This window comes from Limosilactobacillus avium, assembly GCF_947381485.1.
In the GTDB taxonomy this organism is placed as follows: domain Bacteria; phylum Bacillota; class Bacilli; order Lactobacillales; family Lactobacillaceae; genus Limosilactobacillus; species Limosilactobacillus avium.
The window spans coordinates 1-53217 of record NZ_CANCWN010000012.1; the positions used below are offsets into that span (position 1 = coordinate 1).

General features: G+C 52.9%; 46 protein-coding genes. 7 read left to right on the top strand and 39 right to left on the bottom strand.

The genetic code is table 11. The features are described 5' to 3' along the window. Positions 1 to 520 precede the first annotated feature (520 nt). The 14 genes from tyrS to QOS01_RS10830 all read right to left on the bottom strand — a co-directional run bounded on the left by tyrS (position 521) and on the right by QOS01_RS10830 (position 17511). Positions 521 to 1771, bottom strand: a complete 1251-nt coding sequence (gene tyrS, locus QOS01_RS05265; RefSeq protein WP_283621409.1) for a tyrosine--tRNA ligase — start codon at positions 1769 to 1771, stop codon at positions 521 to 523. A gap of 298 nt (positions 1772 to 2069) precedes the next feature. Beyond that, positions 2070 to 4892 (bottom strand): LTA synthase family protein, encoded by a 2823-nt coding sequence (locus QOS01_RS05270; RefSeq protein WP_283621410.1) that lies wholly within the window; start codon positions 4890 to 4892, stop codon positions 2070 to 2072. A gap of 289 nt (positions 4893 to 5181) precedes the next feature. Then, positions 5182 to 6225, bottom strand: a complete 1044-nt coding sequence (locus QOS01_RS05275) for a hypothetical protein (protein WP_283621411.1) — start codon at positions 6223 to 6225, stop codon at positions 5182 to 5184. Between the two features lie 295 nt (positions 6226 to 6520). Continuing rightward, the gene (locus QOS01_RS05280; protein WP_283621412.1) at positions 6521 to 7207 is read right to left on the bottom strand and encodes a 2,3-diphosphoglycerate-dependent phosphoglycerate mutase; all 687 of its coding nucleotides are present in this window, start codon (positions 7205 to 7207) and stop codon (positions 6521 to 6523) included. A gap of 105 nt (positions 7208 to 7312) precedes the next feature. Beyond that, a complete protein-coding gene (purD, locus tag QOS01_RS05285) occupies positions 7313 to 8569 on the bottom strand; it encodes a phosphoribosylamine--glycine ligase (RefSeq protein WP_283621413.1) in 1257 nt (418 codons plus the stop codon). 17 nt (positions 8570 to 8586) lie between these two features. Beyond that, entirely contained in the window at positions 8587 to 10125 is a 1539-nt protein-coding gene (gene purH, locus QOS01_RS05290) for a bifunctional phosphoribosylaminoimidazolecarboxamide formyltransferase/IMP cyclohydrolase (RefSeq protein ID WP_283621414.1), read from the bottom strand. Positions 10126 to 10130: 5 nt separating this feature from the next. Further along, complete coding sequence (gene purN / locus QOS01_RS05295) at positions 10131 to 10709, bottom strand: phosphoribosylglycinamide formyltransferase (protein ID WP_283621415.1); 579 nt, start codon at positions 10707 to 10709, stop codon at positions 10131 to 10133. Between the two features lie 10 nt (positions 10710 to 10719). Further along, complete coding sequence (purM, locus tag QOS01_RS05300; RefSeq protein WP_283621416.1) at positions 10720 to 11757, bottom strand: phosphoribosylformylglycinamidine cyclo-ligase; 1038 nt, start codon at positions 11755 to 11757, stop codon at positions 10720 to 10722. Further along, positions 11754 to 13220, bottom strand: a complete 1467-nt coding sequence (gene purF, locus QOS01_RS05305) for an amidophosphoribosyltransferase (RefSeq protein WP_283621417.1) — start codon at positions 13218 to 13220, stop codon at positions 11754 to 11756. The genes purM and purF overlap by 4 nt, the downstream gene beginning before the upstream one ends. Continuing rightward, a complete protein-coding gene (purL, locus tag QOS01_RS05310) occupies positions 13196 to 15424 on the bottom strand; it encodes a phosphoribosylformylglycinamidine synthase subunit PurL (RefSeq protein ID WP_283621418.1) in 2229 nt (742 codons plus the stop codon). The genes purF and purL overlap by 25 nt, the downstream gene beginning before the upstream one ends. A 3-nt stretch (positions 15425 to 15427) precedes the next feature. After that, the gene (purQ, locus tag QOS01_RS05315) at positions 15428 to 16108 is read right to left on the bottom strand and encodes a phosphoribosylformylglycinamidine synthase subunit PurQ (RefSeq protein WP_222258579.1); all 681 of its coding nucleotides are present in this window, start codon (positions 16106 to 16108) and stop codon (positions 15428 to 15430) included. Then, positions 16108 to 16356, bottom strand: a complete 249-nt coding sequence (purS, locus tag QOS01_RS05320) for a phosphoribosylformylglycinamidine synthase subunit PurS (RefSeq protein WP_283621419.1) — start codon at positions 16354 to 16356, stop codon at positions 16108 to 16110. The genes purQ and purS overlap by 1 nt, the downstream gene beginning before the upstream one ends. Further along, positions 16356 to 17075 (bottom strand): phosphoribosylaminoimidazolesuccinocarboxamide synthase, encoded by a 720-nt coding sequence (gene purC, locus QOS01_RS05325; protein WP_047768753.1) that lies wholly within the window; start codon positions 17073 to 17075, stop codon positions 16356 to 16358. Before purC ends, purS begins: the two co-directional genes overlap by 1 nt. A gap of 277 nt (positions 17076 to 17352) precedes the next feature. Next, complete coding sequence (locus QOS01_RS10830) at positions 17353 to 17511, bottom strand: hypothetical protein (RefSeq protein ID WP_162261557.1); 159 nt, start codon at positions 17509 to 17511, stop codon at positions 17353 to 17355. 142 nt (positions 17512 to 17653) lie between these two features. Between QOS01_RS10830 and QOS01_RS05330 the strand changes: the two genes are divergently transcribed. The 4 genes from QOS01_RS05330 (at position 17654) to QOS01_RS05345 (ending at position 21694) form a co-directional block, all read left to right on the top strand. After that, complete coding sequence (locus QOS01_RS05330; protein WP_283621420.1) at positions 17654 to 18490, top strand: homoserine O-acetyltransferase/O-succinyltransferase family protein; 837 nt, start codon at positions 17654 to 17656, stop codon at positions 18488 to 18490. Positions 18491 to 18506: 16 nt separating this feature from the next. Continuing rightward, a complete protein-coding gene (locus QOS01_RS05335; protein ID WP_283621421.1) occupies positions 18507 to 19790 on the top strand; it encodes an O-acetylhomoserine aminocarboxypropyltransferase/cysteine synthase family protein in 1284 nt (427 codons plus the stop codon). A 15-nt stretch (positions 19791 to 19805) separates the two neighbouring features. Beyond that, a complete protein-coding gene (locus QOS01_RS05340; protein WP_053003054.1) occupies positions 19806 to 21086 on the top strand; it encodes a homoserine dehydrogenase in 1281 nt (426 codons plus the stop codon). Between the two features lie 92 nt (positions 21087 to 21178). Further along, positions 21179 to 21694, top strand: coding sequence for a GNAT family N-acetyltransferase (locus QOS01_RS05345; RefSeq protein WP_053003055.1), 516 nt, complete (start codon positions 21179 to 21181; stop codon positions 21692 to 21694). Here QOS01_RS05345 and QOS01_RS05350 read toward each other — a convergent pair. The 8 genes from QOS01_RS05350 to QOS01_RS05385 all read right to left on the bottom strand — a co-directional run bounded on the left by QOS01_RS05350 (position 21691) and on the right by QOS01_RS05385 (position 30878). Beyond that, the gene (locus QOS01_RS05350) at positions 21691 to 21870 is read right to left on the bottom strand and encodes a hypothetical protein (protein ID WP_047768756.1); all 180 of its coding nucleotides are present in this window, start codon (positions 21868 to 21870) and stop codon (positions 21691 to 21693) included. The two genes, QOS01_RS05345 and QOS01_RS05350, sit on opposite strands and share 4 nt — an antisense overlap. 186 nt (positions 21871 to 22056) lie before the next feature. Beyond that, positions 22057 to 23352, bottom strand: coding sequence for an adenylosuccinate lyase (gene purB, locus QOS01_RS05355; RefSeq protein WP_283621422.1), 1296 nt, complete (start codon positions 23350 to 23352; stop codon positions 22057 to 22059). Between the two features lie 66 nt (positions 23353 to 23418). After that, positions 23419 to 24534, bottom strand: coding sequence for a 5-(carboxyamino)imidazole ribonucleotide synthase (purK, locus tag QOS01_RS05360; protein ID WP_283621446.1), 1116 nt, complete (start codon positions 24532 to 24534; stop codon positions 23419 to 23421). Between the two features lies 1 nt (position 24535). After that, positions 24536 to 25021, bottom strand: coding sequence for a 5-(carboxyamino)imidazole ribonucleotide mutase (gene purE, locus QOS01_RS05365; protein WP_283621423.1), 486 nt, complete (start codon positions 25019 to 25021; stop codon positions 24536 to 24538). A gap of 162 nt (positions 25022 to 25183) precedes the next feature. After that, positions 25184 to 26845: a formate--tetrahydrofolate ligase gene (locus tag QOS01_RS05370; RefSeq protein WP_283621424.1), complete on the bottom strand. Its 1662-nt coding sequence runs from the start codon at positions 26843 to 26845 to the stop codon at positions 25184 to 25186. A gap of 295 nt (positions 26846 to 27140) precedes the next feature. Next, entirely contained in the window at positions 27141 to 27875 is a 735-nt protein-coding gene (gene budA, locus QOS01_RS05375) for an acetolactate decarboxylase (protein ID WP_283621425.1), read from the bottom strand. Further along, positions 27875 to 29554, bottom strand: coding sequence for an acetolactate synthase AlsS (gene alsS, locus QOS01_RS05380; protein ID WP_283621426.1), 1680 nt, complete (start codon positions 29552 to 29554; stop codon positions 27875 to 27877). Before alsS ends, budA begins: the two co-directional genes overlap by 1 nt. Before the next feature lie 292 nt (positions 29555 to 29846). Next, entirely contained in the window at positions 29847 to 30878 is a 1032-nt protein-coding gene (locus QOS01_RS05385; protein ID WP_283621427.1) for an AI-2E family transporter, read from the bottom strand. A 135-nt stretch (positions 30879 to 31013) separates the two neighbouring features. Between QOS01_RS05385 and QOS01_RS05390 the strand changes: the two genes are divergently transcribed. Beyond that, positions 31014 to 32192: an SAM-dependent methyltransferase gene (locus tag QOS01_RS05390; RefSeq protein ID WP_283621428.1), complete on the top strand. Its 1179-nt coding sequence runs from the start codon at positions 31014 to 31016 to the stop codon at positions 32190 to 32192. An 81-nt stretch (positions 32193 to 32273) separates the two neighbouring features. On the opposite strand, the gene QOS01_RS05395 is transcribed toward QOS01_RS05390, so the two are convergent. From QOS01_RS05395 to deoC, 17 genes are all read right to left on the bottom strand, one after another. After that, on the bottom strand, positions 32274 to 33218 hold the full coding sequence (locus QOS01_RS05395) for an L-lactate dehydrogenase (protein ID WP_283621429.1): 945 nt from the start codon (positions 33216 to 33218) through the stop codon (positions 32274 to 32276). Between the two features lie 161 nt (positions 33219 to 33379). Further along, a complete protein-coding gene (locus QOS01_RS05400) occupies positions 33380 to 34045 on the bottom strand; it encodes an NAD(P)H-dependent oxidoreductase (protein WP_283621430.1) in 666 nt (221 codons plus the stop codon). A 56-nt stretch (positions 34046 to 34101) separates the two neighbouring features. Next, the gene (gene pyrE / locus QOS01_RS05405; protein ID WP_283621431.1) at positions 34102 to 34737 is read right to left on the bottom strand and encodes an orotate phosphoribosyltransferase; all 636 of its coding nucleotides are present in this window, start codon (positions 34735 to 34737) and stop codon (positions 34102 to 34104) included. 1 nt (position 34738) lies between these two features. Then, the gene (gene pyrF, locus QOS01_RS05410; protein ID WP_283621432.1) at positions 34739 to 35464 is read right to left on the bottom strand and encodes an orotidine-5'-phosphate decarboxylase; all 726 of its coding nucleotides are present in this window, start codon (positions 35462 to 35464) and stop codon (positions 34739 to 34741) included. Beyond that, entirely contained in the window at positions 35461 to 36387 is a 927-nt protein-coding gene (locus QOS01_RS05415) for a dihydroorotate dehydrogenase (protein WP_283621433.1), read from the bottom strand. The genes pyrF and QOS01_RS05415 overlap by 4 nt, the downstream gene beginning before the upstream one ends. A gap of 370 nt (positions 36388 to 36757) precedes the next feature. Next, entirely contained in the window at positions 36758 to 37993 is a 1236-nt protein-coding gene (locus QOS01_RS05420) for an L-lactate MFS transporter (protein WP_283621434.1), read from the bottom strand. Positions 37994 to 38244: 251 nt separating this feature from the next. Further along, complete coding sequence (locus tag QOS01_RS05425) at positions 38245 to 38625, bottom strand: AzlD domain-containing protein (protein ID WP_283621435.1); 381 nt, start codon at positions 38623 to 38625, stop codon at positions 38245 to 38247. 11 nt (positions 38626 to 38636) lie between these two features. Next, positions 38637 to 39488, bottom strand: a complete 852-nt coding sequence (locus QOS01_RS05430) for an AzlC family ABC transporter permease (RefSeq protein WP_283621436.1) — start codon at positions 39486 to 39488, stop codon at positions 38637 to 38639. 132 nt (positions 39489 to 39620) lie between these two features. Further along, positions 39621 to 40751 (bottom strand): sensor histidine kinase, encoded by a 1131-nt coding sequence (locus tag QOS01_RS05435; RefSeq protein WP_283621437.1) that lies wholly within the window; start codon positions 40749 to 40751, stop codon positions 39621 to 39623. A gap of 26 nt (positions 40752 to 40777) precedes the next feature. Continuing rightward, positions 40778 to 41467 (bottom strand): response regulator transcription factor, encoded by a 690-nt coding sequence (locus tag QOS01_RS05440; RefSeq protein WP_047768956.1) that lies wholly within the window; start codon positions 41465 to 41467, stop codon positions 40778 to 40780. Between the two features lie 97 nt (positions 41468 to 41564). After that, positions 41565 to 42572: an LCP family glycopolymer transferase gene (locus tag QOS01_RS05445; RefSeq protein WP_283621438.1), complete on the bottom strand. Its 1008-nt coding sequence runs from the start codon at positions 42570 to 42572 to the stop codon at positions 41565 to 41567. Positions 42573 to 42711: 139 nt separating this feature from the next. Further along, entirely contained in the window at positions 42712 to 43854 is a 1143-nt protein-coding gene (guaB, locus tag QOS01_RS05450; RefSeq protein WP_283621439.1) for an IMP dehydrogenase, read from the bottom strand. A 70-nt stretch (positions 43855 to 43924) separates the two neighbouring features. After that, complete coding sequence (locus QOS01_RS05455) at positions 43925 to 44875, bottom strand: sugar-binding transcriptional regulator (RefSeq protein WP_283621440.1); 951 nt, start codon at positions 44873 to 44875, stop codon at positions 43925 to 43927. Positions 44876 to 44979: 104 nt separating this feature from the next. Then, positions 44980 to 45690, bottom strand: a complete 711-nt coding sequence (deoD, locus tag QOS01_RS05460; RefSeq protein WP_222258512.1) for a purine-nucleoside phosphorylase — start codon at positions 45688 to 45690, stop codon at positions 44980 to 44982. A 16-nt stretch (positions 45691 to 45706) separates the two neighbouring features. Continuing rightward, positions 45707 to 47005, bottom strand: a complete 1299-nt coding sequence (locus QOS01_RS05465; RefSeq protein ID WP_283621441.1) for a pyrimidine-nucleoside phosphorylase — start codon at positions 47003 to 47005, stop codon at positions 45707 to 45709. Between the two features lie 29 nt (positions 47006 to 47034). Beyond that, on the bottom strand, positions 47035 to 48228 hold the full coding sequence (locus QOS01_RS05470) for a phosphopentomutase (protein WP_283621442.1): 1194 nt from the start codon (positions 48226 to 48228) through the stop codon (positions 47035 to 47037). A gap of 46 nt (positions 48229 to 48274) precedes the next feature. Next, positions 48275 to 48952, bottom strand: coding sequence for a deoxyribose-phosphate aldolase (gene deoC, locus QOS01_RS05475; protein WP_283621443.1), 678 nt, complete (start codon positions 48950 to 48952; stop codon positions 48275 to 48277). A gap of 307 nt (positions 48953 to 49259) precedes the next feature. On the opposite strand from deoC, the gene QOS01_RS05480 reads away from it, so the two are divergent. Together QOS01_RS05480 and yicI are read left to right on the top strand one after the other, a co-directional pair. Further along, on the top strand, positions 49260 to 50648 hold the full coding sequence (locus tag QOS01_RS05480) for a glycoside-pentoside-hexuronide (GPH):cation symporter (RefSeq protein ID WP_408612463.1): 1389 nt from the start codon (positions 49260 to 49262) through the stop codon (positions 50646 to 50648). A 20-nt stretch (positions 50649 to 50668) separates the two neighbouring features. Further along, entirely contained in the window at positions 50669 to 52966 is a 2298-nt protein-coding gene (gene yicI, locus QOS01_RS05485; RefSeq protein WP_283621445.1) for an alpha-xylosidase, read from the top strand. Positions 52967 to 53217: the final 251 nt, after the last annotated feature.

The window sequence follows — 53217 nt, forward strand, 5'->3', positions numbered from 1 at the left end:
AGAACTTGAATAGCTCTAATTTAAATTAATTAAGCGAATTGACTTCGCAAATGTTTTGCTCTAATCACCGAAGTGATTAGAGACCCTACACATTTGATTCGTCGAAACTTTGTTCAGTTTTCAAAGGTCTACCAGTTAGCTAACTAAGCAGTTAACTAACGTTGAATATTTTATCAAATCTGCTCATCAAAGTCAACAACTAATTTTAATTAATTAAGTTAGCTCATTAACAAGCAGCTTTTATAATATATCACGTTGTCCAGAAGTTGTCAATAAGAAATTTAACTTTCTTGTCAAAGAATTGTAACCAATCCGTCATCTCTGTGACAACGTTAAATATAATACATGGTATTCGCACAAGCGTCAAGCGCTATTTTTACTTTTTCGGAGTGTGAATTAGCAGTTCTGAACTTTTACATACTCCATCCCATTTATTGTTCGAATATCAGCATTTAAAAAGCAAAAGCTCCCGCTAATTTAAACTTTAGCAGGAGCTTTTGCAAACATTAAATTCTAAAAGTTATTTAACCCGGGCCAGGAAGTAGTGCTTCTTCCCCCGCCGGACAATGACAAACTTGCCGTCAAAGTGGCTACTTGGGTCAATTTCGGCATCAACATCGTCGACCTTCTCACCATTAATCCGGATAGCACCGTTGGAAACGTCTTGCCGGGCCTGCCGACGTGACGGTTCAATCCCGTTATCGGTTAACCAGATGACAATGTTTTCCTTCTTATTTTCCACGTCGACTGAAGGCATGTTCTTGAAGCCTTGTTCGATTTCGGCAACTGACAGGTCAGCAACATCCCCGGAGAAGAGAGCCTTACTGATTCGTTCCGCCTCTTCAACCGCCTTTTCGCCGTGAACAAACTTCGTCACTTCTTCCGCAAGCCGCCGTTGCGCCTCACGCTTCCATGGTTCCTTCTCCACCTTTTCAGCGAGGTCATCAATTTCTTTCTTAGAAAGGAAGGTGAAGTACTTCAGGTACTTAACAACGTCGCGGTCATCCTGGTTGATCCAGAATTGGTAGAATTCGTATGGGGACGTCTTCTTCGGGTCAAGCCAGACAGCACCGCCCGCAGTCTTACCAAACTTTGTCCCGTCAGCCTTCAGCATCAACGGAATCGTCAGCCCGTAAACCTCTGTCTCCGGGCCTTCCACCTTGTGGATCAGGTCAATTCCGGCCGTGATGTTCCCCCACTGGTCAGAACCACCAATCTGCAGTTGAACATCATTATGCCGGTACAGGTGCAAGAAGTCGACTGATTGGAGGATTTGGTAGGTAAACTCCGTAAATGAGATCCCGGCTTCCAGACGGCTAGCTACAACTTCCTTGTTCAGCATGGTATTAATGTTGAACAGCTTCCCGTAGTCCCGCAAGAAGTCCAGCAGGCTGATCTTGGAAAGCCAGTCGTAGTTATTAACGATGGTGAAGTTTTCGGTCCCAAACAACTTCTTCATCTGTGCTGTCAGGGCTTCTTCGTTGTGGTGAACCTGGTCCATCGTCTGCAGTTGCCGTTCACTCTTCCGACCAGATGGGTCCCCAATCGCACCGGTCCCCCCACCAATGATAATTACCGGGTGGTGGCCAGCCAACTGGAACCGTTTCAGAATCATGAATGGGATCAGGTGCCCAATGTGCAGACTGTCACCGGTTGGGTCAGTTCCACAGTAAAGGGCAATCTGCTTATCCTCCGTCAGTTTCTTCAGTGCGTCTAAGTCCGTGGCCTGGTTAATCGCCCCACGCCATTTCAAATCATCAATAATGTTCATGCAATGTCCCTCCTAAAACATCCACGGATACAAAAAATCCCTGGCTTCTAAAATGAAGTCAGGGACGATTTAACCGCGTTACCACCTTGAATTGTAGTTCAAATGAACTACCGCTCTCGCCGATAACGGGACGATCCGATCAAAAGACGGGCTCAGCAAGTGTAATTCGTTTTCCCAGCCTGGCAGGCTCGCAAACACCGCCTGCTCTCTGAATGTCCACTGGTCAACTACTGGGTCTTGCCTCAGCGCCCTTTCATAGTTGACGTTATTGTACCGACTTTCGTTTACTCCTGTCAAGCTACTTTGCAACCTGTTTGAGGAAACTATCCTTCAATAGGTAGTGGTGACCAGCCGTCAGGTCATATTGAACCAGCCGGTAGTCGTCAAAGAGCTTGCGCTGCTTGGCATTCAACTTCGTATGCTGGCCCCGCTGGTTGACGAACGAGATCCCGCTCTGGTGGGCGGTGTTGTTCTTCGCCGTTCCGTTGGTTGGCAGCGAAATTGCCGGCAGGTCTTCCTCAACCTCCGTCAAGAGGGCGTAGTAAGGTGATACTTTGACGTCCATCTTGGCCAGGGCCATCGCGGAAAAGTCGTTGGGACCGACAATCTTATGCTGGGCCGTCAGCCGGTCCGTATTCATCCGCCGGGCAGCCTTATTGCTGTAAATGAAGTAGTCCGTCTCGTGCAGCGGAATTCCGTACTTGCTCATCGGCAGGCCGTGGTAAATTCCCGGTAGGTGGTCGCCATACCAGACGATTGTCGTCGGCTGCTTCATCCCGTCAACCCGGTGAATCCACCCGTCCAGCGCCTGGTCCGTGTAATGGATTCCTTGGATGTAAGCCTCAATTTGCCCCTGCTGGTCAGCATTCTTAAAGCCCCGTCCGGAAACGTGGTACTGCCGCTTGTGGTAGTATTCCGGCCGGTACGGCATGTGGTTTTGCATCGTGGCCACCTGGATAAACTTCCCGTGGGGCTGGCGGTGAAGGTTCAGGTCGATTTCCTTATAGGTCGAGTCATCGCTGACCCGCGGATTATTTTGGATCTTACTCTTGTAGGTGATCTTGTTACCACCGTCAAAGTGGTAGAACTTCTTAAAGCCAAACTTCTTGTAAACCGTCTTACGGCTATAGAGGTTAGCCGTGAACGGGTGAATACCGATTGCGTAGTGGAAAAGGCGGTTGATGGTGAAGGTGCGTTGCTGGTAGGGCACTAACTGTGAGTACGGTGTCGGCATCGTTGGCGAGAAGTTAGCAATCGATAGTCCCGTCAGCGCCTGGTACTCCATGTTGGCGGTCCCCCCACCGTAACCAGAACTGATCATCAGGCCACTGGTCGTATGCTGCTTAAACTGGTGCAAGAACGGCAGTGGGTCACCGCCGCTTACCTTCATCCCCGGTACCCGGCGAGGGTCAGCAAAGCTTTCACTCAGGACAAATACCAGATTCTGCTTACCCACGTTCTGGTGGGTCCGCTGCTGGTTAATTTTCACGCCGGCTTGAGCGTAGCGCCGCTCAATTTGGTCCATCCGTGACTTGGTGTAGCCCGCCGGCTCGGTCATGACATGGACATCAACGTTATTGGCAAACTGTAATAAGGTCCCGTTCATCCGGGCGCCCCGAATCTGACTGTAGAAGTAGGGAGTATCGTCCAGCCGCTGCAACTGCTTAAAGACGATTGACTTACTGTGATTGGCCCGGGTAAAGCTGGCCAAAAACAGCACGGCAAGAACAGCCACGATTATCCGGGCCCACACACTGAAGCGGGTTGGCTTCCCGTAGCGGTGTTCCACCCAGGCAAAAATGACAATTAGCAAGACGATGCCTAGTAGTGCGCCCACCAAGACCCAGGGGTTCACCATCCCCAGCAGTTCACCGGGGGCCGTAACGGTAGAGACATCAGTCGGCAGGATGGGCTCATTACGAGCCGCAATCTTCAAGACAGATGCCACCAGCCAGCCGAGGTAGAAGACAATGCCGATACCGCTGCTGAGCCACCAACGATTGGTCAGGGCCATCAGCAAGAGGACAATGGCAAAAATGATTAAGACGTTGACCGTCACAATCTTCGCCCGCTGGGTCACTACCCACTGGACCATTGTGAGGTCATTGTTCCAAAGGATGGCAAACGAGGCCACCGTGATCAGCCACAGGATGGCGTAGGTTAGCAAAACCGGCCAGAAGCGCTTCGCAAACTGCTTCCCCCAGATTAAGAGCCCCCGCCAGTTGGTGTCGATTGCCCAGTCAATTCTGGTGATCACCCCTGGCAGGCCCAACAGGAGGACCGCCAGGATAATTGCCAGTGCGACTACTAGCGGCCACTTTACCGTCGGCACCATAATCGGGGTTACCGCCTGGGGGGTTCCCAGTAAGCCCAGTAGGAGGATCCCCTGCACAATGTTATGGTCGTTAGCCCACTGGCCTTTGGTCCCCCGGATTGCCCAGGCAAAGGCGAGCAGGCAGGTAATGATCACTACCGGCTGGTAAGCATTAATCGCCAGTAGGTAGTGGTAATTCGGGGTAAAGCCCCGGTGTGGGCTGTAGATGATCCGGCTCATGTTTAGCCAGGTCATGATTCCGGAAAGGCAGAACATGGCCACCGTCAGCAGTCCGTACAACCAGCTTGGCCACTTCTTTAGCCATTCACGGTCATTAGCTAGCCAATCCCCTGCCGCAAAGAGGTACACAAACCAGACAAGGCTGGTCCCGCGGTGAAAGCCAAGCAGGTCGTAGCCATTAAACAGGCGGATAACAAAGAAGGCCACCGTAATGGCAATCAGCCAGTGACGGCGATGATCAATTGACCACCGGTGCAGGAGCTGCTGGAGAGGCCGGGCAAAAATAAAAAGCCCCGTCCCGACTAGCCAGGCAATGAAGACTTCCTGACCGACATACAGCTCCGGCGACGGTTGACTAGTGCTAAGGATGGGCTGGGTCGTGTACTTGGCCCAGATAAAACCCAGGGCCCCCAGTAGCCATAGGCAAACCGCCATTCCCAACCGGCGCTTCGGGTAGCGTTGGCCTGTCCCAATTAGGATGGGGACAATGACAACTAATGCACTGACGGCCATCTTGACCAGCCACCAGCCAGCAAAGTAAGCCGGGTGACCATTCAGGTGGGTCATTAATTGGCCTACTGTCCCCAGAAAACACAGGAGTGCAATTACACTCAAAATACTCCAAAACAAATATCCCTTACTTATTTGTTTCTTTAACATCCAATCCAACTTTCTATAGTAATATTACTTTTCATTATATGAATCTTTTATCAGTGGTTTCAATGAACAAATAGTAAAAGTGTCTTATCATGATACAAAACTGCACATTTACCACTCTAATCGTATTAAAGAAGGCCCCAGCACTTGGAAAGGCCAAGTACTAGAGCCTTATAAAGTGAAGAATCATTTTCCCCACTTATTTATCTTGTTTCTTTGTTTCGGGCTTATGGTCCCCACTCTTTTTGGCAACCGGTGAAGGCTGCTTTTTCTCCTTCTTGGGGGCGTAAACTTCGTGGACATATGCTTCACCAGTCAATTCAGCCACTGGCTTAAAGGTATCCTTGAAGATTTCGTCAATATCTTGAGTCGGGTCTTCTTCACTCTTGACATAGTAGAGTGCCCGGGCAGCGAAGGCCACTGGTAGGTAGCAGACAATCCCCAAAATGGCGATCAGCAAGCCAATGTAAGTCAGCACGTAGGTTGCCGTGTAGTTACCGTAGAATGCCAGGCCACCAAAGATTACGGACCAGACAAAGATTGGAACAAAGATAACCACCAGCATTACCAGGAAGTAGTTCCACTTCCGGCCGCCCATGAAACGGCGACTAGCGGTCAGCGCATGCCGCATTGATTGACCGAGAAACTGTGGTTGCTTCTCCCGGTAAAGGAAGTAGGATTGGGAATATTCAATCGTCTTCCAAGCAACAACGATGTCGTTTAGAAACTGGATTCCCCGCAGCCACATGACGTTATGGGTCAGGCCACCAACAACATCCGCGATGATGTTCAGTGGCAGGCTCCACAGGAAGATAAACAGACCCATGTACAGGGCAATCCGCCACAGTTGGTTCTTACGGAGGTGCTTAAAGTGCATCCAGATTGAACCGGCACTAACCGGTTGGTCCGGATTGGCCAAGTGGTCCTGGTAAGTATATTGGACACCAACCGTGAAGAAGTTGTAGAAGAAGGCCAGGGCAACGGCGACGGCTAACCCTGCCAGCACTTCTAAAAGGCCGGCCAGCAGTGCCATTGGTGAGGTCATCCCGTACATGATCATCATCATGCTCATTGCCATGGATGAAAAGATACTTGCGGAGAAGAATCCCAAGATGCAAACCAGGGCAATGTAGATAATTGTGATCCCGTCCACGGGCCACATTGCAGAAAGATACCGGGGCTTAACAAGTTTCTTAAGATCCTTAATAAAGTCCCTCAATGATAAACTACGTTGTTTTCTCATTTGTTAATTCGTCCACCTTTTAATCAGTTTAGCTTTAATGATAACACAAAGCGTGCGGAGCTCAATTCTTTCGGCTAATCTTCGCACTTTTTTCAATTTTAAGAAAAAAATTCCCGGTCAGCTGATCGGGAATTTTCTCTATATTAAGCACGGCTGCTCCGCGCTTTCATTAACGTGTTCCGCAAGCCCGGGCCATAGTGTCCAGTTACGGAGCGCAGCTGACGCATCCTGCGCTACCTCCGCTCCTATACTGGCCACCTGGCCCTAATTCGGCTTGCTCCACACTTCTTTATTGTTAGTACTTCTCCTTGCTCAATACGTTGAGCTTGTCGTCGAAGTCGTAAACAACTGGTTGGCCAGTAGCCATTTCTAGGTTCATGATGTCTTCGTCAGAGATGTTTTCGATGTACTTGCTCAAAGCACGCAGGGAGTTACCGTGGGCAGCAATGATAACGTTCTTGCCGTCAAGCAGCTTTGGAGCAATTTGGTCTTGCCACAAAGGAATAACCCGTTCCAGGGTAACCTTCAAGTTTTCACCACCAGGAATAGCCCGTGGGTCCAAGCTTGCGTAACGACGGTCCTTAGCAGCGGAACCTTCGTCGTCAGCACTCAGCAGTGGTGGCAAAACATCGTATGAACGACGCCAAATGTGAACTTGTTCGTCACCGTACTTTTCAGCAGCCTTCTTCTTGTTGTGGCCTTGAAGAGCACCGTAGTGACGTTCGTTCAAACGCCAAGTCTTGTATTCAGGAATCCAAAGTTGGTCGCATTCTTCAAGAGCGTAGTGCAAGGTCTTGATTGCCCGCTTCAAAACTGAAGTGTAAGCGTAGTCGAATTCAATGCCGTGTTCCTTGAGGGCCTTACCAGCATTCTTTGCTTGTTCAACACCCTTTTCACTCAAGTCAACGTCAACCCAACCAGTAAATTGGTTAGATAAGTTCCATTCACTTTGACCGTGACGGATAAGTACTAATTTAGCCATGTTCAAATTGACCTCTTTCTTCTTAAAATCACTATTTGTATAGCATACCTTACCATTTTAATCCAATCGCTACTAAATTCCAATAGGGCGGTCGTGATTTTCTGATCATAGGCCGGCCTTGGCACCGATGTCGTTCCGGTAAAAGCATTCCGGTTCGTTTAGCTGGCTTAGGTATGCGTACACCCGGTCATGAGCCTCCTGCAGGGTGGTTGCCTGGGCAAGGACCATCAGCAAGCGACCGCCAGCCCCTTGAAGGTCTGTCAGGTCCCCACTGACGTTGGCATAGTCAACATCCACGCCGGCCACTTGCGGCATGGTCCCCAGTTTCTGCCCGTGAATTGGCTTTTGTGGGTACCCCTTTGACGCCAGGACGACCCCGAAGCTGGCCCGGGAGTCAACTTCCACCGCCGGGAGGGGCTGGTCATTGAGGGCCCGGTCAACCAGTTCAAACAGGTCGGTCTTCAGCCGGGGCAGGATCACCTGGGTCTCCGGGTCCCCCAGGCGAACGTTGTATTCGATTACCTTAGGGCCCGCGGCCGTCATAATTAAGCCGATGTAAAGAATCCCGTGATAGTGGTACTCACCCTTGACGAGCCCGTCAACCGTGGGGGTGACCACCTGGTCAATCATTGCCTGCCGGGCCTCGGCGCTCAGTTGGGGAAGCGGACTGTAGGCCCCCATGCCCCCCGTATTCGGACCCTTGTCACCGTCATAAGCCCGCTTGTGGTCCTGGGCCATCGGAAGGATCCGGTAGTGGCCGTTACTCAGCAGGACAAACATCGAATACTCCTGGCCAACCAGGCATTCCTCCAGCACCAGCCGGGCCTGGCCACCAGCAAACATCTCCTTGATGGTCTGAACCGCCGTTGCCCGGTCCGGGGCGATAACAACCCCCTTACCACCAGCGAGGCCGTTTTCCTTAATGACCACGGGGAAGCCGAACTGGTCAACACCCGCAATTGCGGCAGTCTGGTCACGGTAGGAAGCGTGCCGGGCCGTTGGGACCCCGTAGTTATTCATGAAGTTTAACGCATAGTCCTTTGAACCCTCCAGCTGTGCCGCCCGGGCATTCGGGCCAAACGCCTTTAACCCGGCCGCTTCAAAGTCGTCCACAATCCCGTCGACCAAGCAGTCTTCGGGGCCCACAAAGGTCCAGGCAACGTTGTGGGCCTTTGCAAAGTCAATCAAACCCGCAAAGTCGGTTTCCGCAATATCGACGGGTTGGACGCCAACCGCCGGCATCCCCACGTTCCCGGGCGCACAATAAACCTGCTTGACGTGCTCACTTTCCTGGAGCTTCTTGGCGATGGCAAATTCACGGCCACCTTCGCCGACAACTAATACATTGACCTTTTCAACCATGATTGACCCCCTGTGTTCTAGTGCCGGAAGTGCCGGACACCCGTTGTTACCATTGCAATGCCGTACTTATTAGCCATATCAATTGACTCCTGGTCCCGAATTGAACCACCGGGCTGGACAACCGCCTTGATGCCGTGCTTACCGGCGAACTCAACGCAGTCGCCAAACGGGAAGAAGGCGTCGCTGGCCATTACCGCCCGGTCATCGATGGCGTCACCGGCGTGCTTAACCGCAATCTTCAAGGAATCAATCCGGTTTGGCTGGCCCTCACCAACGCCCAGGGTCCGCTCGTCATTTGCGACCACAATGGCGTTTGACTTGGCATGCTTGACCGCCTTCCAGGCAAACATCAGCGTCTTCAGCTGGTCGGCAGTTGGCTTAACGTCGGTGACGCACTTCCAGTCGTGGTAATCCTCATTGAGGACGTCCTGTTCCTGCATCAAAAGGCCCCCCATGACCGAAACAACTTCGTGCTTAGGTTGTTCGTCCTTCTTACTGAAGTCGACGGTGAGCAGGCGGATGTTTTTCTTCTTGGCCAGGACCGCGTAGGCGTCATCATCAAAGCCGGGGGCAATGACAATTTCCAAGAAGATTTTGTGCATCTTTTCGGCAGTTGCCAGGTCGACCGGACGGTTCAAGGCGATTACCCCACCAAAAATTGATACCTTATCGGCTTCGTATGCCCGGTCCCAGGCCTGTTCCAGATTTTCACCCTGGCCAATACCACACGGGTTCATGTGCTTCATGGCCACCACGGTTGGCTGGTCGAACTCACGAATGCAGCGGAGGGCCTCATCGGCATCCTTGATGTTGTTGTAGGAAAGCTTCTTACCGTGGAGCTGCTTGGCGGCCAGGACGGAGTACGACTTCGGCAAAGCATCTTCGTACAGCCAGGCCTGTTGGTGGCTGTTCTCACCGTACCGCATCGTCTCCTTGAGGTTCCAGGTCAGGGTCAGCTTCTCCGGATCTTCCAGGCCGTTTTGCTTGGTCAGGTACTGGGAAATCAGGGCATCATAAGCCGCAGTGTGACGGAAGGCCTTGGCCGCCAACTTGGCACGCGTATCCAGGGTGGTGTCCCCACCATCTTCAATTTCGGCCAGGACCTGGTCATAGTCCGCCTGGTCAACCACAATGGTGACGTCGCGGTAGTTCTTAGCGGCCGACCGGACCATTGATGGGCCCCCGATATCAATGTTTTCAATGGCGTCCGCCAGTTTAACGTCCGGCTTTTCAATTGTCTCCTTAAATGGGTAGAGGTTGACTACGACCAGGTCAATTGGGGTGATGCCCAGCTTCTTCAGGGTTGCCATGTGTTCCGGCAGCTCCCGCCGGGCTAAGAGGCCACCGTGGACGTATGGGTTAAGGGTCTTAACCCGGCCGTCCAGGATTTCTGGGAAGTGGGTCACGTCTTCAATGCTGGTTGTCTTTACGCCGGCATCGTCGAGGACCTTCTTGGTGCCACCAGTTGAAACAATTTCGTAGTCGTTTGCGACTAGGCCCTTGACGAAGGGAACCAGGTTTGTCTTGTCAGATACGCTTACCAATGCTCGCTTCATTTTTCTTACTCCTTTTCTCCTGCTGCAATCAAAGCTTCTCGTAATGCTAATGGGTAAAGCTGGTGTTCTGTTGCGTGGACCCGTTCTTCCAATGTTGCCACCGTATCATTTGCCAGGATGGGCACGTGGCACTGGGCAATAATTGGTCCCGAATCCAAGTTTGCGTCGATGTAGTGGACCGTGACCCCGGTTTGCTTTTGGTGGTCATTGAAGGCCCGTTCGATTGAGTGTAATCCCGGGTATTCCGGTAACCAGGCGGGGTGGAGGTTCACAATCCGGTGGTCATATTCGTTGAGGATTGTCGGGCCCACCACCCGAAGGTAGCCGGCAAGGACGATAAAGTCAATCTGCTTTTCCTTAAGCACACCGAGGAGCTTATCTTCATAAGCTGCCTTTCCCCCGCAGGACTTGACCGTAAAGCTTACGGCCGGGACCCCCAGCCGCTTGGCCCGGTCCATCACTGGGGCGTCCGGGTGGTTACAAAAGAGCAAGGCCAGCTCGCCGGGCAGGTCGCCCGCCTGGAAATGATGGGTGAGCTCTTCAAAATTGGTCCCGTTGCCCGATGCAAAAATTGCCACTTTCATATTGAATGCCTCACTTAATCTCAATCTTGGCGGCACCGGCTGGCCGGGCTTGCAGGCGGCCAATCCGGTACGCTTTCTGGTTACGCTTTGTCAGGTCTGCTTCGACCGCTGCCACCTGTTCGGGAGCAACCGCCAAAACCAGACCAATTCCCATGTTGAAGGTTTGCCAACAATCAGCTAGCGGTAGGTCACCAAGCCGCCGTAGGTAGTTGAATACCGGCAACTGCGGCCAGGCCTGACTGTCGATGACCGCTTGCAGGTCGTCGTTAAACATCCGCGGGACGTTTTCAATTAGTCCCCCACCGGTGATGTGGCCAATCCCGTGAATGCGCTTTTGCCGAATCAGGGGCAGGACCGCATCAACGTAAATCTTGGTGGGAGCGAGGATTGCCGCACCAACGCTTTGCCCGCCGAGGTCTGCCGGCCGGTCGCCAAGGTCAACGTGGTGGTCTTTAAACAGGATCTGCCGCACGAGTGAAAAGCCGTTGGAGTGGAGACCCGACGATGGTAGGCCCAGCAAGACATCCCCTTCTTGCGGAAGGGCCGCCGTCAGCATGGCCGACTTTTCAACCACGCCGGTGACGGTCCCCGCCAGGTCGTACTCGTCTTGTGCGTACATATCCGGCATCTCGGCAGTCTCACCACCGACCAATGCCGCGCCCGCTTGCCGGCAGCCGTCGGCCACCCCGCTCACGATTTCCGCCATCTTGGCTGGATCGTTGTGGCCGGTGGCGATGTAGTCGAGAAAGAAGAGTGGCTCGGCACCCTGGGCCAAGACGTCATTGACACACATGGCCACCACGTCGATGCCGATCGTGTCGTGCTTGTTCATCCGTTGGGCAATCAGCAGTTTGGTCCCGACCCCGTCCGTTCCGGAAACGAGGATGGGGTGTTTCACATGTAACACGCCCAGATCGAAGAGACCGCCGAAACTGCCGATTCCGCCGACCACGCCCGGCCGGTTTGTTGAACTCACGGCGTTCTTAATCCGCTTCACTAGGTCGTAACCCGCGTTAACGTCAACGCCGGCTTCTTGATAACGGTTCATCGCTGTGTCCGCTCCTTTCTTTCCCTCTGTTCCTGTTCATTCAGTGACTTCATGTACCCAGCCTCGTAGTCGTAAAGCGGCGTCGGGTAGTCGCCATTAAAGTACGCCACCGTCAGGCCGCCATACGGGGCATCCCCGGCATCCGGAACGTTGATGGCCTTGATCAGGCTGTCCACACTCAGGAAGTTCAGGGAGTCGGCCCCGATCTTTTGCCGCATCTTTTCAACCGAGTAGTGAGCCGCAAATAGTTCCGACCGGGTTGAAATATCAATGCCGTAGAAGCACGGGAATTTAAACAGGGGCGAGGCAATCAACATGTGGACTTCCTTGGCCCCTGCGTCGCGCAGCATCTTGATGATCTGCTTGGAGGTGGTCCCCCGGACGATGGAATCATCAACTACGGCAACCCGTTTGCCGTTTACGACCCCGCGGACGGCGGACAACTTGAGGTGGACACCCCGTTCGCGGAGAGCCTGGGTTGGCTGGATGAAGGTCCGGGCAACGTACTGGCTCTTGATCAGCCCCATTTCGTAAGGTAAGCCAATCTCTTCGGCATACCCGGAGGCCGCCGAGAGCGATGAGTTCGGCACCCCGACTACCATGTCGGCATCGACCGGGTGTTCTTGGGCTAGCCGCCGGCCCATCTCCTTGCGGGCGTTGTGAACGGTCACCCCGTGGATGATGGAATCCGGCCGGGCAAAGTAGATGTACTCCATCGAACAGATTGCCAGCTGGGTATTGGTCGTGTAGTGGTCAATGTGGAGGCCGTCCTTGTCAATGATGATCAGTTCGCCCGGTTGGACATCGCGGATAAACCGGGCGTTGATAATGTCGAGGGCGCAGGTCTCACTGGCCACCACGTACGCGCCGTTAGCCAACTGACCGATGCACAGGGGCCGGATACCGTTGGGATCTAAGGCCGCAATCATCCGGTCCTTTTGCAAAATCAGGTAGGCAAAGCCGCCGTGAACCTGGTTCAGGCTCTTCTTCAGGGCGGGGATAAAGCCCTCCTTGATGTGCTTACGGATCAGGTGAATCAGGATCTCGGTATCGGAATCGGACTGGAAAACCGCCCCCTCGTCTTCAAGCTGGCGACGGAGGGTGACCGCGTTGGTCAGGTTACCGTTATGGGCGAGGGCCACGTCGCCGTCGTGAAAGCGGAAGAGGAAGGGTTGAACGTTGGCAATCGAGTTGTGACCGCTAGTCCCGTAACGGACATGACCAATTGCCGCATCCCCAACCAGCCGTTTTAGTTCGGCCGGGTCAGCGAACACCTCCGCCAGCAAGCCACGGTCACGGTGTTGGTAAAGGTGCTGGCCATCACTGGAAACGATCCCGGCGCCCTCCTGCCCCCGGTGCTGGAGGGTATGGAGGCCATAGTAGGCTAACTGGCTGGCATCCGGGGCGCCAAACACGCCGAAGACCCCACACTCCTCATTTAATCCTTTGATTTCAGTTGGCACGGTAAAGCCTCCTCCCATAGCCGTTGTAGTTCGGTAACGTTTTGGTTGATCTCCGCATCCGCCAGGTGGGCTTCGAGCCAGTGGGTGTTAGTCACAAATCCAATGTGCTTGGCATCGTCGCCGAGGGCCGCTTCAAAGGCCGCCGCCTGCTCTTCTGGAACGGTAACGACCAGCCGGCCAGGGGTTTCGCTGAACAGCTGGACAGCGGTGAGGTCACGCAGGTCCAGGTCCATTCCCAGGTCAGTCTTAAATAGAGTTTCGCTCAGGGCCACCCCCAGGCCGCCTTCACTGAGGTCATGGGCGCTGGCGACGTGGCTGGCCTGCATTTCACTCAGTAAGTGCCGCAGGTTGTTGTGGATGCGGTCAAGGTCAATGTCGTTTAGGACCCCGCTGATGTCGCCCTGGACCATCTTTTGTAATTCGGACCCGGCAAAATCATCACCGGTTTTCCCAATCAGGTAAACGTGGTCCCCAGCGTGTTGGGCAAATGACGGTACAACCCGGTCGATATTCTTGATCAGGCCCACCATGCCGACCATCGGCGTTGGGTGAATGGCGTGGCCGTTGTTTTCGTTGTACAAAGATACGTTTCCGGAAATAACGGGCGTGTCAAGGGCCCGGCAGGCATCAGCCATCCCCTGAACCGACTGGTGGAGCTCCCAGAAAATTTCGGGATCGTTAGGATCACCGTAGTTCAGGCAATCGGTAATCGCCAGTGGCTCGGCCCCGGCAGCGACGATGTTGCAGGCCGCTTCCACCAGGGCAATCTTGCCGCCGACTTTGGGGCTCAGGTAAACAAAGCGGCCGTTGCCATCGGTCGTCATCGCCAGGCCCTTCTTAGTGCCGCGCACCCGGATAACACCGGCGTCACTCCCGGGGCCCACCACGGTGCAGGTCCGGACTTGGGAGTCGTATTGCTGGTAGAGGCTCTGCTTATCGGCCACCGTGCTCTGCTGGAGAAGGTGCCGCAGGGTCTCTTCCGCGTCCGTAATCTGGGGCTGCCATGCCGGTTGCCCTTCCGCTTCGGTAATTCGGGCCGGTTTCTTTTCTTCGCTGGCTTCTTCCAGGACATCGTCAGTCAAACTGGCCACCGGGATGTCACACACGATTTGCCCATCGTGGTGGAGGACGTACTGGTGACCCGCTGTGATCCGGCCAATCGTGACGGCATCGAGGTCGTAGTCGTCAAAGATCTTTTTAACGTCCTCCTCGTGACCCTTGTTTACACAGAGGAGCATCCGTTCCTGGGACTCGCTCAGCATAATTTCGTAGGCGGACATCCCCGTCTCCCGCTGGGGAACCAGGTCGAGATCTAATTCCATTCCGCTCTTCCCCTCGGAAGCCATCTCCGCACTTGAGGAAACGATGCCGGCAGCCCCCATGTCCTGGATGCCGACCAGCCAGTCGGGGTGCTTAGTGATCACTTCCAGGCAGGCTTCGAGCAGGAGTTTCTCCATGAACGGGTCCCCAACCTGGACGGCCGAACGCTGGGTGGCGTTTTCGTCACTGAAGTCGGCGGAGGCAAAGGTGGCCCCGTGAATGCCGTCCCGACCGGTTTTGGCACCGACGTACATGACGGCATTGCCGATACCGGCGGCCTTCCCCTTCTGGATGTCCTTTTGGTCCATCAGACCAACGCTCATCGCGTTACATAAAACATTGCCCTGGTAGCAGGGGTCAAAGGTGGTCTCACCAGCAACGGTCGGGATCCCCATACAGTTACCGTAGTCACCGATTCCTCGGACAGTTCCGGTGACCTTCATCCGGGTTGTGTTATTGTCAAGTTCGCCAAAGTGAAGGGAATCAAGCGATGCCACGGGACGGGCCCCCATGCTGAAGATGTCTCTTAAAATTCCCCCGATCCCGGTTGCGGCCCCTTGGTAGGGCTCCACGGTCGTCGGGTGGTTGTGGCTTTCCGCCTTGAAAACGACGGCCTGGCCATCGTCGATATCAACTACCCCGGCACCCTCACCAGGGCCCTGCAAAACGCGGGCATTCTTGTTTGGGAACAGGCGGAGGACTGGCTTGGACTTCTTGTAAGAACAGTGTTCACTCCACATGGCGGAAAAGAGCCCCGTCTCAGTGTAGTTAGGCAGGCGGCCCAGCAGCTTTTCACTGATGTAGTTGTACTCGTCCTCGCTCAGGCTCCAGTCCAGGTAGGGCTTCTTTTCTTTGATTTCTTCCGGTGTCATTGCTTGCTTCATTGTTTATTCCTCCACTTTTACACTGCCGTTTGCTAACAGGGACTTGAACAGGCGAAGCCCATCCGTGTTACCAAGGATTGCCTCAACGGCCCGCTCCGGGTGGGGCATCATTCCTAAGACATTCCCTTGCCGGTTCGTGATCCCGGCAATGTTGCGCAGGCTGCCGTTCGGGTTCTCCTCGGCATAGCGAAAGACGACCTGGTGGTTTGCTTCCAGTTCATCAAGCGTCGCCTGGTCCGCATAGTAGCTGCCATCAGCGTGGGCGATGGGGAGGGCAATCCGCTCGTGTGCCTGGTACTGGCTGGTAAAAAGGGTCTGGTTATTAACCACTTCCAGGGGCACGGTTTTGCAGATGAACTGCTGACTGTCGTTGCGCTTCAGGCCGCCGGGTAAGAGGCCCGCCTCCGTCAGGATTTGGAAACCATTGCAGGTCCCAAAAACCGGTTGGCCAGCATGGGCCATCTCAATAACTGCCTTCATCACCGGAGCAAAGCGGGCAATCGCTCCCGCCCGTAAGTAGTCACCGTATGAGAAGCCCCCGGGCAGCATCACCGCGTCGTAGCCAGCCAAGCTCGCCTGCTTGTGGGAAACGTAGTCCACGTCGGCGCCGCATACGCTGCTGAGTGCTTCGTAAATATCAATGTCACAATTTGAACCGGGAAATACGATTACCGCAATTTTCATTAATTTTCCTCCATTACTTGGTAGGTGTAAGTTTCCATGTTGAAGTTGACCAGCAGCTTTTCCGCAACTTCCTTGACGGTCTTAGCAACCTGGTCACCCTGGGCATCAATGGTGAGATCGAAGAATTTACCGACCTGAACGTCGGCAACTTCATCGTGGCCCAAGGCATGAATGGTCTTTTTAATCGTGTCACCCTGGGGGTCAAAAACTGATGGCTTGTAGGTGACGAAAATCCGAACTTTAGTCATTATTGTTCCTCCGCAATTACTTCTTCCAACCGGGCCAACACTTTGTCATACGTCGTCGTCAGATCGGCCAGGTTCCGCCGGTAAACATCCTTGTCCATGTGGGCATTGGTCTTAAGGTCCCACAGGCGGCAGTTGTCGGGGGAGAATTCATCGGCCAGCACGATCCGCCCATCACTGAGGTGGCCGAACTCCAGCTTGAAGTCCACCAGCTGCATCCCGGCCTTAGCAAAGAGGTGGGTTAATAGGGTGTCAACTTCTTGGCAGACCGTCCACATCTGGGCGAGTTCATCGTGGGTGGCAATTCCCAAGGCGACCGTTGCCGACTCGTTGATGAAGGGGTCATCCAACTGGTCACTCTTGAAGAAGGTTTCCTGAACCGGGGTGGCAAGGACCTTCCCCTCCTTCAGGCCGTAACGGCTGGCGAAGTGCCCGGCAATTACGTTTCTGGTAACAAATTCGAGCGGCACCATCGTGCACTTCTTAACCAACTCTTCGTTGTCCGAAAGCTTCTTGATGAAGTGCGTTTCGATGCCGTGCTGGATCAAGTATTGGAAGACTAAGGTGGAAATTGCGTTTGCCGCCTTCCCCTTACCAGCGAAGTGATCCTTTTCCTTGCCGTTTAGGGCAGTTGCCTGGTCCATGTAGACAACCCGTAAGACTTCGGGGTCGTCGGTTTGCCACATTTGTTTTGCCTTACCGGTGTACAGTAACTTTTCCATCTTAGTAATTACTCCTTTGTGTAAAACACGAACAATAAATAACTTCAAGCGAATTTAATTCGCTCTTTTATGCTATCAATATACTATCGGTCCCCACTTCTGTCAACGGTATTCGCTAACTAAAACAGATTAATTTTAAATAATGTTCGTGTTTAATGTGAATTACCATTATTTAACAATTGCGTCCCTGGTTTACCGCCCCAAAGCAGAACTTTTGCCAACTTTACTGTTGACATTCGCAAAATTAGTGCTAAACTACAAAACAATTAGAAAATGATTAGACGTTGAAGAGAAGAGTAGTGCCAAGAACTTTTTCCAGAGAGCCCCGGTTAGTGTGAGGGGTAATTGTTACTGACACGAAGATGAGCTCCGAGTTATTCCCCTGGTCAACTGGCTGGGTGAACGGCTGACAGCCGATATCCTGTCGGGTCTTCACCTCATCAGGTGAGTACTTATTAAGGCCACTAATGTGAGTTAGTGGCGAATTCAGGGTGGTACCGCGAAAAGCCTTCGTCCCGGATCCTAGCAATAGGTTCGGGGACGGAGGCTTTTTTATTTACAGAAAGGAGTTGGTCAAGATGACTGCCAATGCGTGTAACGGCTTAGCAATTAGCAAGGGGGTGTGGCACAACCGCCACTTAAAAGCCCCCCGGCAAATCGTGGTGCTTAACCTAATGCCCACCAAGTTAACAACCGAGTTGCAGTTTCTTAAACGCTTCGATGACCTTTCGCAAGACGTCGCTTTGACCTTCCTCTATCCGGCAACGCACCGCTTTAAGGGGACGCCCGTTACTGAGTTACGCGACCATTACTTCAACTTCCACCAGGTTTATGATCACCACTTTGATGGCCTAATCATCACCGGCGCGCCGGTTGAACAACTGCCGTTTGACCAGGTCGACTACTGGCGTGAATTTTGCCAGATCATCAGCTGGGCCAACCACCATGTTCGAGAGACTCTCACCGAGTGTTGGGCCGCCCAGGCAAGCCTGTTTGTCGACTTCACCGTCCCCAAGCGGCTGCTCAAGCAAAAGCTGTTCGGCATCTTTACCGCCAACCTTTCCCCGGTCCAGGACAGCGCCGGGGGCCTGATCAAGATGCCACAGTCACGGCACAGCGCAAGCGTCCTTGACCGCCACCACCTCCCCGGCGACCTACGCATCCTCGCCGATAGCAAGGAGGCCGGCCCAATGATCCTGCGGTCGCCACGTTTTCACCACACCTACATCACCGGTCACCCGGAATACGACAGCGACACCCTTGCTAAGGAATACTACCGGGATCAAAAAAAGCGGCGCAAGATCGCCGCACCGCAACACTACTTTATTAATGAGGCCGCGGGCCAGGTCAACTACGACTGGCAAACCGCTGCCCACACGATTTATCAAAACTGGTTAAACACAATTGCCAACTAGAAAGCAGGTTTTACATATGACAAAGGAAAATAACAACTACCACTTTGAAACCCTCCAAGTTCACGCCGGCCAAACCGTTGACGAAACGGGCGCCCGGGCGGTGCCAATCTATCAAACAACCTCCTACGTCTTCAAAGACGCCAAGGAAGCCGCCGACCGTTTTAGCCTCAAGGAACCCGGCAACATCTACACCCGCCTGACGAACCCCACAACGGACGTGGTTGACAAGCGGGTTGCGGCCTTGGAACACGGGACCGCGGGCGTAACCCTGGCTACCGGTTCAGCTGCCATCACGGCCGCCATCCTTAACATCGCCAGTCAGGGGGACGAAATTGTCGCGGCCAGCACCCTCTACGGTGGCACCTACGACCTGTTCGCCGTGACCCTCCCTAAGTTGGGAATCACCACCCACTTTGTTGACCCAGATGACCCCGCCAACTTTGCCAAGGAGATCAACGAGCATACCAAGGCCCTCTACGTTGAAAGCATCGGTAACCCACGGATCAACCTGGTCGACTTTGAGAAAATCACCAAGATCGCCCACGACCACGGGATTCTCTTCATCGTCGACAACACCTTTGGGACCCCCTACCTCGTTAAGCCCCTCGACCACGGAGCGGACGTCGTGGTTCACTCCGCCACCAAGTTCATCGGCGGCCACGGCACCACAATGGGTGGGGTAATCGTTGAAAACGGGAAGTTTGACTACCAGGCAAGTGGCCGCTATCCCGGATTCACCACCCCGAATGACCAGTATGACGGCATCGTCTTTGCGGACCTGAAGGGCGCGGCCTTTACCACCAAGGTGCGGGCGGAATCACTACGGGACCTTGGGGCCACGATCAGTCCCTTCAATTCCTTCCTCCTGTTACAGGGGCTGGAATCACTGTCACTCCGGGTTGAACGTCACGTCGCCAACACCAAGAAGATTGTTCACTTCTTAAACGACCACCCCAAGGTTGCCTGGATCAACTATCCCGAACTGCCGGACAGCCCCTACAAGCCACTGGCTGATAAGTACTTCCCGCACGGTGTTGGGTCGATTTTCACCCTCGGCCTTACGGGTGGCGAAGAGGCTGGTAAGCAACTAATCAGCAACCTCCACCTCTTCTCCCTGCTCGCCAACGTGGCCGATGCCAAGTCCTTAATCATCCACCCCGCATCAACAACCCACGCCCAATTAAACGCCGAACAGCTCAAGGCCGCGGGAGTGACCCCCGACCTTATTCGGGTTTCGATGGGAATTGAAAACGTCGATGACCTGCTCAATGACCTTGACCAGGCCCTCGCCAAGATTTAGAAAGGAAGATTTGCTATGGAAACAATCACAATCGGTCTGTTGGGCCTCGGAACCGTTGGTAAGGGGGTCGTCACCCTTTTGCAAACGCAGGCGGCTAAGATTGCCCGGACCCAAGATTTTCGCTTCAAGTTGAAGAGTGTTGCTGTCCATAACCTGGCACACCACCAGGGTGACCGTTTACCGGCTGGGACAATTTTGACTGATAAGGTCACTGACGTGGTCGATGACCCAGAAATCCATATTGTGGTTGAAGCCATGGGAACCATCGCGCCCGCCAAGGTGGCCATCTGCCAGGCAATTCTCAATGGCAAGTCAATCATCAGTGCCAACAAGGACCTCCTGGCCACGGCCGGGGAGGAAATTCTCCAACTGGCCAAGACTGCCAAGGTCGACTTCTTCTACGAGGCCAGTGTGGCCGGGGGAATTCCCATCCTCCGCGTCCTGTCCAGCTGCCTGGAGACCGACCAGATTACCCAAATTACGGGGATCATCAACGGGACCGCGAACTATGTTTTGACGGCCATGGACCGTAAAGGCCAGGACTACAAGACGGCACTGGCGGCCGCCCAGGAACTCGGCTATGCGGAAGCCGACCCCACCAATGACGTCCAGGGAATTGACGCCACCTACAAGCTGATCATCCTCAGCCGCTTCGCGTTTGGCCAGTCCTTGTCCCTCAAGGACGTGCCGGCCCAAGGAATTACCAACGTCTCGCCGGCCCAGCTAGCTAGCGCCAACCAGCTGGGACTAAAGGTCAAGCTGCTGGCGGTGGCCAAGGAGGAAAAGCACCAGCTCTTCTCATTCGTCGGCCCGGCCGCAATCCCTGCTGCCGAGCCACTGGCCCACGTCAACGGGGTCCAGAACGCGATCGCCGTGCAGAGTGATGCCTTGGGTGAGACCACCTATACCGGCCCGGGTGCTGGTGCCACCCCCACTGCCAACAGCATTCTCAGCGACCTTTTGGCAACCGGTGATGACATTGTGAAAGGCAACTGCGGAAGGGAGTTCAACAGCTACCGCAAGCCGGCCATCGCCAAGCCGCTCACGGCCGTTCCCCAGCGGTACCTGATTACCGTTGAGGGTACCGGCAACCTCCTTTCAATTGTCTCCAACATTCCGACCGTCTCCTGGCAGCAACAGGCCACTGGTCAGGATTACTGGAGCGGACTAACCCCGGTTATCGACCATGATGATCTTGAGCAACTATGTGCCTCTTTGCGACAGAGCGGCCGGCAGGTTGCCTTCCTCCCCATCGCTAACAGCTGGCAAACCGTTCCGGAAAAGGTTAGAGAATAAATAAAGCGTCACCTTCGCAATCAATAGATTGGGAAGATGACGCTTTTTAGTCTACAATGTGTTCATAAACCAACATGTGAGGGGAAATCACTTTGAAAGCAAAACCAACGATTAAGATTCGCCGGGCCCAGAAGGCCGACCAAGAAACAATTGTAGCGATTTTTAACGAAGCGGTCCAGGCAGGAATCGCAACTGATGAGAGTCAGGCCGTAACAGTGGCGGACCGGCAGGACTGGTTTGCCCAGTTTGACGACCGGCACCCACTATGGGTGGTGACCATTGACGGTCAGGTTTGTGGCTGGTGCGCCCTCGAGCCCTTCTACCCCAACCACGCCTATGCGGATTCGGCAGAGATTGCCATCTACATCCACAAGCAGGCGCGGCGAAAGGGGTTGGGCCGGGCCCTCCTTAACTTCGTCGACCAGCAAATCAAGGGGCACCTCCACTTCAAGACGGTGGTGGCCTACATTTACGAGCGCAACCAACCGAGTCAAAACCTCTTTACGAGTTGCAACTACGAGAGGTGGGGCCACCTGCCCAATATTTCAAAGGTTAACGGCGAATACCGGGAACTGAAGATCTTCGGCAAGAACTACCCGACCGCCTAAGACCGCCGTTTGAAGAGGCAGGCGATTAGAAAAATCACCCCGAATAGTTGGCAGCCGAAGTCCAACAGGCGGCCAACCGGGTCATGGTCAGACACCAGGTCAATTAGCGGGGCAAGGACCAGGGCGAGCCCGAACAGGAAGCTATTCGTCTTGTAAAATTGGTGGTTGAATTTCATATAAAACTCTCCTTTGAAGGAGATCGCAGGAAAGGGGCTGTGAATCTCCTATATAGTTGAAAATGCTACAGCGCAGTACACAAAGGGACTCTAGTGTTCGGTTTCTCCGAACGCTAGAGTCCTCTTTGTGCTTGCGGGGGTTCGAAAACGAACTAGCAAGCTAGTTCTGTCTCACTCCCTTTTTTACTAGTCCAAGCCAACCCGCTTGTAAATGTCATCGACGTGGCGGAGGTGCCAGTGGTAGTCAAAGGCGTCGTCCAGGTCTTCTTTAGTGAGTTGCTTTTGAATTGTTGGGTCCTTTTCCAACAGCGGGCGGAACGGGATCTGTTCTGCCCAGCACTTCGCGGTGTACGGCTGGATCAGGTCGTAAGCCGCTTCCCGGCTCATTCCACTGTTAACCAGCTTGAGGAGGACCCGACCACTGTAAATCAGGCCAAGGGTCTTATCCATATTCTTCTTCATCGTCTCCGGGAAGACGTCCAGGTTCTTCAGGATCCGGCCGAACCGGCGGAGCATGTAATCAAGAAGAGCAGTCGAATCGGGTAAAATCATCCGTTCTGCGCTGGAGTGGGAAATGTCCCGCTCGTGCCACAATGCGACGTCCTCATAGGCCGTTACAACATGCCCCCGGAGGACCCGGGCACAACCGCAGATGTTTTCAGAGCCAATTGGGTTCCGCTTGTGGGGCATGGCTGAGGAGCCCTTTTGTCCCTTGGCGAAGTGCTCTTCGACTTCATGGATTTCGGTCCGTTGGAGGGAACGAATTTCGGTTGCCATTTCCTCCATGCTGGTTCCAATCAAAGCAATCGTGGCGATGTATTCGGCGTGCAGGTCCCGTGGCAGAACTTGGGTTGAGATTTCCTGGGCACGGAGGCCGAGGCGGTCGCAAACGTACTTCTCAACGAAGGGGTCGATTTCTGCGAAGGTCCCCACCGCACCGGAGATCTTACCAGCTTCAACGCCCCGGGCGGCGTGTTCAAACCGTTCCTTGTTCCGCTTCATTTCGGAGTACCAGCGGGCGGCCTTCAAACCAAAGGTGGTTGGTTCAGCGTGTACCCCGTGGGTCCGGCCCATGCAGACGGTGTACTTGTACTTTTCAGCCATTTCCTTTAAGACGGCCATGAAGTCATCAATGTCCTTGCGGAGGATGTCGTTGGCCTTCTTCAGACGGAGACCCTGGGCGGTGTCAACGACGTCGGTGCTGGTCATCCCGTAGTGGACCCACTTCCGTTCTGGGCCAAGGGACTTGGAGACGTCACGGGTAAAGGCAATCACGTCATGGTGGGTCACAGCTTCAATTTCAGCGATCCCCTCGACACTAAACTTGGCGTTCTTCTTGATCTTTTCCACGTCTTCAGCCGGAATGTGCCCCAGCTTGCTCCAGGCCTCGTCAGCAGCAATTTCAACTTCTAGCCAGCATTGGTACTGAGTTTCTAAGCTCCAGATCTTCTTCATCTCTGGACTAGTATAACGGTCAATCATCGGTTAAAATCCTCTCTATGTTTATTCTGCAGTTATTATCGCACAGGTTGAGAAATCTCCCAAGCCCTATTCATCCCAAATGTGGGTATCTGCGATCTCCTTCAGGGTGGCCGCAAAGTCATCAGTTAAGATCGTCACGTGCCCCATCTTCCGGTTGTGGCGGACTTCCGCCTTGCCGTAGTCATGGAAGTGCCAGTTCGGCTTTTGGGGAATCTGTTCGCGAACCCCCTGCACATGCTGTCCCAAGACGTTGACCATAATTACCGGGTGCAGCAACTCAATCTTGGGGAGGGGCCAGTTGCAGACCGCCCGGTTGTGGATGGCAAATTGGGAGAAGTTGCAGGCCTCAATCGAGTAGTGGCCAGAATTATGCGGCCGCGGGGCCAGCTCATTGATGTAAATCTCCCCATCGTTTCCCACGAACATCTCGACGCCCAGGATCCCCCGGAGGTCAATCGCGTGGGCAATCTTAATGGCCATTTGCTGGGCCCGTTCCTGTAATTCAGGCGCGATGCGGGCGGGGACGATGCTGATGTGCAAAATCTCGTCGTGGTGAATATTCTCCGAAACGGGGAAGACGGTAACTGCACCGTCTTCGTTGCGACCAACCATGACGGAGCATTCCAACTTAAAGGGTACCCACCCTTCGAGAATGGCGTCTCTAGTGGAGAGAATCCCTGCACACTTGGTCAGGTCCTGATCACTGTGAAGGACCTCCTGGCCATGACCATCATAGCCGCCCTCGCAGGTCTTCAGCACGCAGGGGTAGCCAATCTCCGCCACCGCCTTTTCCAGGTCCTGTTGGTTCTTAACCGGCATGAACGGGGCGGTTTTAAGGCCCGCCTTGCGTAGGAAGGTCTTTTCCCGGATCCGGTTCTTGGTGGTGTACAGCAGGTGGGTGCCCTGGGGAACGTAAACCTTATCGGCCACGTCACGGAGGGCGTTAAGGTCAACGTTTTCGAACTCATAGGTGAGGACGTCCGACCGGCGGGCCAGTTCCTCAATTGCCTTAACGTCAGCGTATTCCGCCACTATCTGGTCATCGGCGACCTGGCCAGCCGGGCAGTGGGGCGTCGGGTCCAGGATAATGACCTTCATCCCCGTCTGCTTGGCGTCGAGGGCCATCATCTGACCGAGCTGACCCCCACCGATGATACCGATTGTTTGGCCCTGTTGAATCATCTTAGTCAAGGTGAGCACCGCTTTCCTTTGCTGCGTCGTGCATCTGCTTCCGGTATTCAACAATCTGATCCTGAATTGCCTGATCAGTGGTCCCCAAGATCTGCAGAGCTAACAGTGCTGCGTTTTTAGCGCCCGCAACCCCGATTGCTGTGGTGGCAACGGGAATTCCCGCTGGCATTTGGACGATTGACAGCAGCGAGTCCATCCCGCCAAGGGCCTTAGTTTGCCCGGGAATGCCGATCACCGGTAACGGAGTGTTAGCGGCAATCATCCCCGGAAGGTGGGCGGCACCACCGGCACAGGCGATGATTACCTTCGTCCCCTTCTTAACTGCCCCCTGGGCAAAGGCGAACATTTCGTTTGGCATCCGGTGGGCGGAAATGACGTTCTTATCATAGTCGACACCGAATTGGTCCAAAATCTTGCAAGCTTCTTTAACGGTTGGCCAGTCTGACTTACTGCCCATCACAACACTAATTTTGCTCATCATGTTACCTCCTTAAAAACTGCTTTAAGGATACCAAATCAACGGGCTCACTTCAATAGCATTTACGAACAAAATAGATATTTAATAATATAAAGTTCGTATAAATATTAGTAAATAAAAAGCGCCGAACTGGTTTTACCCAGCTGGGCGCAATTTCTTATCTTAGAACAAGCCAGTAATCTTACCGTCCTTATCAATGGTCATGTTAACGGCCGCTGGTACCTTGGACAGGCCCGGCATTGTCATCATGTTGCCGGATAGGGCGACAATGAAGCCGGCGCCGAGCTTGGGAACGAGGCTTCGGATGTGGAAGGTAAAGCCTTCTGGGGCCCCCAGCTGGCTCTTATCATCAGTAAAGGAGTACTGGGTCTTGGCGATGCAGACCGGCAGCTTGTCCCAGCCGAGTTCAGTAAACTGCTTCAGCTGACGCTTGGCAGCGCGACTAAATTCAACGTCCTTGGCGCCGTAAATCTTAGTCGCAATTGTCCGAATCTTTTCTTCCGGGGTCGCGTCCAAGCTGTACAACTCGTGGAAGTCACTCTGCTGGTCCGCCAACCGGACAACCTCTTGGGCTAGGCCCTGCGTTCCGGCACCGCCCTTAGCCCAGGCGTCCACCGGCACGACGTTGACCCCGAGTTCCTTACAGTTATCCTCGATCAGTTTGATCTCGGCTTTCGTATCCGTGACGAAGTGGTTAATGGCTACCACCAAGGGAACACCGTACCGCTGCATGTTCTTGATGTGGCGGTTCAGGTTGGCCATCCCCTTCTTCAATTCCGGAAGGTGCTCGTCTTTCAAATCAGCCAGGGCAGCACCACCGTTATATTCAAGGGCCCGAACCGTAGCGACGATTACCACCGCATCCGGGTTCTTACCCAGGACCCGGCGCTTGATGTCCATGAACTTCTCCGCTCCGAGGTCGGCACCGAAGCCAGACTCCGTAACGGTGTAGTCCGCCAACTGCAATGCCGTCTTGGTGGCCAGCACACTGTTACAGCCGTGGGCAATGTTAGCGAACGGGCCACCGTGAATAATCGTCGGGGTGTGGTCCAGTGTCTGGACAAGGTTAGGCTTAATGGCGTCTTTCAAAAGGATCGTAATGGCGTCCGCAAAGCCGAGTTCGGCCACCGTGACCGGCTTCTTGTCATAGGTGTAGCCGACAACGATCCGCCCAACTCGCTTCTTCAAGTCCATCAGGTCGGTCGACAGGCATAGGATCGCCATCAACTCAGAAGCAGCCGTGATGTCAAAGCCGGTTTGCCGGGGAACCCCCTGCATTAAGCCCCCCAGGCCGGTGACAACGTTTCGCAGGGCCCGGTCGTTAACGTCTTCAACCCGCTTCCAGATAATTCGACGGGGGTCCAGGCCCAGCTCGTTGCCACGCATAATGTAGTTATCAACCAGGGCCGCCAGGGTGTTATTCGCACTCGTTAGGGCGTGCAGGTCACCAGTAAAGTGAAGGTTGATGTCCTCCATCGGGACGACCTGACTGTAGCCCCCACCGGTGGCCCCACCTTTGATTCCAAAGACTGGTCCCATCGAAGGTTCCCGCATTGCAATGATGGTCTGGTGACCCAGCTGGTTTAAGGCATCCCCTAAACCAACGAGGACGGTTGACTTCCCCTCACCGGCTGGCGTGGGGTTGATTGACGTTACCAAGACTAGCTTGTGCTTTTTGTCCGGGTGCGCCGTGACGGGGAGGCTGATCTTCGCCTTGTACTTTCCGTACTGCTCAATATCATCCTCACCCAGGCCAATCTTTTCTGCGACCTCTTTAATCGGCTTCATTTCCGCTTGGTCTGCAATTTCGATATCCGTCATCATTGCAATCGTCCCCTTTCGTTATACACGAACTTTATTGTCACATCATAGTTGCTTGTTCGACTATAATGATAGAATACTGTATTTTCTGCTGTTCGTAAACCTCTTTTCACGAATAATCCATTAAATTAAGTTGAAAATCAACTAGCTATTCCAGCTTAGCGGTTATCTGTCCTTATGTCAAAGGGCTTCCACAAGAAAAGCGCGTTCCTGGCGTCTAATTACGAACAATTGCTGACCCGTTGCCGGCAATCGCCCCATATAGCCACACGGAGCGCGCTAATACCTTATTCTCGTTTTAATCGTTATTTCCTTCAGATTGGGCAATGCTATCCCGCAGGGTCCCCATGTCAACCTCGCCCTGGCGGAATGCCTGGTCGTTAATCGGCATGTGCTGCTGCAAGTTATCAAAGATCTGCAGGTCACCAGTCAACTGGTCCGCATTGAACTCCAAGAGGTGACCAGCAAACTGACGGTCATCACTGATGAAGTGGAGGTGCCAACCGGCCGCGGTAACACTGCCAAAGATTTCTGGGGCGTAGTAACCAATAATCGTCCCCGCAACGTTGTCATTGGTAAACGTTGGTTGGCCCTTGGCAACTTCCAGCAGGCTTGGGTATGGCTTCTCCTGCTTAGGTGCAATCCGCACCTTGACGTGGTTGAACTTTCCCTTTAACCGCAGTGCGGCAAAGACGTTCTTCAGCGCGTGCTTTTCAACAAAGTCGCCGTTTAATGCCGTGAAGTCAACATTAGACAGTTCAATCTTCTCCAGATCTTCTGGGGTGTGGACCGAGGCAAATGGCATCTTAGCTTGCCGGTCGGTCACGTGGTTAACGTGCCCATCAGATACCGCCTGGTAAACCTCACCACCGAGGATGATTACCTCACCATCGAGCCCGTTAAAGGTCCCAATTCCCGTCGAACCATGTTTTAACAGGTCGGCAACGGTGATCGTCCCGTCCATGTTACCAGCCATCAAAGAAGCTAACGTACCGTGTTCGTACAAAGTACTGATAAGATCATTTCCTTTCATTAACCTAATTGTGAATCAATCAAGTGGGCTGCTAAGTCCTTGTTGTTGCTGTAGTCGACTGGAACATCGACCACCACGGGGCCATCAATGTTGAAGGCCTTGTGCAGGGTCTTCTTCAGGTCGGCCGGTTTTTCAACCCGCAGGCCAGTAGCACCAAAGCTTTCGGCGAATTTAACAACGTCACACTTACCGAAGTTAACCCCGGCAGCCTCTGGGTACTTCATTTCTTCCTGGAACTTAACCATGTCGTAGTGACCACCATCGTCCCAGACAATCGTTACCAGGTTCAGGTGGTGCTGGACAGCCGTAGCCAATTCGACCCCGGAGAAGAGGAAGCCCCCGTCACCACAGACAGCAACGGCCTTGTGTTCTGGGTGGAGCATGGCGGCAACCATTGCCCATGGCAGGCCTACCCCGAGGGTCTGCATCCCGTTACTGATCAGCAAGTGGCGCGGTTGGTAACAACGGAAGTGCCGGGCCATCCAGATGTAGTGGGAACCAACGTCCAAGGAAACGATCATGTCGTCAGTCACATTTTCCTGAATGGCTTGGACAACCGCTAGCGGGTGACTGACCCCATGACTTTGGGGTGCCTCAATCTGCTTGTCCTTATCCAATTGTTGCTTGTAGGTGGCAAGTTGCTTCTTGGCCGCTGCCGGGTAGCTGTACCCCTTCAGCAGCTGGTCAAACTGCTTCAGGCTGGTGGCAATGTCACCGACCATCTGCATGATTGGAGTGTAGTGGTTGTCAATCTGGGCCGGTTGGGTATCCAGGTTGACAATCCGCAGTTGTCCTTCCTTGTTCCAGTTCCGTGGTTCGTATTCAATTGCGTCATAACCAACGGCGATTACCAGGTCACTTTGTTGGAGGAGCTGGTCACCAACCTGGTTGCGGAAGAGACCCACCCGGCCAAAGTAGGACTGTTCCTCTAGGTCACGGGAGACAACCCCCGCGGCCTGGAAGGTTTCAACAACGGGGAAGGAGTAGTCCCGGAGGAGCTGCCGTAAAGCAGCGGTGACCTCTTCGTTACCGCCCCGTTGGCCGACCAGGATGACGGGCATCTTGCTGTTCTTTACCAGGTCAACTAACTTTGCCAAGTTATCGGCATCGACGGGACCCATCTTCGGGGCCTCGTAGATTGGCAGGGGCTTTTCATTAACGACCGCATCGTCAACGTCTTGCGGCAGGCTGACAAAGGCCGCCCCCTTTGGTGAACCCTGGCTGGCCTCAAATGCGTTGGCCATCGTTTCGGAAATGTTGTCCGGGTCCTGGATTTCAGCACTGTACTGGGTGATTGGGGCCATAATTTCGGCAGACGGGGTGCTCTGGTGAGTTAAACGGTGGAGGTCCTTCCGTTGGACCTGACCACCGATGGCCAGGACCGGGTCCCCTTCTGCATTGGCCGTCATGATCCCGGTCGTCAGGTTACCAACCCCCGGACCGGAAGTACTGATGGCCACCCCGGTCTTACCAGTCAAGCGGGCATAGGCCTGGGCCATAAAGACCGCGTTTTGCTCGTGCCGGGTGACAATCAGCTTTGGTGCGTCCGTGCTTTCCTTGCCGTCAAGGCCTTCAAACAAGCGGTCAATCTTAGCACCCGGGATCCCGAATACCAGGTCAACACCGTGTTTGCGTAAGCTATCGATGATGACATCTGAACCATGTAATTGTTTTTCCATTTATATCCACCTCGTCTGTCCTTCAAGTTACGTTATAATTAAATTCTAATCTTTTCAGAAAACAAGCACAAGATTGATCACTGCTCACATTGGTGCCCCTTCACACTTTGCTCGCTGCCTTGTGAACAATTTTAAAGAAAATGAGCAAGCCAACGATCCTTTTTAGCTCATTGAGGCCGTAATGACGGCATTGCTAAGCGGATAATTAGCTTGCTCACCATTTACTATTTTTGTTCGTAATAAATTTGTTTTTTCTTTTCAATTTCCATTAATGTACAGGATTACACAAGACTCAGGCTCGCCGTGACTTACGGTGGTGGTGAATCGACTTAACACCGAGGATGTCAAGCAGGAAGGTGAAGATGGGGACCCCGACAATGAGACCCCAGGTACCCCAGAAGTGCTCGCTGACCAGCAGAACCACGAAGGTGTAGAAGATTGGCAGATCGGTCTGGCTGGACATGAACTTGGGGTTCAAAACGTAGGCCTCGATGGCGTGGATAACGATCACCATGATGATAATGTAAACCACGTCCCGCAGGCCGCCAACAGAGTAGGCCACCAAGCTGAGGGGAATCGTAGAAATAATCACCCCGGCAACCGGTACCAGGCTGAAGATGAAGACAATCAGCGCCAACGCAAAAATCTGCGGCATCTTCATCACGGTCAGGCACACCGTTGTAATCACCGTGTTGCAGATGGCGATGAAGAATTGGGCCTCCAAGACGACCCCGAAGGTATTGGTAAACTTCTTACCGAAGTAGGCCACGTCCTGGAAGAACCAGCTGAACTTGCTGTCGAGGAAGAGCAGGGAGAAACTTTCCATCTGGTCAAGCTCCAAGGTGTAAAAGAAGCTCAAAATCAGTGACAAAAGGAAGGTCGCAGTCACGACCCCAATGCTGGTCAGCGTGCTGACGGCGAGTGAGATGCCATGCTTCACCTGGTTCATAATCGTCGCCGTGCTGACGTAGTGGTTAATATAGTGGTAAAAGGCCGTTGTGTCGTTGGTCTCGTAGAACTTCACCACCGAATTAACCATTTTGATAATTTGGCGAACCAGGACTGGCAGGTACTTGGTAACCCCGAAGTACAATAGCAAAAGCAACAGGACGTAGGTCACCACCGTAATGATGGCTGGCGATAGTTTGGGAAGCCACCGTCGGACCAGGTGGACCCAGTTAACGACGATGTAGGTCAGGATAAAGGTAAACAAAATCATGTTCATCATTGACCGGACCATCCAAAGGACCACGATAATTATCGCGAGCACTACAAACCGTCGCAGCTCCACATTTTTAATAAAGCGATGCCAAGCATCAACCATATGATCACCCTTTCTCATCATTATAATTATATAAGGATTTTCAAATATTTGGGAGATTTGAAACTTCTTTTCCTTGAATTAATTTACGGGGTGTTATAATAATCCTATTAATTTGAGAAAGAAGGAAACGTTGAAATGCTAGAAAAGACGTTCTACAAGTCACTGCTAAGCCATTCATTTACGATCCCAGTTAAGGTTGTCTTCTGGGATGGCAAGAGCGTGGTTTACGGTAACGGCGACCCCGAGGTAACCATCACCTTTAAGGAGAAGATTCCGATTCGTGATGTTACCAAGAACGCCTCAATTGCCCTCGGAGAAGCCTACATGGACGGTAAGATTGAAATCGATGGCAGCATCCAAAAGCTCATTGAATCCGTCTACGAAAGCGCCGGTAGTTTCATGCGCAGCTCTAAGTTCCGGAAGTTCTTACCAAAGCAAGGGCACTCCGAAAAGGAAAGTCAATCCGACGTCCAAAGTCACTACGACGTGGGGAACGACTTCTACAAGCTCTGGTTGGACGACACGATGACCTACTCATGTGCCTACTTCACGGATGGCAACTGGGATGACCTGACGAAGGCCCAGGAAGCCAAGGTTCACCACATTCTGAAGAAATTGGACCCGAAGCCTGGCAAGACCCTCTTAGACATTGGTTGTGGCTGGGGAACCCTGATGCTGACCGCCGCCAAGGAATTTGGCCTCAAGGTCACCGGGGTCACCCTGAGTGAGGAACAGTTCCGCTTTGTCCAACAGAAGATTAAGGACGAAGGCTTGGAAGACGTTGCCGAAGTCAAGCTAGTCGACTACCGGGAGCTCGGTGACCAGACCTGGGACTACATCACCTCAGTGGGGATGTTCGAACACGTTGGTAAGGAAAACCTGGGCCTGTACTTCAAGGACGTTCAACGCTATCTCAGTAATAACGGGGTGGCCCTCATTCACGGAATCACCCGGCAACAGGGTGGGGCCTACAATGGTTGGATCAACAAGTACATCTTCCCTGGTGGCTACATTCCCGGCCTGCAAGAAATGGTTGGTCACATTGTCGAAAACCACATGCAACTGGCTGACATGGAAATGCTGCGCCGCCACTACCAACACACCCTGGAGATCTGGGACGCCAACTTCAACGCCAACCGGAACCAGATCCAGGATATGATGGGTGAACGCTTCACCCGGATGTGGGACCTCTACCTGCAGGCATGTGCCGCTTCCTTCGAATCCGGAAACATCGATGTTATCCAGTTCTTGATCACTAAGGGGCCTTCTGGCAAGAACCTGCCGATGACCCGGGACTACATGTACAAGGACTAAGAGTTAAAGTTAAAAAGCTGGAAGAAAAGCATCCAAGTGCCTTTCTTCCAGCTTTTTTATTATCAGGAGTGGTGTTCCTGCTTATTCCGCTGCTAACTTTTGGGCAGTCTCGTCAAAGCGAGTCCGAATGTAGTTTGCTGACTTGGCTAACTTCTTTTCCTCATCGGGCGTCAAGTTCAGCTGCAGTTGCTTGACCACCCCACCGTTGCCAATGATAGCAGGGTAGCCGCAGTAGGTCCCGTACTCCTCACGGAAGTTGGAGCACGGCAGCTCAATGTTGGCATCGTTAAGGATGGCGGTAACCAACCGGAAAGCGGCCGCCGCAATCCCGAAGTTGGTGTAAAGCTTGCCGTGGAAAACGGTGTAACCGCCGGCCTTGGTGGCTTCGGCAAGGGCGTCTAAGTCCAGGTCATCACTGGCGGCAGCGAGGTCGGTAATGTTTTGACCGAGGACACGGACCTGTGACCATGCCGCAAACTGGGAGTTGCCGTGTTCGCCCAGTGCGTAGCCGGTTACCGAACGGGGATCAACGTTTAGGGCCTGACCAACAACCTTGTGGAGGCGGGCGGTGTCAAGCAGGGTCCCAGTCCCAATCACCTGGTTCTTTGGCAGACCGGTGTACTTTTGGAAGAGAGCCGCAATGACGTCGCAGGGATTACTGATTGAAACCAGGACACCGTTGAAACCGACCTCCTTCAGTTTGGTCCCGACTTCCTTGGCAGCGTGGCTGTTCACCTTTAGTTCCATGAAGCGGTCATGCTTGACATCGTCATTTTGGATGCCAATATCGCCAACCGCGATCACTACCACGTCGGCATCACTCAGGGCCCCGTAATCATTACGAAGGACCTTTGTGTGGGTCGGCAGGTTCGCCGCTGCGTCCTCGAAGTCAGTTACGTTCGCGTTCAGTTTCTTTTCGTTTGTATCAATTAGGACTAGCTTATCCACGGTCCCGGTCACCAACAGATTATTCGCCAGGGTCTCACCAACGTGCCCTTGGCCAATCACACCAACTTTTCGTGTCATACTTATCCGCTTCTCTCTAATATTCTTTCCATGTTTCTAATAATATTTTAATGATACTTTAATCGTTACGACGGTGAATGTCAACCGTTTCTGTAAAATGGCCAAGAAATAAGCCCGTAAATTCAGCAATTAAATGCCGGATTTACGGGCTTTATTCATTTCTACTTTAATTCTTCGTAAATTGCCGTCAGCGGTTGCCGAACCTTAGGCTTGATTGACTGGTCGCGGTAACCGAAGCTGACCATTACCGAAACGCGCCAGTGCTGCGGGTCGATAATTCCCCGCTTGCTTAGGTATTCGTTCATCTTCGCGTAGTTGAAGCCCACAATCGGACAGGAGTCAATACCGAGCTCGGTTGCTGTCGTCATCATGTTTGCCATTGCAATGTAGGTCTGCTTGCTGGCCCAATCAAAGAGCTCCTGGTCATTCTTAATCCCCAGGTCGTTTTCCTGGAAGTGCTTGAAGGCCTGGGAAGGCTTTGAATCTGGTGAGTATTGGTGGTGCTTAACGTCAGACACCAGGTGACGAACATAGTCGCTGTCGTAGGTCACGTCTGTCCGTGCCAGGATCAGCAGTAACTTGTCGGCCCCGTCGAGACTATTAGCCGCTCCCCAGGCGAAGGGCCGAATGTCCTTCTTAACCTGCGGGGAATTAATCAGGATAAACTTCCAAGGCTCATAACCAAAGGAACTAGGTGAAAGCCGGCCCACTTCTAAGATGGTGTGCCAGTCTTCCGGAGAAATGTACCGCTGCGGGTCGTACTTTTTGGTTGCGTAACGTCGGTTAGCCGTCTCCAGAACGTGTTGGCGAATTCCTTCCTTATCCATTAATAATCACTCACTTTCTGTAAGTATTATAACAGACTTTCAAAAAAATCCTTTGCCTAGTGCTTGGCACTCCAAGCCGCCGGATCCTGTCGCCACTCATTCAGAGAAGAAAGGTGGGCTTCACTGATCAGGCCATTTTCCTTGGCGACGTTAACCAGGGTCGGATAGTTGGTAACGGAGTAGTAGTTCAAGCCGGCCGCCGCGAAGTTCTTGTCCGCCGCTGGTAATTGGTAAGTAAAGACGGAAACAACGCCAATGACCTCCGCACCAGCCTTGTTGACCGCGGCGACCGCGTTGAGGACGCTCCCACCAGTGGAGATCAGGTCGTCAATCACGACCACCTTTTCACCGGCCTTTAGGACCCCTTCAATTTGCTTGCCGCGACCATGGTCCTTGGGCTTGGACCGCACGTAAACCAGGGGTTTCCCCAGTTCTTCGGCCACCCAGGCGGCATGCGGAATTCCCGCCGTCGCGGTTCCCGCAACCACGGCGACTTCCGGGAAGTGTTCCTTAATCAGGGCAGCCATCCCCTGGTAGATGGATTTCCGGACTGCCGGGTACGAAATCGTTAACCGGTTATCGGTGTAAATTGGTGAATGCAGGCCACTGGCCCAGGTGTAAGGCTTGTCGGGGCTCAGGGTTACCGCGTGAATTTCCAAAAGGTCCTTAGCAACTGTTTCTGCGTAACTCATCTTAATCTTCCTCCGTTAAAAATTCTTCTTCAATCTCCTGGTATGCTTTGACCGGGTCCGCACTTTGGGTGATCGGCCGTCCGACCACAATGGCGTTGCTCCCCAGGTCATGGGCCTGGTGGGGAGTGACGACCCGCTTTTGGTCCCCCTTAGCAAAGTTCTGCGGCCGGATCCCCGGGGTGACACAGAGAAAGTCCGGACCCGTTACCTGGCGAATTTCCTGAACTTCGTGGGCTGAGCAAACGACCCCGTCCGCGCCGGCCTTCTTCGCCAGCTGGGCGTAGGACTGGACTGATTCCACCAGGGACAGGTCAACGTGCTGCTCGTCGTGTAAGATTTGCTCGTCAATTGAAGTTAGCTGTGTAATCGCCAGCAGCTTCGGTGTCGGAAGGCCGGCAGCCTGTGCCCCTTCCTTCAGGCCCGTGGCTCCGGCGGCCACCATTTCACTCCCTCCAGCAGCGTGGATCGTGGTAAAGTCGACCCCCAGCTGGCCGAGGACAAACATTGCCCGCTTAACGGTATTGGGAATGTCGTGGAGCTTTAAGTCCAGGAAAATCTTAAAACCGCGGCTTTGGGCCTCCTTAATTATTTCCGGGCCAAAGTGATAGTACAACTCCATCCCAATCTTGAGGATTGGCCGCGGCTCAACGGTCAGCCGGTCAAACAGGTCCAGCGCTTCGTTTTTTGTGGCAACATCAATTGCCACCATTGGTGAATATCGTTTCAAAACTTTACCTCCCACAGGTCCGTCAACTTCTTAACTCCATACCGGTCCATTACCAGGGGCAGGTCCGCCACAATCCGTGGGCAGGCCAGCGGGTCATGGAAACTGGCAGCTCCCACCTCGACGGCATTGGCCCCGGCCATCATGAATTCCAGGACATCCTCAGCGGTTTCAATCCCCCCAACCCCGATGATTGGCAGGCTGGAGACAGACCGGACCTGGTGAATCATCCGCAGGGCCAATGGCTTAATGGCCGGGCCCGATAAGCCACCGGTAACGTTAGCCAGGACAGGGCGCCGGGTCTTGAGGTCGATGCTTAATCCGGTCAGGGTGTTGACCATTGTCAGACCATTAGCACCACCCCGTTCGGCCGCCTGGGCCAGGGGAACAATGTTGGTAACGTTCGGGGTCAGTTTGACGTAGATCGGTGTCCCCGCAGCCTGCTTGACAACCTTCCGGGTCAGGTCTTCTAAGACCGCTGGGTCGGTACCCATCGCCAGGCCACCGTGCTTAACGTTAGGGCAGGAAACGTTCAACTCAATGGCGTTGACTTCCGGTGCCTGACCCAACTGGTGGACGACCGTCTCGTATTCCGCCGTGGAGAAGCCGGCCGCACTCGCGATGATTGGCAAGTGAGGATAGTGGGCCTTCAGCCAGGGCAGCTTTTCGTTCACGACCGCTTGGATCCCCACGTTTTGCAGGCCGTTGGCGTTTAACCAACCGGCACTCGTTTCACAAACCCGGGGCTGGGGGTTCCCCGACCGGGCATGCAGGGTCGTCGACTTCAGTACCAAGGACCCTAGCAAATTCAAATCATAGTTACGGGCAATTTGCTGACCATAGCCACAGGTACCGCTCGCCGGGATAACCGGATTCTTTAGCGATAGGCCAGGCAGCTCGACTGCCAACCGTTGTGCTTCTTCCATCAGAGAATGCTCCTTTCGCGCAATCAAAAACAGCGCCCACTTAATCCCTCCTGGTTAAGTGAGCACTGTGCTTTTTCTCTTCTCTTAAACAATGCCAAACACCGTACCGTTTTGCTCTCACAGGAGTCAATTAAATGGTTTTCGTATTCAACAAAATACCCTAGATTGATTGATGGTTCCGCACCCGATTCTTGGAACCCACTACTGGCGGCTGGAGAAATTCTGTAAAATAAAAGCCTCCTTAGCAGTGGGCTAAGAAGACCGTTTTTGGTAACGCACAATTGAAATCCTTCTTAGCCTCTCTGGACTAGTTTAAAGGTAAATTTGTTAGTAATGATAATAACGGCTATCGGGCCAAAAGTCAACACCCCTAGTCGACTCCCTTAACCGCCCGGTGAGCAACAAAGTCCTTTTGAATCAGGACGGAAACGAGCATTGCCAAAACATCAATAATTACAAAGACAACCAGCGTGACGTAGTAATTATGTAAGACCTGATGCGTGTATGACAAAAGGATGGGCCCCACCATTCCGGCGGCCGCCCAGGCGGTGAGGATGTAACCGTGGATGGCGCCCAGTTGCTTGGTACCAAAGACATCCCCCAGGTAGGCGGGGATTACTGAAAAGCCAGCACCGTAGCACGACATCAGCAAGCACAGGGCCAGAGCAAAGACGAATGGTGTCTTAAAGAACAAGAGGATAAAGAGCATCACAATGTCCAACACGAAGATTAAGCTATAGGTCAACGGGCGACCAATATAATCGGACAGGGTTGCCCAGGCCAACCGGCCAAATCCGTTGAAGAGGCCGATGATTCCAACCATCACAGCGGCGGCCGCAGCAGTCATCGTCGTCATGTTCTGGGCCATTGGAGAAGCTGCCGAAACCAGGCCAATCCCCGTGGTGATGTTAATAAAGAACATGAACCAGAGGAAAGCAAACGTCCGGGTCTTTAACGCTTGGTTGGCCGTCAGTTCCTGGCCAGTCAGGCTAACCCGTTGGGCATTTGCCGCAATTGCTTGCGGTAACTCATGGGGCCGCGGCTTTTTAATAAATTGGGCCGCAATAATCATAACTACAAAATAGAAGATCCCCAACACATAGAAAGTATTAGCAAGGCCGACAACTGCCATCAGGTGTTGGGCAACTGGCCCTGTCAATAAGGCCGCAAAGCCAAAGCCCATGATTGCCAGGCCGGTTGCAAGCCCCCGCTTGTCCGGGAACCAACGAATAATGGTTGAAACCGGGGTAACGTAGCCCGAACCAAGGCCGAGGCCACCGATAACCCCGTATGCCAGGTATAGCAGCCAGAGCTGGTGACTTTGGACCGCCAGCCCAGTCAGGGCAATTCCGCTACCGTAGCAGATGCTGGAAATCGTCCCCGTAACGGTCGGACCAAACTTTTCTACTAGTCGACCCATGAACGCCGCTGACATTCCCAGGAAAAAGATTGCTAAACTAAAGGCAAACGAGACCGCCGTTTCCTTCCATCCCGTCTGCTGCGCAATTGGTTTTGTAAACACACTCCAGGCGTAGACGCCACCAATCATCAAGTGAAGAACAACTCCCGCAAGGGCCACACCATATCGATTCCTTGTCTTTACCATTAACCCCGTCTCCTTTTCTACAAAAACACGAACAATAAATAAATAATGTCCGGATTAATTCGGTGTTTAAAAGGTATCATAACATTAGTGTAATAACAAGGGGAATTTTTGATTCTAATCAAGTCCTAATTTTAAGGCGTTTCCATTCCGAATATTCGCTTATGCTAGCTTTTAAAATACGAACATTAAAAAAGGTCAGCTTCCAATTGACTTACAATCGAAAAGCTGACCCATAATCGTTATCCTTAGTATTAAATTACCATGCTCAACAGCCAGACCGCAACTAATCCCCCAATCACAGAGATTGACATCGATCGGGTAAAGTAGGCAATTACCATTACAATCAAAGCCGCAAAGATTTGTTCTACGTGGACAAAAGGCACAAAGTGATAACCAGCGGTGGTGATGAAGACGTTCTTAACGACCAGGGCGGTGAATAAGCTCACCGGGACGTACTTCATCCACTCGTTAAACCATTCCGGAATTTTCCGCGTCGAGAAGAAGAGAATTGGAAAGTACCGTGGAATGAACGCCGCAATTGCGGCCAGTACAATTACCACCAGGTGATATAAGATTTTATTGTGACCGATGTCAGCCAGTAACACCGGTGCATTACTAAGTAGTTGTTCCATCTTTATCCCCACTATTTACCGTCCGTCTCGTCCTTGCCTGGTTCTACCGGGCCATTCTTCTTCAGCTCACTGCGTTCCTGCTGGTCCTCAACCGTTGTCCGGGTGATCTTCGGCCGGAACATCTTCGTTAAGAACCAGTTCTTTTCCGGAACCTTGCTGTGGTGACGAACAGTGTTCTCAATCAGGAAACCAATAAACGATGCGATCAAAGTAGCAATCACAACCCCAAGGATGCTGTGCGTCAAAACCATAAAGAAGACCGCGAGAACTGCCGTCAGCAAGCTGATCAACAGGGTCAGGTGGTTTTGAACTTGCATCACAATCATGTACAGGAACAGGGCCGTTAAGGCAAAGTCAACCACCTCAAGGTTGATTGAAATCGTACTCCCAATCAGGCCCCCGACCATGTTCGCCACTGACCACGAAAGCAGTGAGTAGTGTTCAACCAGCAGGGCGTCCTTTGGTGTCCACTTCTTATCCGTTGCAAATTTCAAGTAGTTGATCGCATAGTTTTCGTCGTTCATCGAAACCGCAAACAGCCAGATAAGGTGTTGAGATTCGTTTTTAATGTACTTAGATAAACTAGAACCCAGTAACGCATACCGTAGTTCCAAGAAGAACAAGGTTACAAATATTGATGATAGTGGTGCGTTAATCGTCAGCAATGAAGCTAAAATAAATTGGGCTCCACCAGAGAAAACAACGATTGATACAACCAGGGTCATGATAAAGTTGAACCCCGCCGCATGTAACAAAATACCGCAAGCCAGCCCAATTGGGATGTAGCTTAGGCATAGTGGCATGGCAATTCCGAGGACCTCCAGCCACCGTGCTTTTTCTGGATTTATTTGTGCTTTAGCCACAGAATTTCCTCCAATTATATGTCAACATATTGATAATTAAGGCGACACAATGCCCTTTAAGTCTAACATACAATAAATTACTTGAATATAAATAAGCAGAAAATTTCCCGGGAAATTTTCTGCTTTTGTTTATTATTTATTCACTTGTTTTAAGGGGAGACTGACAATGAAGGCTGTCTCATTATCATCAGACGTTACCCGGACACTTCCGTGGTGCAAGTCGACGATACTTTTGACGATTGCCAATCCCAGACCGGTACCCCCGGTTGCCCGCGACCGTGACGCCTCGGCACGGTAAAAGCGCTCGAAGATATGGTCAACCGACGCCTTCGGGATTGGGGTCCCATCGTTGGCGACCGTTACCACCACATGGTCAGCCTTTTGCCGGGCGTCCAGGCGGATGTAACTGGCCCCATTCCCGTATTTCAGGGCGTTGGCAACCAAGTTGCTAAATACCCGGCCGAGTTTTTCGGGGTCGGCTTCGATCATCAGCGGGTTGGGAATCACCTTTGATGTGATCTCAATTCCCCGGTGCTGGGCCTCTAACTCAAAACTGGCCGTTAGCTGTTCAAGCAACTGGTTGAGGTCAACCCGCATGATGTTGACCGGGGCGCCGTGCTGCTGGACCTTCGTGTATTCAAACAGGTCCTCGACCAGGTTCTTCATCTGCTTGGCTTTCTCGTAGGCCGTATGGGTGTATTTCAGGATATCTTCCTCATTTTGGTACTGCTTGTCCTCAATCAAACCCAGGTAGCCGATGATGGAAGTCAGTGGGGTCCGCAGGTCGTGACTGACGTTGGTAATCAGCTCGTCTTTTGACTTTTCAATCTTTCGTTCGTCGTCCATGGACTTAACGGCACTGTCAACCAGGGCGTTAACGGAGCTGATCACGTGCTGTTGGTTGCCCTTCAAACGGAAGGGAATCCGGTGGTCCAGGTGGCCCTGGGCAATGTAGTGGAGTTCGGCGATGATGTGGTTCATCTGATAAAGGTGGTACCGCCGCCGGAGCCGCCACCAGACGACCCAAATGTCGATGATCACGAAGATGATAATTAGGATCCGCTGGTAGCTCCAAATCTGTGTTTGTAGTGGGCCGACCCGTAACGATTGCTTAATCATGAAGATCCCGTTCGTCACCCCCGGATTACTCTGGATGACATCCTGGATAATCGTAATAATCGCCATGTTGAGGAGGACCAGCAGGATGACGGTCACGACCCCTTCAAAGATTAATGAACTTTTTTCCCGTCCCGTTAACTTCACTCTTTTACCCCCAGGAAGTGATTAGATTAGTGGTTTTCAACCTTGTAGCCAACGCCCCAAACGGTTTGGATGACCTTCTCACCGTTCGTGGCTTCTTCGATTTTATCCCGCAAGTGGCTCACGTGGACCATGACCGTCTTGGCGGAGACAACACTCTCCTGTTGCCAAACCCGTTCAAAAATGTCGTCAGCGGAGAAGACCCGGTTCGGGTGACTGGCCAGCAGGTAGAGGATCCCGAATTCGAGGGCCGTCAACTGGATAACGTCTCCCTTGATGGTCTTAACCTCGTGAGAATCCTTGTTGATGATCAGCGGGCCCACGTTTAAGACGTCCGGTTGGTCATTGGTGACCTCGCCCTGGGTCCGCCGCAGCAAAGACTTTACCCGGGCCATTACTTCCAGGGGGTTAAACGGCTTGGTAACGTAGTCGTCCGCCCCGGAAATCAGGCCCTGAATCTTATCCATATCGGCCGTCTTAGCGGAAAGGACCAGGATCGGGATATCGGAGTCTTTCCGGACCTGCTTGATGACCTCCATCCCGTCCATTTCGGGCATCATCAAATCCAAGATGACCAGGTTAATGTCCGGTGTCGTGTTGAGCTTGGTCAAAGCTTCCTTACCGTTGTAAGCGGCAACCGGCTCGTAACCCTCATTACGAATGTAAATCTCCAGTAATTGGACAATTTCCTTATCATCATCAACAACTAAAATCTTCATTATATGGCCACTCCTTATTTATTACGAGTACTCTAGTTCAATATTATAGCTGACTTTCTTGGTAAAACGATTATTTTGCCCCAGCTTTAAGGAAATATTAGTTATCCGCGTCCAAGTTGGCGGTTTCCAGGCCTAAGCTCTTCCGAAGCAGGTTCGAAACCCGTTGCTGTTCGTCTCGCGGAACTACTTCAAAGGCTTGACCATCCTCTTCGTCACCCTTCCCCTGGGCGTGGTCCTGACCAATGTTCTTCGTTGCCTTCCGGTAGTGCCGGGCCAACTGGAGCATGTCATCAAATGTCAGGTCAGTCTTGGAGTTGTCTGAGATGGACTTCAGGAACTTCTGGTTGAGGACCGTCTTGTAAGAAACCGACTTCTTCAAAAGGGCCTTAATGATTAGCTTCTGCCGCTGCTGCCGGCCATAGTCACCATTCGGATCGTCGTACCGCATTCGGCTAAAGCGTAGGGCCTGGGTGCCGTTCAGGTGGTAGGATTGCCCCTTTTCAAAGTGACTCCCTTCGTAGTCAAAGGTCAACGGGGAGGTGACCGTGACCCCACCGACTTGATTAATCGCCTTTTTCAGGCCACCCATGTTTACCAGGACGTAGAAGTCAACGGGGATATTGAAGTACTTTTGAACCACGTTGATCGTTTCCTTGACCCCACCGTAAGTGTAGGCCGCGTTGATCTTGGCCGGCGAGTCGTCCGGGTAGCCCGGCAGGTTAACCTTCATGTCCCGGGGAATGCTGACAATCTCCGACTTGTTGGTCTGGGGATTAATCGTCAGCAGCATGATCGTATCCGTTCGGCCCTTGTACGACCGGCCAAGGGCCCCGGTATCCGTCCCCAGCAGCAGGATGGACACTGGCCGCCGCTGCTTTAAAACCTTCTGACCGTCCCGCCGCCGGGTCGCCCCCGCCGACGTGTACATGTCATTGGTAGTGACCTTGACGTTGTGCCAGGCAACGAAGCCGTAGATCCCAGCAACGACTACCAACAACAAGACAATGATTCCAAAAATCTTCCACCCGCGATGGCGCGGGCCCTGGTTTTGTTGCCGGTAATCGCGCCGGCGTTCAAAATGTTCCTGTGGTTCTTGATTATCCATAGTTATGTCCCCCAAATTGTGCATCCGATTTCAATATCGATTGTACCAGTTTACCCGGTCCCGTGCATGGTTACGCAGTAAAAAGAAAAGCCCAGGACGACTTCTGGATCGTCCTGGGCTTTTCTTATATACTTAACGCTTATTTGTAGTTTGGAGCGGCCTTCGTGATTTGAACGTCGTGTGGGTGGGACTCCCGCAGGCCGGCGTTCGTGATTTGAACGAATTGGGCCTTTTCGATCAAGGTTGGGATGTCAGGGGCACCAACATAACCCATCCCGGAGCGCAGGCCCCCGTCGATTTGGAAGACAACGTCGGAAACGTCACCCTTGTACTTAACCCGGGCTTCAATTCCTTCAGGAACAAGCTTGTTGGCCTCGTTTACCCCGCCTTGGAAGTAACGGTCGGAGGAACCGTGGGCCTGGGCCATGGCACCAACGGAACCCATCCCCCGGTAAGCCTTGTACTTAACACCCTGGTCCTCAAAGATCTGTCCAGGTGCTTCGGTCGTTCCGGAGAGCATGCTCCCCAGCATTACCGCGTTTCCACCAGCAGCTAAGGCCTTCACAACGTCACCAGAGTACTTGATCCCCCCGTCGGCGATGATTGGCTTGCCGTATTCACGAGCAACGCAAGCGGCATCGTAAATGGCCGTAATCTGGGGAACACCAACACCGGCAACCACCCGGGTAGTGCAGATGGAACCAGGGCCAATGCCGACCTTCACAACGTCCACCCCGGCATCATAAAGGGCCTTGGTGGCTTCACCAGTTGCCACGTTCCCGGCAATCAGGGTAACGTCAGGGAAGTGGTCGCGGATTTCCTTGATCTTCCGCAGCACCCCAGCAGAGTGACCGTGGGCCGTATCGATCACGATGGCGTCGGCACCAGCCTTCAAAAGGGCCTCTGCCCGTTCAAAGGTGTCGCTGGTTACCCCAACGGCGGCTGCACAGAGAAGGCGGTTTTGGTCGTCAACCGCTGCCCGAGTGGCACTAGCGGGAACAACCACACTCTTAACGTTGGCAACTTCCCCTGCCTGGGCTTGGATTGACATATTCTTATGAACAACGCCAAGGCCACCTTGAAGGGCCATCGCAATTGCCATTGGTCCTTCGGTAACAGTATCCATTCCGGCACTAATCAATGGAATATTAAGCTTAATATTCTTAGCTAAGCGGGTACTGAGGTCAACCTCATTTGGTAAAACGTGACTTTCGGCGGGAATCAGTAAAACATCATCAAAAGTTAAGCCCTTTTTGGCAAACTTTGTGTCCCAATTTGACATTGATCATACACACTCCTTAATTTTGGTTAGGTCAATGCTACTAGGAATTAGGCACAAAATCAAGAAAAAGTTAAGATTTCGGCGAAAAAGCTAGTAAATCGTTCGCACTTTCCTGATCAATTACCAGGGTATTGGCGTACCCAGCCGTCAAAGCACCATTAATTGCCGGGACCTTAGCCACATTGGCCGCCACCAGCACGCTGTGTTTCTTCTTCCGGAGCTCCGTCAGGTCAATGCCAATTGTCCGCTCGTTAATGTCGTGGTCGACCACCCGGCCACGGGAGTCAATAAAGCGGGAGAAGGCATCCCCAACCGCCTCATTTTGGAGCTTCTCCTGCTCCTCTTTTGTAAAGTAGCCGAGCCGGAAGAGGAGGGCCGAATCCCGAACGGTCCCGACTGTGAAGACCGCGATGTCCGCTTCCTTCCCAAGACGGAGGATGTACTTGATATGGGTATCATTGGCCACCAGCTTCTCGGTCTTTGCGTGGTCAAAGATGACCGGCACCGGCAGGTACTGGGGAAGGGTGTGAAAAGCGTTGGCAAAGGTATTGACGGTTTCAAAAGCGTAGTTCTTCGTCTCGGTATTAGCAACGCTCCCCTTCATCTGAACGACCTTGACCCCACTAACGTCCTTGGGCGCAATGTGTAAGGCAACGTGGTAGAGGGTCCGGCCCCAACCCAGGCCGAGGATGTCATTGTCCTTGACAATTTCCTCAAGGTACCGGGCCGCCGCCGTTCCCACCTCTTCCAGGGGGTTATCCTTGCCCGGAACAATGATGACCTTTTTAAGGGTCGGGTATTTTTCTAGTAACCGGGTGCGTAGCTGGTCGAGGGGGGCCAGGGGGTTATTGATTTTAATGGTTACCAGCCCCTGGTCACGGCCAAACTGCAAGAGGCGCGACACCGTTGCCCGGGAAATATTCAGTTCGGTCGCTATATCTTGCTGGTTATAACCCTCCCGGTAATACAGGGTGGCCACCTTGAGGGCCTGGCTTATTTTCTTGTGATCGTCGCTTTCCATTGCTCTCCTCCTTACTAAAATAAGGGTCCGCAACAGAATGACTCTGTAGCAGGCCCTTATTTAATTCATCAAATGGCCGCTTTTCCACGGTCCATTATATACCATTACTTACCAGCGATTGCTGTTTCCAGGGAAATGTTGATCATGTCGTTGAAGGTCTTCTCCCGTTCTTCGGCGGTCGTCTTTTCCTCACCAAAGATCAGGTCACTGACGGTCAGGACGGACAGTGCCCGGAAGTGGAGCTTAGCGGCGAGGAGGTAGAGCCCAGCAGACTCCATTTCCGTCCCTAAGATGCCGTAGTCCCGCAGCTTCTCCATGTCTAATTCGTCGTTGTAGAAGCGGTCAGCCGCAAAGATGTCACCGACCTTGGCATCGATACCCAACTTTTCGGCAACGTGGTAGGCGGAGTCAAGCAGCTTAAAGTCGGCCAACGGGGCGTAGTGGAAGCCCGGGCCGAAGGTGTTCATCGTCACTGCCGAATCCGTTGAGGAACCCTGAGCCAAAATAACGTCACGCAGGTGAACATCTGGTGCAATTCCCCCACAAGAACCAACCCGGATGATTGTCTTTACGCCAAAGAACTTAACCAGTTCGTTAATGTAGATTGACATGGACGGGATCCCCATGCCAGAGCCCTGAACAGATACCCGGTGGCCCTTGTACTCACCGGTGTAGCCAAAGGCGTTCCGCACGCTGTTAACCTGCTTAACATTTTCCAGGAAGTTTTCGGCAATGTATTTTGCCCGGAGCGGGTCACCCGGAAGTAAAACTGTGTCTGCGTAGTCGCCCATTTGGGCACCAATATGTGTACTCATCGTTGTTCCTCCTCAATTATTCGATAATTTCGTGAATCAGTTGCGGTTTGTCATAGTGGTCGCTGATGACGATGCTTTCGTCGAGCAGCTTTTCGACCGCCGGGGCCTTCTCCTGGTTGCTGTAAATGGTCAACAGGGTGTCACCAGCCTTGACCTGGTCGCCCAGTTTATGGTGGAGTTCAATTCCCACACTGTAGTCCAGTTGGTCGTCGGCCTTCTGCCGGCCACCGCCCAGGAGCATGCTGGCGGTCCCAATTTCATCGGCTGCCAGTTTGCTTACTACTCCGGCACGCTTGGCCCGGTACGGGATTTGGTACTTTGCCTGGGGCATCACGGCGTAGTCATCAATTACCCGGGGGTCGCCACCCTGGGCGATTACCATCGCCTTAAAGCGGTCCAGGGCCGTCCCATCCGCAACTACCTTTTCCAGCAGTTGCCGGGCGGCTTCTGGCGTCTGGGCCTTGCCACCCATTACGACCATGTAGCTTCCTAGTGTCAGAACTAGTTCGGTCAGGTCAGCGGGGCCCTTCCCCTTGAGGACATCAATTGACTCCTCAATTTCAAGGGCGTTGCCAACCTTGTTGCCCAGTGGCTGGTTCATGTCGGAAATCACGGCCATGCACTGCAGGCCAGCCTGCTTGCCAATGTCGACCAGGGCGTGAGCCAGGGCCCGCGACTGGTCCAAGGTCTTCATGAAGGCCCCAGCACCGGTCTTAACGTCAATCACCAGGGCATCTGTCCCCGACGCAATCTTCTTACTCATGATTGAGCTGGCGATCAGGGGGATTGAGTCCACCGTGTCGGTGACGTCCCGCAGGGCATAGATTTTCTTGTCCGCGGGTGCCACTTCACCGGTGGCCCCGACAATGGCCAATTTCTCCCGGGCAACCTGGTCAATGAAGGCCTGTTCGCTGATTTCAACCTTAAATCCGGGGATAGCCTCCAGTTTATCGAGGGTCCCACCAGTGTGGCCCAGGCCCCGGCCAGAGATCATTGGTACCGGGATGCCAGTGGCGGCCACCATCGCCGCGAGGGGCAGGCTGACCTTGTCACCAACGCCGCCCGTTGAGTGCTTGTCGACCTTCACCCCGGGAATCTTGCTTAAGTCCAGGTGCTCACCTGAGTGCATCATTTTCATCGTCAGGCTCGTCTGTTCCGCGCTAGTCATCCCCTGGAAGTAGATGGCCATCAGCAAGGCCGCAATTTGGTAGTCGGGAATTGACCCGTCAACTACCCCATCCACGAAAAACTGTAGCTGGTCATCGGTTAAGGTCTTCCCATTTCGTTTAGCGTCAATAACGTCGACCATTCGCATCGTCAGCGCCCCTTTCCTCTTAACCGCGCTTAGTCGTTACTAATTTCCTTGTAGAAGCTGGTGCCCCGTACGGAGTCAACGTTGAAGTTCTCCAGAACAGTGGCCCCGAGGTCGGAGAAGGTCTTCCGTAGGCCGAGTGACTGGTTAGTCTTCTTCATCGATGGGGAGTAAACCAGCAGCGGGACGTTCTCACGGGTGTGGTCCGTCCCCCGGAAGCCAGGGTCATTCCCGTGGTCCGCGGTGATCATCAGCAGGTCGTCCGGCTTCATTTCCTTGAGAACCGTCCCCAAACGCTTGTCAAAGTCCATCAGGGCCTGACCAAAGCCCTTTGGATTCCGCCGGTGGCCGTACATGGCATCAAAGTCCACCAGGTTGGTGAAGCAGAAACCAGTGAAGTCTTGCTTCATCACTTCGTCAACGTGGTCCATCCCGTCCATGTTGCTTTCGTTATGGTAGCCCTTGTCAATTCCTTGACCAGAGAAGATATCGTTAATTTTACCAACCCCGATGACGTCGTAACCGGCAGCCCGCAGGCGGTCCATATCGGTCTCACCAATCGGCTTCAGACTGAAGTCGTGCCGGTTAGCGATCCGGGTGAAGTGGTCCTTGTCGGGGCCGACGTATGGCCGGGCGATAATCCGTCCCACGGTGTATTCAGGGCCGTTAACCAGGGTCCGGGCGTATTCACAGATCTTGTAGAGTTCCTTAACCGGGATCACGTCTTCGTGGGCGGCAATCTGCATTACGGAGTCCCCAGACGTGTAGAGGATCAGTTCGCCGGTCTTCATCTGCCGTTCCCCGTAGTCGTGGATGACTTCTGTCCCGGAGTAAGGCTTGTTGACAATGACCTTTCGCCCGGAGAACTTCTCCAGCTTATCAACGATTTCTTGGGGGAAGCTGTTCGGGAACGTCGACAGTGGCTTCATTACCGGCAGGCCCATCATTTCCCAGTGGCCGTCCATGCTGTCCTTACCAGCAGAGACTTCCTCCATCTTACCGAAGTCCCCGATGGCCGGGTCAGCGACAGGTACCCCTTCGATTGGTGTATCCCGGAGGTTGCTGATCCCCATCTTAGCCAGGTTAGGCAGGGCCAACTTACCCTTGTAGTATTCGCCAACGTGGCCTAACGTATCTGACCCAACATCATCGAACTTATCCGCATCGTGCGCAGCACCAGTACCAACCGAGTCCATTACAATAACAAATACACGTTTATATGACATCTTGACCCCTCCAGTATCCAGTCTCAATCAGGTCGACAGGTAAAAACTAGTCTTGCTTAGCAGCTTCTTCCAAAATCTTAACGGAAGCGGAAACCCCGAGCCGGTTGGCACCAGCTTCAATCATGTCGTAGGCTTCAGCCAGGCTGTGGATCCCACCAGCAGCCTTGATCTTAAAGTCTGGGCCAACGGCTTCCCGCATCAACTTAACGTCTTGGGCCTTGGCACCGGAAGTGGAGAAGCCAGTAGACGTCTTAACGAAGTCCGCGCCCCCCTTAACGGTCAGCTTGCATGCCCGGGTCTTTTCTTCGTTGGTCAGCAGGCAGTTTTCGATGATGACTTTCAGGAGCTTGCCCTTTTTGTGGGTTGCTTCGGCCACGGCCCGGATGTCGTCTTCCACGGCTTGGTCGTTCTTCCCCTTCAATTCACCAATGTTGATCACCATGTCGATTTCATCGGCCCCGTCTTCAATCGCCTGCTTGGTTTCAAAAACCTTGCTGGCTGTCGAAGTGGCTCCGAGAGGGAACCCAATCACCGTGCAGGTATTGATGTCCGTACCCTGCAGACCTTCGTGAACACGCTTGACCCAGTATGGGTTAATACATACGGAAGCAGTATTGTACTTCCGGGCTTCTGCAACCGTCTTGTCAATCATGTCAGCAGTGGCCTCAGGCTTCAGCATCGTGTGGTCCATATACTTGGCTAATTGTGCTTGGGTTAATTTCATTATTTAGTCTCTCCTCTTTTGTGAATTCGCTTACATCAAACTACACCCCTAGTTTATCAGTTACCTGAACAATTGTCCATAATATTTCCGAACATTTTTTCAAAAAGTAAAAGCTTTTATGTATTCCTTAGTAAAATTATTTTTTCCTTAGCAAAGTCTCGGTATCAGTAGCGTTTGCTGCCCTCCCTAACCAGGCAGCAGTAAAAAAGCGTTTACATTTTCAAACAAGGGTGGTATTCTCGGTTTGTTCGTATGTTAGACTAACTTACAACCCATGTAATCATTTATTATTGAGGATGTGATTCTATTGAATAACGCTGCTACTGCAAGCGCCGACGTCAAATTGCCATGGCGTCAGAAATTTGGTTGGGCAACCGGTGACTTCGCCCAAAACCTTATCTACACCACCATTTCAACGTATTTGTTGTTCTTCTATACAAACGTTTACGGCCTCCCCGCTGCCGATGCGGCAACGATGTTCTTGATTGTCCGTCTGATTGATGCCATCAACGACCCGATCGTCGGGACCTTCATCGACAAGCACACGACCCGCTTTGGTAAGTACCGTGGCTACCTCCTTTACATGGGGCTGCCCCTGGCGGTAATGGCCATCCTTTGTTTCCACGTGCCAAACCTTGGCCAAATGGGCAAGCTTATCTACGCCTACGTTACTTACGTCGGCCTGTCCGTTATCTATACGACAGTTAACGTCCCATACGGCTCTTTGAACGCCGCCATGACCCGGAATAACAAGGAACTGGTTTCCATGTCCTCCATCCGGATGGTCCTGGCCAACCTCGGTTCCTTAGCGGTTAGTTTTGGTGTCCCCGTTTTCGTTAAGCTGTTCTCCGGCGGCCACTACTCGGGTGCCGCTTCTCAGACCGGTTGGTTCTTAACCATGGTCCTTTACGGGATCGCCGGGGCCTTAGTGCTGGTATTCTGCTTTAGCCAATCCGTTGAACGGATCCACATGCCCGCTGATACTGAAGCTTCTGTTAAGGTTTCTGACCTCTTCCACCAACTGAAGATCAACCAACCACTGCGGACGCTGGCTATCTTCTTCATCATTACCTTTGGTTTAATGTCCATCGTTAACTCCGTTGGGGCCTACTACATGACCTACAACGCCCACAACGCCGGCTTGATGCAATGGTACAACCTGCTGGGAACCCTGCCGGCCTTCATCACGGTGCCCCTCACCCCTTGGTTAAACCGTAAGTTCGGTACCCAGGCCCTGATGCAAGGGAGCCTGCTGGTCACGGTTATTGGTTTCCTGATTATGTTCCTCGTTCCCGCAACGAACATCACCTGGACCTTCATCGGCCGGACCGTTGAAGCCGCCGGGGTCACCCTTTCCACCGGGTTCCAGTGGGCACTGGTTCCCCAAACCATCACTTATGGTGAATGGAAGACCGGGAAGCGGGAGAACGGGATTGTCAACGCCATTGTCGGCTTCTTCTTCAAGTTTGGGATGGCCCTTGGTGGGGTTGTTCCTGGCTACGTCCTGGCTGCATTTGGCTTCGCTGCCAACCACACCCAAACTGCCCACAGCCTGTTCGGAATCCGGATGGTTACGACCATTATCCCAATTATCGTCACTGTCTTGGCCATGATTGTCTTCGCCTTCTACCGTCTTACTGACGAAAAGGTTGAAAAGATGAACGCCGAAATCGCTGCTCGGAACCAAAACAACTAATCTAAGAAAGGAAATTTATAATGAAGTTTACTAATGGTTATTGGTTAACTAAACCTGAATACCAAATCAACCACCCCGAAGAAAGTTTCACCGCTAAAAAGGACGACCAACGGACAATGAGTGTCTTCGCTCCTTACAAGCGGATTAACAACCGAGGTGACGAATTGAACATCGGGATGACCACCATCAAGCTGACATCCCCATTGGAAGACGTCATCGGGGTCAAATTGACCCACTTTGACCAGGACACCCACGGTCCATCGTTCAAACTGACCGACCAGCAACCGGATGTCGCAATGAACATTAGTGACCAGGCTGCTAGCTACCAAAGTGGGCGCCTACAAGTCAACATCCCGCTCCACCAGGAATTCGCCCTTAACTTCAACGCCGACGGCAAGGAAATCACGGCCTCCCGTTACCGTGCCCAGGGTGAAATTACCAACATCAAGAACCACAAGCACTACATGCGTGAACAGCTCTCCTTGGGCGTGGATTCACACGTCTACGGCCTCGGGGAACGGTTCGGTAACTTTGTCAAGAACGGTCAAGAAGTACGGACCATCAATAAGGATGGGGGGACTGGTTCTGACCAGGCTTACAAGAACGTCCCATTCTACATCACTGACAACGGCTACGGGGTTTTCGTCAACCAACCAGAACCCGTCGACTTCGAAATTGCTTCAGAAAACGTTGACCGGGTCCAATTCAGTGTTGAAGGTGAATCCCTGGAATACTTCGTTATCTACGGCCCAACCCCACAGGAGATCCTCCACAAGTACACTGAATTGACCGGGAAGATTCAACTGCCACCGGCCTGGTCATTTGGCCTGTGGCTGACGACTTCCTTCCTAACCGATTACAGTGAAAAGACCGTCATGAAGTTCATCAACGGGATGGCAGAACGGCACATTCCGTTGGACGTCTTCCACTTCGACTGCTTCTGGCAACGGGACTTTGAATGGAGCAACCTGACCTGGAATAACGACGAATTCCCCGACCCCGAAGGACTGATCAAGGAAATCCACGACAAGGGAATCAAGGTCTGTGTCTGGATCAACCCTTACATCGCCCAGAAGAGTGAGATGTTCAAGGAAGGGAAGGCCAACGGTTACCTGGTTAAGCGGACTGACGGCAATGTCTGGCAGTGGGACCTCTGGCAAGCCGGCAACGGGTTCATTGACTTCACCAACCCCGCCGCCGTTAAATGGTTCCAGGCCAAGCTCAAGGCCCTCCTCGACATGGGCGTTGACTGCTTTAAGACGGACTTTGGTGAACGGATTCCAATGGACGACGCGGTCTACTTTGACGGGTCTGACCCGAAGCGCGAACACAACTTCTACACTTACCAGTACAACAAGGCGGTCTTTGACGTAATCGCCAAGGAACGGGGCATTGACCAAGCGGTGGTCTTCGCCCGTTCCGCCACGGTTGGTTCCCAGCAGCTTCCGGTTCACTGGGGTGGTGACTGCCTGTCGACCTTTAAGTCCATGTCCGACACCCTCCACGGTGGCCTGTCCTTCTTGAGTTCCGGGTTTGGATTCTGGAGCCACGACATCGGTGGTTTCGAGGATGGACCCGACACACCAACTGCGGACCTGTACAAGCGGTGGACCCAATTCGGTCTGCTTTCCTCGCACAGTCGGTACCATGGTAGTGATGTTTACCGGGTTCCGTGGAACTTTGACGACGAAGCGGTCGAAAACACCCGGAAGTACGTCGACCTCAAGCTGTCGCTAATGCCTTACCTCTACACCCAAGCTGCCCACAGTGCCGCCTTTGGTAACCCGTTAATGCGGCCGATGTGGTTCGAATTTGGTGACGACTACAACACCCACACCATCGCCAACCAGTACATGTTCGGTAGCCAGATTCTTGTTGCCCCCGTCTTCAGCCCTGAAGGCAACGTCCACTTCTACCTGCCCGCCGGCAAGTGGACCAGCATTGTCCAAGATGGCGAAAGCTACGACGTTCCCGAGGGTGGTAAGTGGCTCACCAAGCACTACGACGAACTTGACCTGCCTGTCCTGGTTCGTGACAATACAATCCTGGTCAAGCACGAGAAGCCAGCCCACGCTGACTACGACTACACGAAGGACGTCGACATCCACCTCTACGACATGCATGAGGGGACAACGACCATCAGTGTTGTGGACAATCACGGTAAGGATGCCGGCAGCGTCACCGTTAAGCGCAACGGCAGCCAGTTCAGTGTCACGACAAAGGGCCTGAGCGGCAAGCTAACCGCCTTCGTTCACGAAAACGGTAAGTTGGTTGCTCAAACCGACCTTAAAGAGGGTGAGGCCGCAATTAAGCTTTAACCAATTGATATCCCTTAAAAATAAATAATACACAGAGCAAGTTAGTGAAAACGACCACCAGCAAATGTTGGTGGTCGTTTTTTGTATGTGGTAGATTGTAAAATTTAAGTTGAACATTTTAGTGGACAGAAAAACCTATAAAGGTCTTTAATGGTGTCGCTAAACAAAATCCATGAAAGAAGGACCTTTATGGGCACCACTATTTTATCATTTGAAGACCGCATTGTCATCGAAACGCTTCGTCATGAAAA

Coding starts and splice junctions, on each gene's coding strand:
- tyrS (WP_283621409.1), bottom strand. CDS start 1,771: ATGAACATTATTGATGATTTGAAATGGCGTGGGGCGATTAACCAGGCC.
- QOS01_RS05270 (WP_283621410.1), bottom strand. CDS start 4,892: ATGACCCACCTGAATGGTCACCCGGCTTACTTTGCTGGCTGGTGGCTG.
- QOS01_RS05275 (WP_283621411.1), bottom strand. CDS start 6,225: ATGAGAAAACAACGTAGTTTATCATTGAGGGACTTTATTAAGGATCTT.
- QOS01_RS05280 (WP_283621412.1), bottom strand. CDS start 7,207: ATGGCTAAATTAGTACTTATCCGTCACGGTCAAAGTGAATGGAACTTA.
- purD (WP_283621413.1), bottom strand. CDS start 8,569: ATGGTTGAAAAGGTCAATGTATTAGTTGTCGGCGAAGGTGGCCGTGAA.
- purH (WP_283621414.1), bottom strand. CDS start 10,125: ATGAAGCGAGCATTGGTAAGCGTATCTGACAAGACAAACCTGGTTCCC.
- purN (WP_283621415.1), bottom strand. CDS start 10,709: ATGAAAGTGGCAATTTTTGCATCGGGCAACGGGACCAATTTTGAAGAG.
- purM (WP_283621416.1), bottom strand. CDS start 11,757: ATGAACCGTTATCAAGAAGCCGGCGTTGACGTTAACGCGGGTTACGAC.
- purL (WP_283621418.1), bottom strand. CDS start 15,424: ATGAAGCAAGCAATGACACCGGAAGAAATCAAAGAAAAGAAGCCCTAC.
- purQ (WP_222258579.1), bottom strand. CDS start 16,108: ATGAAAATTGCGGTAATCGTATTTCCCGGTTCAAATTGTGACATTGAT.
- purS (WP_283621419.1), bottom strand. CDS start 16,356: ATGACTAAAGTTCGGATTTTCGTCACCTACAAGCCATCAGTTTTTGAC.
- purC (WP_047768753.1), bottom strand. CDS start 17,075: ATGGAAAAGTTACTGTACACCGGTAAGGCAAAACAAATGTGGCAAACC.
- QOS01_RS05330 (WP_283621420.1), top strand. CDS start 17,654: ATGACTGCCAATGCGTGTAACGGCTTAGCAATTAGCAAGGGGGTGTGG.
- QOS01_RS05335 (WP_283621421.1), top strand. CDS start 18,507: ATGACAAAGGAAAATAACAACTACCACTTTGAAACCCTCCAAGTTCAC.
- QOS01_RS05340 (WP_053003054.1), top strand. CDS start 19,806: ATGGAAACAATCACAATCGGTCTGTTGGGCCTCGGAACCGTTGGTAAG.
- QOS01_RS05350 (WP_047768756.1), bottom strand. CDS start 21,870: ATGAAATTCAACCACCAATTTTACAAGACGAATAGCTTCCTGTTCGGG.
- purB (WP_283621422.1), bottom strand. CDS start 23,352: ATGATTGACCGTTATACTAGTCCAGAGATGAAGAAGATCTGGAGCTTA.
- purK (WP_283621446.1), bottom strand. CDS start 24,534: ATGATTCAACAGGGCCAAACAATCGGTATCATCGGTGGGGGTCAGCTC.
- purE (WP_283621423.1), bottom strand. CDS start 25,021: ATGAGCAAAATTAGTGTTGTGATGGGCAGTAAGTCAGACTGGCCAACC.
- QOS01_RS05370 (WP_283621424.1), bottom strand. CDS start 26,845: ATGATGACGGATATCGAAATTGCAGACCAAGCGGAAATGAAGCCGATT.
- budA (WP_283621425.1), bottom strand. CDS start 27,875: ATGAAAGGAAATGATCTTATCAGTACTTTGTACGAACACGGTACGTTA.
- alsS (WP_283621426.1), bottom strand. CDS start 29,554: ATGGAAAAACAATTACATGGTTCAGATGTCATCATCGATAGCTTACGC.
- QOS01_RS05385 (WP_283621427.1), bottom strand. CDS start 30,878: ATGGTTGATGCTTGGCATCGCTTTATTAAAAATGTGGAGCTGCGACGG.
- QOS01_RS05390 (WP_283621428.1), top strand. CDS start 31,014: ATGCTAGAAAAGACGTTCTACAAGTCACTGCTAAGCCATTCATTTACG.
- QOS01_RS05395 (WP_283621429.1), bottom strand. CDS start 33,218: ATGACACGAAAAGTTGGTGTGATTGGCCAAGGGCACGTTGGTGAGACC.
- QOS01_RS05400 (WP_283621430.1), bottom strand. CDS start 34,045: ATGGATAAGGAAGGAATTCGCCAACACGTTCTGGAGACGGCTAACCGA.
- pyrE (WP_283621431.1), bottom strand. CDS start 34,737: ATGAGTTACGCAGAAACAGTTGCTAAGGACCTTTTGGAAATTCACGCG.
- QOS01_RS05415 (WP_283621433.1), bottom strand. CDS start 36,387: ATGGAAGAAGCACAACGGTTGGCAGTCGAGCTGCCTGGCCTATCGCTA.
- QOS01_RS05420 (WP_283621434.1), bottom strand. CDS start 37,993: ATGGTAAAGACAAGGAATCGATATGGTGTGGCCCTTGCGGGAGTTGTT.
- QOS01_RS05425 (WP_283621435.1), bottom strand. CDS start 38,625: ATGGAACAACTACTTAGTAATGCACCGGTGTTACTGGCTGACATCGGT.
- QOS01_RS05440 (WP_047768956.1), bottom strand. CDS start 41,467: ATGAAGATTTTAGTTGTTGATGATGATAAGGAAATTGTCCAATTACTG.
- QOS01_RS05445 (WP_283621438.1), bottom strand. CDS start 42,572: ATGGATAATCAAGAACCACAGGAACATTTTGAACGCCGGCGCGATTAC.
- guaB (WP_283621439.1), bottom strand. CDS start 43,854: ATGTCAAATTGGGACACAAAGTTTGCCAAAAAGGGCTTAACTTTTGAT.
- QOS01_RS05455 (WP_283621440.1), bottom strand. CDS start 44,875: ATGGAAAGCGACGATCACAAGAAAATAAGCCAGGCCCTCAAGGTGGCC.
- deoD (WP_222258512.1), bottom strand. CDS start 45,690: ATGAGTACACATATTGGTGCCCAAATGGGCGACTACGCAGACACAGTT.
- QOS01_RS05465 (WP_283621441.1), bottom strand. CDS start 47,005: ATGCGAATGGTCGACGTTATTGACGCTAAACGAAATGGGAAGACCTTA.
- QOS01_RS05470 (WP_283621442.1), bottom strand. CDS start 48,228: ATGTCATATAAACGTGTATTTGTTATTGTAATGGACTCGGTTGGTACT.
- deoC (WP_283621443.1), bottom strand. CDS start 48,952: ATGAAATTAACCCAAGCACAATTAGCCAAGTATATGGACCACACGATG.
- yicI (WP_283621445.1), top strand. CDS start 50,669: ATGAAGTTTACTAATGGTTATTGGTTAACTAAACCTGAATACCAAATC.